Genomic DNA, 56,960 nt, shown 5'->3' with positions numbered 1-56,960 from the left:
GAGCGGCTGGCGGCCCGAGGCCCGGAAAACGGTGAGATTTGCGTTAAGGGATCGTTACCCGGGGACCGGCAGGCGGAAACATCGGCAGCGCAGGATGGGGACATGCCAGTCACCGGCGGCCGAAAGGATCTCACTGTGATCACCAAGAACCTTTTCCTGCAGGGCATCTATCCCTTTGCCGGGGCGGGGCTGGATAAACCGGTCCCCATCCACAGCGAACTTCTGCACTACGTTCCGGACGGGGTGATCAACCAGACGCTCTACTTCCGGGGCGGGAACTCCAGCCCTGAACTGATCACCGTGGTGCTGATGCGGGACGGTGTGCCCATGCGGTACTTCCCGATCGGAGCCAGGGGCGATGTCCATGTGCCGCTGCGGGTGGTGGAGGACATTGAAGGCGGCTCGGTGATCGAGCTCTACCTGGTGGCCCCCGAAGGCGTCGCCGGGGCCGTGGTGATTGACCTGGGCATGGTGGAACACTGATGACGGGTCTTATGGAAAAGCCGCTGGACAAGCCCGGGCATAAGCCGCAAGAACGTGCCTATTCAGGAAAACCCGCTTCCCGCCGTCGGCTGGTGGTGATCGGCAACGGGATGGCCGGCGCCCGCGCCGTGGAGGAGATCCTGGCCAGGGGCGGAGCCGAGCAGTTCAGCATCACCATGTTCGGCGACGAACCGTATGGGAACTACAACAGGATTATGCTCAGCCACGTCCTCTCGGGGGAGGAAAGCGATGCGGACATCTTCCTCAACGCCCTCTCCTGGTACCGGGAAAACAACATCACCCTGCATTCCGGCGTCAGGGCAGAGCGGATCGACAGGTTCACCAAGAACGTCTTTTCCGACGACGGCAGGGTGACACCGTACGACGTGCTGATCATCGCCACGGGCAGCCGATCCCACATGCCGCCCATGGACGGGCTTTACACCCCGGGCGGGTCCGTCAAACACGGCGTGTTTGGGTTCCGCACCATTGATGACACCCGGAAAATGATCCAGCACGCCCAGCATGATCACCACAGCCGCGCGGTGGTGATCGGCGGCGGCCTCCTGGGATTAGAGGCGGCCTACGGCCTGAAAAGCCACGGCATCGACGTGGAGGTGGTGCACTCCGGCGGGCACCTGATGAACGCCCAGATGGGGCCCGACGGCGGTGCGGTGCTTCGCCGCAGCGTGGAAGCGCTCGGCATCCGCGTGCATACCGGCAGCCGCACCACGGCCGTCCTGGGAACAGACAGAGTGAGCGGCGTCAGGCTCCGCGACCGGGAAGATATTGCCTGCGACATGGTGGTGGTTGCGGCGGGCATCCGGCCAAATGTGGACCTCGCCGTACTCAGCGGGCTGCCGGTGGAACGGGCCATCGTGGTGGATGACCAGCTGCGCGTCCAGGACGAGGACGACGTCTATGCCGTGGGGGAGTGCGTGCAGCACCGCGGCGAGGTGTACGGGCTTGTCGCGCCACTGTGGGAGCAGGCCGTGGTGCTGGCCAACCACGTCACCGGCGCCGACACCAGCGCCGCTTACCTGGGCTCCCGCACGGCCACCAAGCTCAAGGTTGCCGGCGTGGAGGTGGCTTCCATGGGCCTGCACGGGCCGGAACGCGATACCGACGAGCACATTGTCTTTTCCGAGCCCAGCCGTGGCGTGTTCAAGTCCATCGTGGTCCGCGACAACAAGATGGTGGGCGCCACGCTCCTGGGCGACAGCCGCAAGGTGGCCTACCTGACCCAGGCCTATGACCGCGGGCTGCCGCTCCCCGAGGAACGGATCAGCCTGATGTTTGATCTCGGCACTCCGGGGGAGGACGTGGGCGTGGCCGAGCTGGATGACGACGCCCAGGTCTGCAACTGCAACGGCGTCAGCAAAAAGGACCTGGTCGGGGCGGTAAAGGGTGGCTGCACCTCTGTTGCCGGTGCCATGGACGCCACCCGCGCGGGCAAGGGCTGCGGCTCCTGCAAGCTCCTGGTCCGGCAGGTGGTGGAGTGGGCCGCGGACGGTGCAGTGGAGGAGGATCCGGCCGCCAGCTACTACGTCCCCGGCATCCCGCTGGACAAGCCGTCGTTGATGGCGGAGATCCGCAAACGCGGGCTGCGTTCGGTCTCCCAGGTGTTCCAGGCGCTCGCACCGGGGAGTGCCGAGGATGCCAAATCGAAAATGGGACTGGCATCGCTGCTGAAAATGATGCTGGCGGACCAGTACATCGACGAACGCGATGCCCGGTTCATCAATGACCGCGTGCACGCCAACATCCAGCGCGACGGCACCTTCTCCGTGGTGCCGCAGATGAAGGGCGGCGTGACCTCGGTGCAGCAGCTGCGCCGGATCGCGGACGTGGCCGAGAAGCACAAGATTCCCCTGATCAAACTGACCGGCGGCCAGCGCATTGACCTGCTGGGGGTGCCCAAGGAGGATCTCCCGCAGGTCTGGGCTGACCTGGATATGCCCTCCGGATATGCGTACGGCAAGAGCTTCCGCACGGTCAAGACCTGCGTGGGCAAGGACTTCTGCCGGTACGGCACCGGCGATTCCACCAAGCTGGGCATCGAGATCGAGTCCCGCTTCCAAGGGATTGAATCCCCGGCCAAGCTGAAGCTGGCTGTCTCCGGGTGCCCCCGCAACTGCGCGGAATCCCTAGTCAAGGACGTGGGCGTGGTGGCCGTGGAGGGCGGCCGCTGGGAGATCTATGTGGGCGGGGCCGCCGGCGCGCACATCCGCAAAGGGGACCTGTTGGCCACCGTGGATGACCCCGATGAGGTCAAGGTCCTCACCGGCCGGTTTATGCAGTACTACCGTGAAAACGCCAACTGGCTGGAACGGACGTACGCCTTTGTTCCCCGGGTGGGCATCGAACACATCAGGGCCGTCATCGTGGCGGACTCCGAGGGGATTGCCGGCCGGCTCGACTCCTCAATGCAGGCTTCGGTGGACAACTATGTGGATCCCTGGAGCGAGCGGGACGATCGCCTCACCCCGGGACAGTTCAGGACGTCGCTCCCGCTGACGGTGCTCCCGCAGGTGCCGGTCCGATGAGTACGGAACAGCCCGGTTTAGGAATGACGTACGACGGCGGACCGGGAACCAGTGCCCTCCACGTCCTGGGCCCGGTGGAACAGATTCCGCTGGGCGAGGGCCGGGCGTTCGCCGTCGGGGGGCAGCAGGTGGCTGTCTTCCGGCTCAGGGACGGTTCCCTGCGCGCGCTCTCCGCAGTTTGCCCGCACCGTGGAGGCCCGCTCGCCGACGGGACCATTGACCGGGAGGTGGTCATCTGCCCCCTGCACCAGCATGCCTTTGACCTTGGGACAGGCTGTTCCACCACCGGCGCCGGCCCGCTGACCAGGTACCAGGTGACGTCTGACGAGGAGCGGAACATCGTCCTGCGGACCGGCCAGGTGTAGCCCCCGTCACGTGCTGCCCGCTCGGTCTTGTAGGATGGTCAAGCCGCGTGAAGCTTCGGCGACACGAGAGATTCCGATCACAATCGGTTGCCCCAAGGGCAAAACACCGAATTTTGTGACCGGAATCTTTCATGTTACGGATGCGGCCAAACCCAACCCACAAGGAACCGTTGTGCCTCAAAGTACCCCCACCGACCTGCAAAACCCCACGGCACCATCCATCGCCGTCGACCCCACCCTCAGCGCCGAGGGCTACAGCAAGACCCTTGGCCGCCGCCACGTCACCATGATCGCCATGGGTGGCGCCATCGGCGTCGGCCTCTTTATGGGCGCCGGCGGCCGCCTGGCCTCTACTGGCCCGGCGCTGATTTTCTCCTACGCCATTGCCGGCGTCATCGCCTACCTGCTGATGCGGGCGCTGGGCGAGCTCATCATGTACCGCCAGACCTCCGGCTCCTTCGTGAGCTACGCCGGTGAAATGTTCGGCAAGAAGGGCGCGTTCCTTTCCGGCTGGATGTACTTCATCAACTGGGGCATGACCGGCATCGCGGAACTGATCGCGATCGGGCTCTACTTCCAGTTCTTCTTCCCCAACGTCCCGGTGGAGGCCTCCGCCATTGCGGCCCTGGCGCTCCTGGTGGCAGTGAACCTGCTGAGCGTGAAGGCGTTCGGCGAGTTCGAATTCTGGGCCTCCTGCCTCAAAGTGGGCGCCATCGTGATCTTCCTGGCAGTGGGCACCTTTATGGTTGTCACCAACGCCAAGGTGGGTGACGGCAACGCCTCCGTGGCCAACCTGTTTGCCGCCGACGGCGGGATGTTCCCCAAGGGCGCGCTGGTGATGGTCCTGGTCCTCAACGCCGTCATCTTCGCCTACAACGGCATCGAACTGGTGGGCATCACCGCGGGCGAGATGCAGAACGCGGAACGTGAAGTGCCCAAGGCGATCCGCGCCGTCGTCCTCCGTATTGTCGTTTTCTACGTCGGTTCCGTGCTGCTGCTGGCCATGCTGTTGCCCTCGGACCAGTACGTGGCGGGCACCTCGCCGTTCGTTACGGTCTTTGGCCAGATGGGCCTGGCGTGGGTGGGCGACGTCATGAACATGATCGTGATCACCGCTGCCCTGTCCTCCTGCAACTCCGGCCTGTACTCGATCGGCCGCGTGTTCCGCACCATGGCCAACAACGGCCATGCTCCGCAGTGGCTCACCCGGATGTCCAAGCGGCACGTCCCGTACGCGGCCATCCTCGCCATCGCTGCCTTCTACCTGGTGGGCATCCTGCTCAACATCTGGCTGGGCGGCTCCCACGCGTTTGACCTGGCGCTGAACACCGCCTCCATCGGCGTGATCTTCTGCTGGGGCTCCATCTTCGCCAGCCAGATCGTACTGCGCCGCCGCCAGGGCATCACGTCCAGCCTGCCGATGCCCGGCTCGCCGTGGACCAGCTGGGCCGGACTGGTGGGCCTGCTGGCCATCACCGTGCTCATCGGCTTCGACACCATGACCAGCAAGAGCGGCGAGGTGTTCTACCTGGGCCTCTGGACCCTGGCCACCATCCCGTTCTTCGCCGTGGTCCTCTGGCTGGGCTGGCAGAAGGTCAAGAACAACGAACCGAAGAACGCGCTGTACAGCTAACGGTTCAACTTAAAGCAGTACGACTAAAACAGTACGACGACGGCGGGTCGCCTTTCAGGGGCGGCCCGCCGTCGTCGTTCTTCCCGGCTGGAGTGCGCGCGGGTGCTCAGTCCTTCAGGTACCGGGCGAAGTGGTCCTCGATCCGCTGCCACGCCTCGGGGGCGGATTCAGGATCCGGACCGATTCCCATGACCCGCATGAGGGGCCGGAACACCGCAGGGCCAAGGTCGGCGTCGTTCAGGAAGGCATGGCCGGCAGTGGGAAACTCCTTGACGCTGTGCTCGATCCCAAGGTTGGTGAGGGCTGTCTCGAGCTTGCGGGCCGCACCCTTGAGCGTGGTGTCCCTGCCGCCGAAGTTGGCCACGATGGGGCAGGCGCCGCGGAGCGCATCCTCCAGGTCCTCCTGCTGTTTTCCGGGCAGCCGGCCGTAATTGACTGAGGCAGCGTCAAAGCCGCCGCGTGCCACCAGCAGAGCGAAGCCGCCGCCCATGCAGAACCCGATTACGCCGGTTTTGCCGTTGGACTGCGGGGCACTGGCGAGCCATTTTCGGGCCGTGGCAAGGTCCGTGAAGGGGCGCCCTGTTCCCTTGAGCATGCTGCGCATGGTGCTGACCAGGCAGCGGCGCGGCCCGCCGTCGCTGAACAGGTCCAGCGCCAGGGTCAGATAGCCGGCGCTCGCCAGCCGGTCGGCATGCCGCCGCGTCATGTCGTTCAGCCCGAACGCCTCGTGGATCATCAGGACGGCGGGGAACGGGCCGGTGCCGGGTGGCGTGGCAAGATAGCCGCCCAGGGATGGGGAGCCGCCCGCCGCGCTGCTCTCGGCGCTCAGGTCTGCGTAGGTCATGGCCTAAGGCTAACCGTGCCCGCTGAAGGGGAGTTCCGACGTCGGCGTTCTCTTGAATCGTGAAAGCGGGCAGGCGAAACGGTGGTGCGGAGCGCCGTGCCGGGGCAGACTGGGGCTTGTGGGCGAACCGTGGGTACTGCATGTTGACCTTGACCAGTTCATTGCGGCTGTTGAAGTGCTGCGCCGGCCCGAACTTGCGGGCAAGGCCATCATCGTGGGTGGCCGCGGCGATCCGACCGAGCGCGCGGTGGTGTCCACGGCGTCCTACGAAGCCAGGGCGTACGGCGTCGGCTCCGGGATGCCGCTGCGCATCGCCGCACGGAAGGTTCCCGACGCCGTCATCCTCCCCGTGGATCATGAGGCCTACTTCGCTGCATCTGAAAACGTTATGTCGGTGCTGCGCTCGCAGCCCGGCGCTACGGTCCAGGTGCTCGGCTGGGATGAAGCGTTCGTTGGTGTGCAGACGGAGGACCCGGAAGGATACGCCCGGCAACTGCAGCGCGATGTCCTTGAGGAGACCCGCCTGCACTGCAGTGTGGGCATCGGTGACACCCTGGTGCGCGCCAAGGTAGCAACGACGTTCGGGAAGCCTGCCGGCGTTTTCCGGCTCACGGCCCAGAATTGGCTGGAGGTCATGGGGAGCCGGCCCACCATTGAGCTGTGGGGCGTGGGAACGAAGGTGTCGCGCCGCCTTGCCACGCTTGGCATCAAGACGGTTTCCGAGCTGGCAGCGTGCAATCCCGACGACCTGGTCCCCGAGTTCGGCCCCAAGATGGGTCCCTGGTATGCGCAGCTCGGCCGGGGCGACGGCGGGCGGACAGTTGATGACACGCCCTGGGTGGCGCGGGGGCACAGCCGGGAAACCACCTTCCAGCGCGACCTCACGGAGCCAAGGCAGATCGACGACGCCGTCAGGGAGCTGACGGGGCACGTCCTGGAAGATGTCGCGGCCGAGGGGCGCCCGGTGATCGGGCTGACCCTCAAGGTCCGCTACGCCCCGTTCCTCACGAAAACCTACGCCCGGAAGATCCCCGAGACGTCGGACCCGGCGGAAGTGCTCGCGCGTGCCATGGACCTGGCGGCGAAGATTGAGCCGGACCGCCCCATCCGGCTCCTCGGGCTGCGGGCCGAAATGCCGATGCCCGAAGACTCCCGGCAGGGGCATACGCCCACCCGCAGCGGATGGTGAGGGGGACAGGAGCGACGGGACATCTGTCATCACTGAACCGCCCGGCCTAGACTGGGCCTCCCACGTGCGATGCGAGGACTGTTTGCGTTGCCTTGGCCGGTTCGCCACGAGGCGGCCCGTGCATTCAAGAAAGGGATGACCGTGGAGCCTGAGGACAACAAGGCGCTCGTAAGGCGCTTCTATGCAGCGATCGATGCTGGCAACATCGACGCGATGGACGAACTGGTCGCGGAAGATTACTTGGACCACCACCCGCCATTCCCCGGACTTCCGGCTGGAAGGGAAGGCCTGAAACAGGCCTTCCTCATCTTCCTCCAGGCAACCCCGGGGAAGCACGCAATCGAGGATCAGATCTGCGAAGGCGACAAGGTAGTGACCAGGTTGACGGCGCATGGTCGACACGAAGGCGAGCTGCCCGGCCCGCTGCCAGCCACCGGTGCTGAACTGCGGGAAACTGCCGTTGCCATCCACAGGATAGAGGCGGGAAAGATCGCGGAGCACTGGTCAGACCGCGACGACCTCGGACTAATGCAGCAACTTGGAGTCATACATTTACCCGGAACCTGAATGTCCTGTTTCGGCGGGTCCAAAACGCCTGCTGCCCAGCGGGGCCGGCCACCGAGCCGCTGCGATTCACAGAAGGAACGGGCACAAAAAGAACGGCGGCGGATCCCCCATGGGATTCCGCCGTCGTTCGTCTGTGGGCCACTGCCCCGTTGCCAGATGGTGTGGCGCCGCGGGAGCGGCGGTGGGGACTAGTCCCTCTTGAATTCGTCTTTGACGTCCTCGCCGACCTTCTTCGCGTCGGCCTTGACCTGGTCGGCCTGGCCTTCTGCCTTGAGGCGATCGTTGTCGGTGGCTTTGCCGGCCGCTTCCTTGGCCTTGCCGCCCATGTCTTCTGCTGCGTTACTGATCTTGTCTCCGAGGCCCATGGTGTCGGCCACCTTTCGTTTCCGATTGATCAAACAATGCCTTTTCACCATAACACGAAGCATGCTTACTATTTCAAGCCCCACCTGAGGGTCCCCGGTGGACCGGGTATAGAACGTCTGTTGAATGTCCGGGGCTGGGGCTAGGCTCGAAGCATGGATCACAGCACCAGCCTCACCCAGCACATCCACGCGTCGCCGGAAAAGGTCTGGTCCGTCATTTCGGACATTCCCGGCTCTGCGGGAACCCTGTCCGGCGTCCAGTCGGTGCAGATGCTCAGCGACGGACCCTACGGCGAAGGGACCCGCTGGAAGGAAACCCGCACCATGATGGGCAAGTCGGAAACGGTGGAGATGTGGGTGGCGCAGGCTGATCCGCCACGGAGCACCACTGTCAAAGCCCTGCAGAACGGCGCCGATTACACTACCCGGTTCAATCTGGCAGAACGCGGCGACGGAACCGATCTCACTCTGACGTTCGGCGCGGAGGTGGGCAATCCCGGCCTGCTGAGCCGGATCGCCATGGCCCTGTTCGGAAAGCTCGGCATGCAGATGACCCGGAAGGCGCTGGCCAAGGACCTGGCGGAAATCGCTGCCAAAGCGGAATCCCTGTAGTGGCGGCTAAAGCGCCCAAAGTAACCCCACCCCGGCTTTCGGAAATCCGCCTCGAAGGACTGGCAGATGATCCCGCGCCGGACTTCCAGCGGGGCGAGAGGTACGACGGCGTCCGGTACAGCCGCGCTGTAGCCGACGGTTTGGAACTGAGCGGCACGGACTTCGCCGAATGTGAGTTCCAGGGCGTCTCCTTCAATGACGCGCAGCTCCGCGGCGCCACCTTCAAGGACTGCCTCCTGGCTGAGCTCTACGCGCCGGTGTTCAAGGCGGCCCGCTCCACCTGGCGGGACGTGCAGATCACCAACCCCCGCCTGGGTTCCGCCGAGATGTATGAGAGCGGCTGGCAATCCGTCCGGATCGACGGCGGCAAGCTGGACTTCCTGAACCTGCGGGGCTCCAAATTGATGGATGTCCTGATTACGGGCTGCATCATCAATGAGCTTGATCTTGGCTCAGCCTCCGCCACCAGGGTGGTCCTCAAGGACTGCACCATCGGCACACTGGATATCGGCGGGGCCAAGCTCAAGGACGTGGATCTCCGCGGCACGGATTTCCGCAGCGTCAACGGCTTGGGAAGCATGGCAGGCATGGTGATTGACGACTACCAGCTCAGCCTTCTCGCCCCACTTCTGGCCGGCCACCTGGGCGTTGTAGTCCTCTAACAGCCTTCCCCCTTCAGAATTTTTGTCCATTTGTGGCGGGCAAAACGCACTTTTGCCCGCCACAAATGGACAAAAACTCGGGGGAGGGGGAAGGCTCTTGGTTGCCCTTGCGGCCACAGTGTAGTCTTTACAGAACGAACGGTCGGTAAGTGGCAGAATCCTGCTGCCTGTCCGTTTGCAAGCAGATGATGACAGAGCCGTTTATCGTGTGAAGGGTGTTTCCATGGCTGCAGGTACCGCAGGACCACAGGCTTTTCTTGTTGGCGGTGTCCGGACACCGGTGGGCCGTTACGGCGGCGCCCTCTCGTCCATCCGCCCCGATGACCTCGCCGCCCTGGTGATCCGGGAGGCAGTCGCGCGTGCCGGACTCGATCCGGACAGCATCGACGAAGTTATCCTCGGCAACGCCAACGGCGCAGGGGAAGAAAACCGCAACGTGGCCCGCATGGCCACCCTCCTGGCAGGGTTGCCCGTCCACATCCCAGGCATCACGGTGAACAGGCTGTGTGCCTCCGGCCTCAGCGCCATCATCCAGGCCAGCCAGATGATCAAAGCCGGCGCCGCGGACGTTGTCATCGCCGGTGGTGTGGAGTCCATGAGCCGTGCGCCCTGGGTCCAGGAGAAACCTGCCACCGCCTTCGCCAAGCCCGGCCAGATCTTCGATACTTCCATTGGCTGGCGCTTCGCCAACCCGCAGTTCCAGAAGGGTGAGCTGTCCCGGGACGGAAAAATGACCTACTCCATGCCCGAAACCGCCGAGGAAGTGGCCCGCGTGGACGGCATCTCCCGCGACGACGCAGACGCCTTCGCCGTCCGCTCCCACGAACGTTCCCTCGCCGCCATCCAGGCCGGCCGGTTTAAGGATGAAATCGTCCCGGTTACGGTCAAGAGCCGCAAGTCCGAACACGTGGTGGACACCGACGAAGGCCCCCGTGCCGACACCAGCCTGGACGTCCTCGCCAACCTGAAACCGGTGGTCTCGGGCGGCTCTGTGGTGACGGCAGGCAACTCCTCGAGCCTCAACGACGGCGCCTCCGCCATCATCGTCGCGTCCGAGTCCGCCATTGAACGGCTGGGGCTGACGGCCAGGGCCCGCATCATCGACGGCGCCTCCGCGGGCTGCGAGCCGGAAATCATGGGCATCGGCCCGGTCCCGGCAACCCAGAAGGTGCTCAAGCGGACCGGCATCAGCGTTGGTGACCTCGGCGCCGTCGAGCTTAATGAAGCCTTTGCCACCCAGTCACTGGCCTGCATCCGCCGGCTGGGCCTGGACCCGGACATGGTGAACAGCGACGGCGGGGCCATCGCTTTGGGCCATCCGCTGGGTTCCAGCGGATCCAGGATTGCCATTACCCTGCTGGGCAGAATGGAACGCGAGGATGCCGGGATCGGACTGGCCACCATGTGCATCGGCGTGGGGCAGGGCACCGCGATGCTGCTGGAGCGAGTCTGATGGCGGATGCACAGGATCTCGCGAACGAACACTTCAGCACCCTGCTGGTCGAGGAGCGGGGCGACCGTATGGTGGTGCTGCTCAACCGCCCGGACGTCAGGAATGCCATTGACCAGCAGATGGTGGATGAGCTGCACGTGGTCTGTGCGGCGCTGGAGCAGAACCCCCGGGTCCTAATCATCGCCGGCGTGGACGGCGTTTTTGCCTCCGGTGCGGACATCTCCCAGCTGCGCGAACGGCGCCGGGACGATGCCCTCCAGGGAATTAACTCCACGCTTTTTGTGCGGATCGCCAAGCTTCCCATGCCTGTCATCGCCGCCCTCGACGGCTATTGCCTGGGTGGCGGCGCCGAGCTCGCCTACGCTGCCGATTTCCGGATCGGCACCCCCAGCGTCCGGATCGGGAACCCGGAAACGGGACTGGGGATCCTGGCCGCCGCCGGTGCAAGCTGGCGTCTTAAGGAGCTGGTGGGGGAGCCGGTAGCGAAGCAGATCCTGCTGGCCGGGCTGGTGCTCCGTGCCGAGGAGGCGCTGGCGCTTCACCTGATCACGGAGATCCACGAGGCGCCCCTCCTGATGGAGGCTGCGCACAACCTTGCGGACAGGATTGGCCGCCAGGATCCGCTGGCGGTGCGCATCACTAAATCCGTGTTCCATGCACCGGCGGAGGCGCACCCGCTGGTGGACCAGCTGGCGCAGGGAATTCTGTTTGAATCCCCGGCCAAGTTTGACCGGATGCAGGCTTTCCTTGACCGGAAGGCTGACAAGAAAGCCCAGGAAGCCGCCAACCAGGCTGACGGAAAGAAGAACTGATGGCCAACTCTGAACTTGCCCCAGGCTTACCCTCATCCGTCGGAGTACTCGGTGGCGGCCGCATGGGCGCAGGCATTGCGCACGCCTTCCTGATCAAGGGCGTCAACGTGGTGGTGGTGGAGCGCGACGACGAGTCCGCCCAGGCCGCCCGCGAAAGGGTGGAAGCCGCGGCTGCCAAAAGCATCGAACGCGGAGCCACCGACGGCAACCTGGATGAGATGGCTTCGCGGCTGGCAGTCACCGTGGACTACGACGACTTCGCCGACCGCCAGCTGGTGGTGGAGGCCGTCCCTGAGGACTGGGAGCTGAAGGTCACCTCGCTGCGCGGGATCGAGGAGCGGCTAGCCGAAGATGCCTACCTCGCTTCCAACACATCCTCGCTGTCCGTCAACGGTCTGGCCCGCGAACTGAAGCGGCCGCAGAATTTCCTGGGCCTGCACTTCTTCAACCCGGTGCCCGCGTCCACCCTGATTGAGGTGGTGCTGGGCGAGCAGACGTCCCCGGACTTAGCGGCTGCGGCGAAAAAGTGGGTTGAGGCGCTCGGCAAGACCGCCGTCGTCGTCAATGACGCCCCGGGGTTCGCGTCCTCCCGTCTGGGTGTGGCCATCGCGCTGGAGGCCATGCGCATGGTGGAGGAGGGGGTTGCATCCGCTGAGGACATCGACGCCGCCATGGTCCTGGGCTACAAGCACCCCACCGGCCCGCTGAGGACCACGGACATTGTGGGCCTGGACGTGCGGCTGGGCATCGCCGAGTACCTGCACTCCACCCTCGGTGAACGGTTTGCCCCGCCGCAGATTCTCCGGGACAAGGTGGCTCGGGGCGAACTGGGGCGCAAGACAGGCAAGGGTTTCTTCGACTGGCCTGAGTAAACTGTGCCGGGTGACCTCCATAGAACCCATCACCCTGACCGGCCAGCATGTCATCCTGGAACCCCTCAATCACTCGCAGCACGACGGCCTCGAGGCGGCAGCGCAGGACGGCGAGCTCTGGAAGCTCTGGTACACCTCCGTCCCCACGCTCGACGCTATGGCGGCGGAGATCAGCCGGCGGCTCAGGCTTCAGGATCAGGGATCCATGCTGCCGTTCACCACGCGGCTGATCGATCCTGCCACGGGCGGCCCCGGCAGGATCATCGGCATGACCACCTACATGAACATCGACGCCGATACGCCCCGCGTGGAGATCGGCTCCACCTGGAACGCGGCGTCGGTCCAGGGCACCGGAACCAACCCGGACTCCAAGCTGCTGCTGCTGCGCCACGCCTTCGAGGTGCTGGGCTGCCCGGCGGTTGAGTTCCGCACGCATTGGCTCAACCACCAGTCCCGCGACGCCATCGCCCGGCTGGGCGCAAAGCAGGACGGCGTGCTGCGCAACCATTCGCGGACCAAGGACGGCGTGCTCCGGGACACTGTGGTTTTTTCCATCCTGGAGCACGAGTGGCCCATGGTCCGGAACGGGCTGGAGCACAGGCTCGCCAGGCAGCGGTAGGGCTGCCTGGCGAGACTGCGTCAAATAGCGGTTTAGCGCCGGGCGATCGCCTGGAGGTTTACTTCATCGACAAGGGCGTCGGCGTAAGCGTTATGTCCGGCCGCGTTGGGGTGGAAATTCTCCGGGGCAAAGGGGACCTGGGGATTGAAGTTGATCCACGATGCTCCGGTGAGGGAGTTTATGGCGTGATCGGCGAACTCATCCGTGACGTCGACGTATACAGCGTTAGCTTTTGCTTCAGCGTTGGCGATATCCACAGCGTCAGAGATCACCTCGTTGAGGGCTGCCGTGCCTGTGTTGACCAGCATTTGTGCCTCTGGGGTCAGCAGCGCCGGCCCGCCTTCGGGATTAAAAAGGAGCGGGTAACCAAACACCACAATCGTGGCGCGCGGGGCGGCCTTATGGATTGCGGTCAGCGCATCCACAAGGTTGGCTTGAATGACAGGAAATTGCGTCTGTGCTGCTTGTACAGCCTGGGCGCAGTCAAAGAGCGTGGACGTTGCGCAGATAGCCAAGGGTGTGGTGAAGTCAAGGTCATTCGCCCCTGCCGTTATGGTGACCAGTTCGGTCCGGCCGGAGAGTCCTTCGGAGGCGGAGAGGGCCGCGATCTGCTCCATGACGCTGGGTATGACGTCAGATGGCCCGTCTACCAGGAGCGCTCCAGCGCATGCTTCATTGCTAACCACGTCGTCAACAATGGGCAGTGCCTTCAGCACATCTACATAACCTCCGTTTGTCTGCAGGCACGGGAAAGGCGCTATGAAAGACCCTGCCCCCACCCCGGCCGTGTAAGAGTCGCCAACCGCCACGAGGTCGACATCCGGAACCGGGGGCGCTGCGCCCGCCGGAAGGGCCGTGAAGCCAAGTGCCATGGCCGCGGTGGCGAGGCCGGCTGCAAAAGCCGGGAGCCGGCGTCGTCCTGTTCGGTTTGTCATTGTGTCCCCTAAAGTTGATCAGAGTGCGGGTCAGGATAAGTGCCACCGTACGCCTCGCGAAGGCGCAGGTCACCGGCTGGGAGTACCTGATTTTCAGCAGGGAGTACCTGACTTCGGATGTGCGGGCTCTGCGGGCTTGTGGTTAGCTGTCCGGATGGAGAAACCTGGCGGGGCGGTGGACTGGGACGGCGCCGTCAATGCCTGGCACGTAGCCGGCAGCGTCTACCGGATGGGCCGCCGCGAATGGCTCACGGAGGCGGGCTGGCGGCAGGCCTACGACGACGGCGTCCGCACGGTCATTGACCTCCGGAACTCCCATGAAGCGCGCCGCCGGGACACCGACCCCGTGCTAGTTGAGACGGCCTGGTCCGGAGTCGCCGTGGTGTCCACTCCCACTGAAGAACCGGACGATCCGCGCCTGACCTCAGTCTGCGGACCCTACATCAAGGATCCTGCGCACTACCTTCACAACGTCCGCCTCTACCCGGAAAAGTTTGTGGCGATCTTCCGCGCCATTGCCGAGTCCCTGCCTACCGGCGGTGTGGTGATCCACTGTGCTGCCGGGCGGGACCGCAGCGGCATGGTGGCGGCCATGCTGCAGGATCTGGCCGGGGACACGGACCAGCAGATCGCCGCCGGCTACCAGCAGGCTGCGCGGGGCATCAATGAGCGCTACCGCACGCACGGGCCGCCGCATGACAGGGAGCGTTATATCGAGGAGGCCGAGCTGGCGCCGATACTCACCGAGCGCGGCCGGACGGTTGTGGACTTTGTGCGCACCCTTGGCACGCGATCGTTCCTGCTCCGGCACGGCCTGACACCGGCTGAACTGGCCGCGGTCCTGTCTGTGCTGGGCAGCAGGGTGGCGCTGTGAAGGGTGCGGCGAAAGCTGTGCCTATGAGTAGGCCGAACGGAGCGCAGAGCGGGTTGATGCGGATGCTTGTCCTGCGGCGCACTCTTGCCTGGGGAGGGGTGGCAGGCTTCTCTGTGGCTGCGGCGTTCGGGGCGGTGCCCGCCGTCGCCACCACTTTGCCGCCCGACACTGTCCCGGCAGCTTCGGCTTCGGCCGGGACGGAGAGCCCGACGGCGTCGGGCACAGGAATCAGCGAATCAGGCCTCGCAGAGGCTGCTCTGCGCGACCTCGGCCTCACGCCCGAGCAGTTCAACGCTGCCGGTGAGTTGGGCAAGCAGGCGGCCGAGGCGGCTTCCGCTCTCCGGGACGTGCCCGGGTACGTTGCAATCCGGCTGCAGGCGGGCCAGATCCTGGTTACAGGCCAAGGCCCCGAGCTGGAAGCAAAGGTGGCCGGGCTGTCCGGAAGCATCCCTGGCCTGGTGCTCGAGAAGCCTGGAGCAGGGGAGCCGGCCACCGCAAATCAGGCCGCCGCAAACCAGACTGCCGCTTCCCGTGAGAGCGAAACAGCCGCTCCTGTCCGCGGGAGTGAGCTTGCCGCCAGCACCCAGCAACTGTTCCAGGCTTATGTTCGGGAGGTGGGGCCGGAGGACCTCCAGGCTGTTGCCTACTCGCGCGGCAGGTTTGTCATCCGCACCGGGGGAGTTACCGCCTCCGAATCTGCCGGGCAGGAATCACCGGCCACCAAGAGACCTGCTGCCTCCGACGGGACGAAGATGTCCGCCGAGGCATTCGTGGCCAAGTATGCGAACGTGGAGCTCGACGCCGGTGCGAAGCTGGCTCCCGAGGACGCCGACGTCCTGGGCGGCCAAGGTTACTTCGCGGACAACGGGCAGATATGCTCCACCGGGTTTTCGGCCTTCGACCCCGCCGGCCTTCCAGCGGTCCTTACGGCCGGGCACTGCTCGGACGACGGCTCCGTAGGTAAAGCAACCCTGGAATATCAGGCGAACCCCATCGGCCTGCTGGGGACCTTCGGATTCAATCAGTTTGGCGGTCCCGGCAACAGCGCCATCACCGGGACTAACGGCAACCCTGCGGATCCGGAAAACCCAGGGAATGTGGGAACCGACATTGCCGTGATTGAGTCCATCCGCCCTGGCCTGGACCCCGCGCCTGCCGCCAGCACGTGGGGTGATTCTTCCGAACCCGGACCGGATGTAAAAATCATCGGCAAGGCGGCGCCTGTGGAAGGCCAGCCGGTCTGCCGATCGGGACGATCATCGGCCTGGTCCTGCGGAACCATCGACGAAGTGGGCATCTATGTGGTGCCCGGGCCGGAATTCGCAGCAGACCCCACCGACCTTCGGGCCTTCAACGGATTCCTCTCTTTTGAGGTCCAATCCAGCGGCGGCGACTCCGGCGGACCCTGGGTCAGCGGCAACTACGCCGTGGGCACCCACAGCGCCGGGGACGTCCCGGACGAGTTCGGCAACGTCCAGAACTTTGCCGTCGCTGCCACCCTGGATGACGCCCTTGCCGTGCTTCCCGGGTATCAGCTGGAACTTTTCCTCAACAAGCCGCTGGTGGTTTCCCCTGCACCCGGCGGAACGGTGCAACCCGGCCAGACAGTGACGGGGCAGGTACCCGCGGCGCCCGCATCCGCCGTCGCAGCGGGGTCTTTTGTCAGGATCGCCCTCCCGGGCCAGGCCCCCTTCGACGTCCCGCTGGACGGGGCCGGACACTGGACGTTCACCGCACCTGAAACGGCCGGCCCCTTGAGATTCACTGCCGAGACAACGAACGGCTTCAGCGCCTCGGGAGCCAGCAGCTTTGAGTTCGCGGCTCCCACACCAGCCCCACCACTGGTACCAGCACCACCGCCACCGGCCGCTGCCTCCGCGCCGGCCGCACCTCCACCTGCCGCTGTCCCCGCGCCGCCACCAGGTCCGGCCCAGCCCAGTGCATCGGCGTCTCCAACCCTCAACGATCTCGTTCTTCCCGCAGGTGGCCGCACCGCCGTCGGGGGATACGCAAACCTGGCTGCTACCGGAGCGGACGGAATCAGCACAGCAGCAAGCCTCGCGGCCGGTGCCATCGCCGTCGGCAGCCTTTTCCTTGTCCTCGGCCTGCGGCGAAAGAAGCAGCACCCCACCACCACCCGTTGAGCTATCACTTCGAGTCGCTTCAGCCCCACTTTGGGGACCGTATCTGATAGAGCATCGCCGGTTAAAAGGGCAGGTCCGGCTTAGACCTTCCGGCCTAGACCTTCCGGTCGAGGAGCAGGTTGGTGATGCGCAGCGTGCAGAGCCGCTCGCCGGCGTCGTTGGTAATCAGGACCTCGTGGGTAGTGAGGGTGCCGCCCAGATAGATGGGTGTGGCCGTGATGGTGATCGTGCCTTCCCTCGCGGACCGATGATGGGTTGCGGAAACGTCCACCCCCACGGCTGTCTTGCCCAGCGTGCCCGCGTGGATGACGGCAGCCCAGGAGCCCACGGCCTCTCCCACAGCCAGGGACGCACCCCCATGCAGCAGCCCGAAGGACTGCCTGTTGCCCTCCACGGGCATGGTGGCCACTACACGCTGGATGGATTCCTCCACGATCTTGACGCCCATTTTCTCGTCCAGCTCGCCGAGGGTGATCTTCCACAAGTCGGCGTCGGCAGGATTCTGGGTGGGGGCGGTGTCTGTGGGCTCGGCGGTCATGAGCTCTCCTTCGGGCGGCGGGAATAGCTGAACTCCTAGTGTGCAGCACGGTACATTCATGTACTGTAGTCATATTACCGAACGGACGGTCAGTAATACCTGACCGCCTTTGTTTGCCCCCGTTCCGGAAGGACCCGTCAACGATGACCACCACCGCCACAGCCGAAGCCACAGTCGACACCGTAGAGACAGTCCCCAGTTTTGTGCAGGATGCCTGGTGGACGCCCGACGCCGGCTCCACGGCCAACGCTGTCCCCGTGCGTGATGCAAGCACGGGCGAAATCCTGGCCAAGGTCAGCACGGACGGCCTGGACCTGGCCGCCGTCGTCGAATACGGCCGCACCATCGGCCAGGCGGAACTGGGCCAGCTCACCTTCCACCAGCGCGCCCTCAAGCTCAAGGAACTGGCGCAGTATCTTCATGCCCGGCGCGAGCACTTCTACGCCTTCTCGGCCCAGACCGGTGCCACCAAGGTGGACAACCTGATCGATATCGACGGCGGCATCGGCGTCCTGTTCACCTTCGGATCCAAGGGCCGGCGTGAACTGCCCAACTCGCAGGTGGTGGTGGACGGGCCGCTGGAGGTGCTGTCCAAGGACGGCTCCTTCGCCGGCGAGCACATCTACACGCGCATCCCGGGCGTGGCCGTGCAGATCAACGCCTTCAACTTCCCGGTCTGGGGCATGCTCGAGAAGTTCGCGCCTGCTTTCATCGCCGGCGTGCCCACCATCGTCAAACCCGCCACCCCCACCGGATACGTGGCTGCCGCAGTGGTCAAGGCGATCGTCGAATCCAACATCCTGCCCAAGGGCGCGCTGCAGCTCATTTCCGGCTCGGTCCGCGGGCTCCTGGACGTGCTGGACTACCGCGACCTGGTGGCCTTCACCGGCTCCGCGTCCACCGCCCTGTCCCTGAAATCCCACCCCAACGTGGTGCAGGGCGGCGTCCGCTTCACCTCCGAAACCGACTCCTTGAACGCCGCCATCCTGGGCCCGGACGCCGTGGAGGGCACGCCGGAGTTCGACGCATTCGTCAAGTCCGTCGTCACCGAAATGACGGCCAAAGCGGGGCAGAAGTGCACCGCCATCCGCCGCGCCATCGTGCCGCAGGAGCTGGTTCCCGCGGTGTCCGCGGCCATCGGCAGGCGACTCTCCGAACGCGTTGTCCTGGGCGATCCCCGGGCTGACGGCGTCACCATGGGCGCCCTCGCCTCCGTCGAGCAGCTCGCTGACGTCCGTGCCGCCGTCCAGTCAATGCTCGACGCCGGCGGTGAGCTTGCGTACGGAACCCTCGATTCGCCGTCGGTCACCACTGCCAACGGTGATACCGGGGTTGTGGAGGGCGGCGCCTTTATGGCACCGGTGCTGCTCAACTGGCCGGACTCCGAGGCGGAAGAAGTCCACTCGCTGGAGGCGTTCGGCCCGGTTTCGTCGGTGATTGGGTACAAGGACATTCCCGACGCCGTCCGCCTCGCCGCCCGCGGCAGCGGCTCCCTCGTGGCCTCTGTATGCACCAACGATCCTAAGGTGGCGCAGGAACTGGTGATGGGCATCGCCGCCCACCACGGCCGGGTCCTGATGCTCAACCGTGAGGACGCCCGCAGCTCCACAGGCCACGGTTCCCCGGTCCCGCACCTGGTCCACGGCGGCCCCGGCCGGGCAGGCGGCGGCGAGGAACTGGGCGGCATCCGCTCGGTAATGCACCACATGCAGCGCACCGCGATCCAGGGCTCACCCAACATGCTCACCGCCGTCACGGGCGTCTGGCACGCCGGTGCTGACCGCAACTTCACCCTGGAGACGGAGGGGACGCACCCGTTCCGGAAGTCGCTGGAAACCCTGCACATCGGTGATGCCATCCGCTCGGACCTGCGCGAGGTCAGGCTGGAGGACATCACCGCCTTCGCCAACTCCACCGGCGACACCTTCTATGCCCACACCAACCAGGAAGCCGCGGAAGCCAACCCCTTCTTCCCCGGCATCGTTGCCCATGGCTACCTGCTGCTGGCCTGGGGTGCCGGACTGTTCGTGGAGCCGGCTCCGGGTCCTGTCCTGGCCAACTATGGGCTGGAGAACCTGCGCTTCATCACCCCGGTGGCCGCAGGCGACTCAATCCGCGTGACCCTCACGGCCAAGAAGATCACGCCCCGTGAGACCGACGAGTACGGCGAGGTGGCCTGGGATGCGGTGCTGACCAACCAGAACGATGAAATTGTGGCTACCTACGACGTCCTGACCCTCGTGGAGAAGTAACTGCGGAGGGACGCCCTCGCAGGCTTCCCAGCCCAACCAGGTAGCAGTAAGTGCCGTTATAAGCGTTCATAACGGCACTTACTGCTACCTAATTTGATTTTAAGGGGGGACCAAAACTACTAAGTACCCTTGCCATAAATGCTAAGCATGCTTACTGTAATCAAATCCATTCACCTGAGCCCGGGGCTTTTTGGTGTCAGTACCAGCGACGAGGATTTGGCCCATGTACCTGCATACCCAGCTTCTGATCAATGAGATTGCCGCCGACGAGCCGGACCCGGCCGCCGCGAACGCCCTCCAGGAAGGGCTGGGGGGCCAATTCGGCGAAATGCGCACCATGATGCAGTACCTCTTCCAGAGCATGAACTTCCGCGGCGACCCCTCCTCCAAGCCCTACAAGGACCTCCTTCAGGGCATTGGAACAGAAGAGATCAGCCATGTCGAGCTGATCGGCACCACCATCTCCCAGCTTTTGGATGGATCCCCGCGCTATCAGGGGAAGAAGACCGACCCCGTGGACGAGCCCGGCGCCAAGGGTGCTACCCCGCTCAAGATCGCGCTCGATACCAGCAACATCCACCACTATCTTGTGGGCGCCCAGGGTGCCCTGCCCGTGGATGCGGCAGGCAATCCGTGGAGCGGCTCCTACGTCTACAACAGCGGCAACCTTATCCTGGACCTGCTCTACAACCTGATGCTGGAGTCCACCGGACGCCTGCAGAAATGCCGGATCTATGAAATGACGGACAACAAGACGGCACGTTCCACAATTGCGTACCTGATCGTCCGGGACCAGGCGCATGAGAATGCCTTTGCCAAGGCGCTGGAAAGCCTGGGCGTGAACTGGGGCAAGGTCCTGCCCATTCCCAAGACCAGCGCCGAACAGTTCCCCGAAGTGAAGAAGCTGCTGGACACGGGACTGCAAAGCATTCAGTACACCTTTGGCGCGGACGATCTCAGCCAGGCCGGAAAGTTGTTCCGGGGTGAGTCACCCTCCAATGACGGCACCCAGTTGACCACCGAGGTAATGCCCGAAGGCTTTCCCATGACCATGTCACCGGAGCGGAAAGAGGAGTTTGCTCCGGGCCTCGACCCAGAACTGCTGGCACTCATCCAGGCAACGGCTGAAGCGGAACTGGCGGAAGCCAACAACCCGAAGGAACCGAAGTAGCAGGCAAACTGCCACGTTCTTTCCGTTGGCCGCAAGCGTAAAATTTTCCTGGTAGGAGGTGGCGAAATGACCCTAGCCCTGAACACAGCCACAACCATCCTGCCAGTGGATGATCCAGCCCGCGCCCGGAGTTTCTACACAGAAAAACTCGGGCTCCCGCACCGCGGCAGAACGGATGATGGCAGCGAACTGCTCGGCAATCCCGGCGGCCCCATGCTGCAGCTGATGCCGGTCTCGGATGGCAAACACTCCGAGCACACCGCCCTGACCTTCGAAGTGGAGGACATCGAGCGGACAGTCCAGGACATGGAAGCCAAGGGCGTCCGGTTCCAGGATTACGATCTGCCCCATCTCAGGACGGAGAACCACATCTGCACTACGGACTCAGAGAAGTGCGCGTGGTTCATGGACACAGAACACAACATCCTGTGCATCCACGAGACCCTGGGTAAGCAGGCCGAGTACCAGCTCTGACGACGCCGGCGGCTCAGGTTTGGACGGTCCCGGTGCCTTAGCCGCGTAGGCGCCTTAGCTTTGGGCGCCTCCGTGCAATCCGTCATCGCTGCTGTCGTCAGCCGGTTCCGTCCCGGTTTGGTCCGAAAGGTCCATGTTGCCGCGGGCCTCCTCCATGGTGGGCCCGCCGGACGGAACGCTGTAGGTGTCCGGGCGGATGCCTTTTGCCTGTTCCTCGATCAGCGCCTGCTCTTCGCTGAAGCGGATCACGTTGCCTTCATCGCCTGCGTCCCCGGGGACGTCCTCCCGGACGGTTGACGGGTCGGGGACGATGAACCCCTGGTCTGCTTCATCCTTTGGGTGGGTCATGACGTAACCTTCCTCTCTGGTGTACTGGCCTCTCTGGTGCGCCGGGTTGGTGCGTCCGGGCCCGGCTCGCTTTCATGTGCGGGAGTCTTAGCCCGCCGGCCGTTCGGTGAGTTCCACCTTGACGTCCACCCTCTGGTCATCCCGTTTCACCTTGAACCCAACAGTGTCGCCCGGGTTGCGGTTACGGAGTTCAGACAGCAGCTTTTCGGGAGTGGTCAGTTCCACGGACTCCATGGATTCCAGGACGTCACCGGGGCGGATGCCCGCTTTCCCTGCCGGGCCGTCCTGGTCAACGGACAAGGCCAGGACGCCGCGGTCGGCGGCGATCCCCAACTGCCCGGCGATCTGCGGTGTCAGCTCGCCCGGTGTCAGTCCCAGGTAGGCATGCTCGGCCGTGCCGTCCGCCAGCAGTTCCTCGGCCACCTCCACGGCGGTGGCCGCGGGAATAGCGAAGCCCAGCGAAACAGCGCCTGCCTGCGGCGGGATGTAGGCCTCGCTGATGCCGATCACCTCGCCGCGCATGTTGATCACGGCGCCGCCGGAGTTGCCGGGGCTGATGGGCGCATCAGTCTGGATCAGGTCCACCAGGGACAGGCTGTTGGAGGCGGAGCCGGGGATGGCCCGGTGCAGGCCGGAAATGATCCCGGCGGTAGCCGTGTTCTCGAAGCCCAGCGGGGAGCCCAGCACAATGGCACCTTCCCCTACCTTGGGCAGCGTTGCCTGGTAGGTCGGCTTGGGGAGCCCGGTGCGGTTCGCCTGGACCAGGGCAAGGTCAGTGACGGGGTCAGTTGCCCTCACCGTCCCTTCCACCCTCTGGCCGTCAGCGAAGGCAACTTGAACAGTGGTTTCACCCCTGATGACGTGTTCGTTGGTGAGGATGAGGCCGTCCTCGGAGTACACCACGCCGCTGCCCAGTCCGCCCTCGGTAAAGATCGTCACCACGGATGGCGCCAGGTTCTCCACCAGTTGAGGGATGTCGCCGGCTGCGGCGGGGGCGGAATTATCAGGGACGGGGCCTGGCCTGGGGGTTTGCGTGGTGCCGGCAGGAGGCGCGGTGGGGGACGATTCGTTGGGTTCGGGGGGAGTGGGTGAACCGGTGCAGCCGGAGACGGACACCGCGGCGGCCAGCAGCAGGGCCCCGAGGGCTGTCCGGGGGCGGGTTGCACAGCTCAGTTCGTGGCCGTTGCTGGGGCTCATCGACAACCTCCTTGCGGATGCTGGCTCTTCCTTCCACCGTAGCGGGGGAGCATCCCGATCTCCAGTAGTAAGTACCCTTATTACTGGAGATCCCGGGGCAAGGTGCCGGGCGTGCCGGCGAGGGCCTGCCGGCGAGGCCGGGCAGGCTTCAGCTGGGTTTTAGGCCTGTGAGTGGAGCCCGTCGAACGCCATGGTGATGACGTCGTCGGCCAGTCTTTCGGGGGAGAGCGAACCGCCCGGTTTGTACCATTCCACGATCGAGTTGATCATGCCGAACAGGAGCCGCGTGACGGTACGGGGGTCGATGTCCTGGCGCAGGGACCCCTCGTCGCGGGCGGCGGAAATCAGCCCGGCCACCTTGTGGTCAAACGAGCGCCGCCGTTCCAGGGCGTTGCGTTCAATCTCTGTATTGCCCCGGAGCCGGAGCAGTAACGTGACAAACGGGAGCCGTTCCACCAGCACGGCCACCGTCCGCCGCAGCACGAACTCCAGCCGGGCGTCGGCCGCGCCCGAGGAAGCCTCCGGCTGGTCCAGAATGCCCTCGAGGCCGCCCAGTGCATGCTCCAAGGCCAGCTTCAGGAGATCGCCCTTTGACGGCACGTGGTGGTAGATCGCGGACTTGGAGATGCCCAGGTTCTCAGCCAGGATGCCCATGGACGTGGCGTCATAGCCATGCCGGTTGAAAACGTCCACGGCGATCAGCAGCACCGACTGCTGGTCGTAACCGGGGCGGCCGCGCTTCATGGGTGCCGTTGTGCTGGACATAGTGGCTAGTTTCTCATGAACGGTCGGTCAGCCGGCGCAGGCTGCCCGTTTCAGGCCTTCGGGCGCAGGTCGTAAATCCGGCGCAGCTTGCCGTTGGACCGCTCCAGCGAACCTGGCTCCACAACATCCACCGTGCATGAAGAACCCACATGGATCTTGATCTGCTCGCGCAGGGCGCGGGCCGCCGTCGAACTCTGCTCAGGCGTCACGTTGTCCCGGCGTTCGATCCGCACGGTCAGCTGGTCCATGCGCTGGCCTTCCGGGCGGGTCAGCTCAAGCTGGAAGTGAGGGCTGAGCTCGGGGATGCGCAGGGCGATTTCCTCGATCTGGGACGGGAAGAGATTTACGCCGCGGAGGATGATCATGTCGTCGCTGCGGCCGGTGATGCGGCCCATCCGCCGGTGTGCGGGGCGGGCGGTGCCCGGGAGGAGGCGGGTGAGGTCCTTGGTGCGGTAGCGGATGATGGGCAGCGCTTCCTTGGTGAGCGAGGTAAAGACCAGCTCGCCGTGTTCGCCGTCGCCCAGGACGTTTTCCTTGCCCGCCACCGGGTTGAATGCGTCGATGATTTCGGGGCGGAAGTGGTCCTCCCAGATGTGGCTGCCGTCCTGCGTCTCCACGGCCTCACCGGCGACGCCCGGACCCATCACCTCGGACAGGCCGTAGATGTCACAGGCCTTGATGTTCATGGTGACTTCGAGTTCGTGCCGCATTTCCTGGGTCCACGGCTCGGCACCCAGCACCGCGTATTTCAGCGATGTTGAGGTGGGATCGATTCCCATGTGCGCCATGGCGTCCGCGATGGTCAGCAGGTACGTGGGTGTGCACAGGATCGCGTCAGGCTGGAAATCCTGGATGAGCTGGATCTGGCGTTCGGTCTGGCCGCCGGACATGGGGATGACGGTGCAGCCCAGGGCCTCGGCACCGGCGTGTGCGCCCAGGCCGCCGGTGAACAGCCCGTAGCCGTAGGCATTGTGGACCTTCATGCCGGGGCGGATGCCGGAGGCGCGGAAGCAGCGGGCAACAAGTTTTGCCCAGTCTGCCAGGTCCTGTTTGGTGTAGCCGACGACGGTGGGACGGCCGGTGGTGCCGGAGCTTGCGTGGACGCGGGCTACTTCGTGCTGCGGCACGGCGAACATGCCGAACGGGTACTCGGCGCGCAGGTCGTCCTTGGTGGTGAACGGGAAGTTGCCGAGGTCGCTGAGTTCACGGAGATCCGTGGGGTGGATGCCGGCGTCGTCGAACTTGCGCTTGTACAACGGTACGCGGTCATACGCGTACGCCACCGTGTGCTGCAGGCGGCTGAGCTGGAGGGCTTCCAGCTCGTCCCGGGACATGGTTTCCTCGCGGTCCAGGACGGCATCTGAAGGCAGCGTGGTTCCCTGCGTGGCGGTTCCCTGTGCGGTAGTTTCCTGCGCGGAGCGGTTGTGATGTGCCGGGGTTTCGGGGGCGTGAAGCGTCATGGCTTTCCTACTTCTTGGGGATGGTCCGGCTGCGTCCGCGGAACTCGGCAATGAGTTCACCGGGCTGGCCGGAGCTGAGGGGTGAAGCGGGCTGCGCTCCGGGGTCGGCGGCAAAAATCTGAATGTCATAGAGCCCGCTGCGTCCTGCGCTTGAGCGGCGGTCCGCGACGGCGGTGATCACCTGGCCGCGGTAGGCGGGCTTGAGGAAATTGATGTCGACGCCGGCGGCAACGGTGATGCTGTCTTCCTCGCCGGGCGCTGGGTTGACCGGATTGCAGGCCAGCGCGAAGGCAGTGTCCGCAAACGCGAAGATCATTCCGCCGTGTGCCATGCCGAAGCCGTTGAGCATTTCCTGGCGGAGCTTCATGCGGATGGTGGCATGCCCGTCGCTGACGGCGAGGACCTCTATACCCATCCATTCGGAGGCATAGTCGTTTTCGAGGATGGGGTGTGTGGCCCCTGAGAGTGCTGCTTCAGCCATGCGTCATTGCCTCCAGCTTTATTTACCGAATGTTCATTAGGTAATCCCATGAAGGGGTGCGGTGTCAAGAGCGGGGCGGTGTGTGGACAGGCATTGCTGCTGGTTGCCGGGCAGAATGCAGGGCCTGGATCGAGGGTTTGATCCAGGCCCTGAGGTCTGCCTCCGGGGAGCATGGGGAAGGCAGTGCACGGAGGCAGTGCACTGAAGGCAGTGACGGGACGCTGTGCGGCGGCCCTGGCTCCCGGCTCCCTTAGCGTTAGCCGCCCACAACCACCTGGCAGGCGTGCGGGTTGGCGTTGTCGGTGGAGAGTGTCAGCACCTGGCTCCACGCGGCGGTGCCGGTGTTCGGAACTGCGACGGTCTGAGCAGCACCTGCAGGCAACGTTCCCTGGCCAGCATCTGACGCGGCGGCCGGAGCGCTCCCGGTGGGAGTTTCGAGGGAGGTCCACTGATACTGGACACCGCTGCAGCCGGCGCCCGGTGCGCTGAGCGTGATGGACTGCGCGGCGGTGGCATCCACCAGCAGCCGGGTGGGAGCAGCGGGGGAGCCCGCCGTGATGGTCCACGCTGACGGTGTTTTGGCGCTGGGTCCTTCAGTGCGCAGGCCCTGATCGGTCAGGAGTGCCACCGCTCCCTGCAGGCCGTGGTCCGCATTAACGGGCAGGTAGGGCCTGATCGCCGCCGCAAAGGCAAGCGCATCGGACTCCGGAATCAGGAGGTGGACAGCCCTGAGATCCGCCAGTTGCCCGGGAACGCCGGCATCCAGGGGCTGGGAGGACTTGATCCATGGCTGCGCGGCGGGTGAATCAAGGAACTCGTTGACTGCCTGCAGGTTGTGGTGGCCCTCAGGGAGATCGGGGAGCCACTGCCGGGAAACCAGCACGGTGCGTCCGTCGTCGCCGATGAGCCCGGACCAGGGCTGGGCATCCCGCAGGTCAACCTGGGGCAGCTGGTAGATATCCGGAATCGGGGCACCGGCTTGTTGGACGTACGTCTGGTACAGGAGGCTGGAGTTGAACGAGGTGGACGCAATGGGCACCATCACGGGCCCGCTGGTTTGGGACAGTGTCCGAACGGTGGAGGCCACTTCCACCATGTTGGGCAGGTTTGACTGGACGAAGGGTTCCGTCACATTGGGGTACAGCCCGCCCGGCAGCTGCGAGGCCGCGAAGCGAATCCCGGACAGGGCCGGTGTCTGCGCGAACATAAAGGCGAACAGGGCCGTGGCAAGCCCCGCCGCCACCAGCTGGCGGGCCAGCGGACGCGGCCGCGGCAGCAAGCGAACCAGCCCGACGAAGCCAACTGTCATCAGCAGCGGCCACACATGCACCTGGTGGATGATTCCGGACTGTTTTTGGATGATGGCCCACACCACCTCGGAGACCAGCAGGAAGGAAGCCACGAACACGGCGTTGCGGGTGACCGACGTCGAGGTCCTCCGGGCAATGACCAGCGCCAGTCCAACGACGGCTGCGATGGCGACCACCAGCGCCACGAAGCCTCCGGCGTAGGAGAGGTTGGCGGTGAGCGCGTCCGTCAGCGAGGTCTGGTAGCTGATGTAGAACAGGGAGTTGTCACGCGAAAAAATGGAGGTGAGTGTGCCCGGTGTCAGGACGGTTGCGCCGCCGATCACTGCGGCCGCCGCAAGAAGGACGGGCAGGCTCAGTGTCTCCTTCAGGAGGCTCCGCCACCGCTCGGGCGGGCGCCGGTAGCGCAGCGCGGCCACGGTGTAGGCGAGCAGGAAGCATGCGACGACGATCGCCAGGTCAAAGAGGAAGTTCTTCTTCACCAGCAACGCCGCTGCCCCGATCAGCAGTGCCCAGAACAGCGTCCAGCGGTGCATCCGGCGTGACATCAGAATCCAGACCGCGGCAAGAATCAGGGACATCCCGATCAGGTCGGGAACTCCCTGTACGCAGACCAGGAACGTCAGCGGGTTGAGGCCTGCCGCCAGCACTATCCAGGGTGAAACCCGAAGTCCGAAAGTGCGGCAGGCGATCTTGGTGGTCAGCACGGTCATCGGCAGCAGGCCGAGCAAACCCATGGCAGCCTCGTAAGGCACGCGGAGGTTGAGGAGTTCAGGCGGCAGGACCGTCAGCGGCAGGGCCCAGTACGGGGGATACTCGCTCAGCGACTGCGCCTTCAGGTACGTGTAAAGCGCGTGTGGCCCTTTACGGAGCGCATCGGAGGTGTTGATGGCCACTTCCTGATAACCGCGCGGGTCGTAGAAATAGATCCGCTGCTCGCTCCCGACGTACAGGGCCAGGATCCCCAGGATGGCAGCCAGCGGCAGCACCCAAGTCAGGAGAAATGCCCGGCTTCGCAGTGACCGGCCCATCCCGCGGGTTGTCCGCCTCAAATTTTCCACATGCGTCATACCCACGTATCCGCCTTCCGAACCATACGGCCCTTAGGGTGGCCGGCTGCCCCCGGGGAGCGGTACCCCCAGTGTTTTGACACCTTCGAGCCTAGCGGCGATTCTTCAGGCCCAAAAATTGGCTAAGTGGCCAACGTGTGACGAACTGCTCTACAGCGGGGAGTGAACCCGGCGGAAAGCTAGTGACAGGATGGGAGGACCGGCAGCTCCACACACCACCAGCAATTAAAGGGCGGATCATGGCCAGAGGCATCTATGTCAGCGCAACCACCCCAGGCTCGGGCAAGTCGCTCGTGGCCCTGGGCCTTGCGGACACCCTGCACCGGCACGCCGACAGGATCGGCTTCTTCAAGCCGGTGGTCCTGGGCACCGATGCTGCGGATGACCCCATGGTGGCGCTGATGAAGTCACGCTTTGCGCTGGACGATGAGCGCTGCCGGGGCGGCCTGACCTTCGCCGAGGTGCGCGCCCTGCTGGCCGAGGGAAAGCGGGCCGACATCGACGCCCGCTGTGTGGACATCTTCGCCGAAATGTCCCGGCACTGCGATGTGGTGATTGTGGAGGGCACGGACCTCACTGGCCAGGACGCCGCCGTCGAGTTTGACCTCAACGCCCGTCTCGCCAACAACCTGGCCGCACCGGTGGTCGCCGTGGTGGGCGCGAAGGGGCGTACCGTCGCGGAGGCGGCCGCCGCCGTCGAAGTGGCCCGCAAGGAACTTTCCGCAGGAAATTGCGCCCTGCTGGCCATCATGGTCAACCGCGCAGATCCCGACGACGTCGAGGCCATCGTTGCGGCGGTGAAGCCAGGCGCGTCCGGGCGTCCCGTGTACGTCCTGCCTGAACTGGAGGAGATCGCCCGGCCCACCACCGGCGAGGTTGCCGCCGCCCTGGGCGTGCGGCAGATTGCCGGCCGCCCGGACATGGAGCGGGATGTCCGGGACATCAAGGTGGCGGCCATGAACGTGGGCAACTTCCTGAACGTCCTGGACGAGGGCGCCCTGGTGATTGTGCCGGGGGACCGCGCGGACGTGATGGTGGCATGCCTGGCGTCGTCGTTCTCGCCGGAGTTCCCGGTGCCCTCGGCCCTGGTCCTGACCGGCGGCCTTGCCCCGGATGCCAACATCTATCCTCTGCTGGCCCAGGCCCCCTTCCCCGTGTTCGCCTCCCACGACGACACGTACACCACGGCCCGCCGGGTCTCGGAGGTCCGGAGCGAGATCTGGTCCGGGCACCGGCGTAAAGTGGCGTCCGCGCTGGGGCTCTGGTCCAGGAGTGTGGACGAGGCCGAACTGGTGGAACGGCTGCACCTGCCGCGGGCCGAGCGGATGACGCCCCTGCGGTTCCTGCACGACCTCATTGAACGGGCCCGGGCGCAGCGCAGGCACGTGGTCCTCCCGGAGGGGACAGACGTCCGGATTCTCCGGGCCGCCGAGATCCTGCACCGCCGCGACGTGTGTGACCTGACCCTGCTGGGCCCTGAGTCCGACGTCCGTGAACTGGCAGCCGCCCGGGGCATCGACCTGTCCGGAATCAACATTGTTGACCCGGCCACGTCCGAGCTCCGGCAGGGCTTCGCGGAAAAGTATGCGGAACTGCGCGCGCACAAGGGCGTGGACGTGGCCAAGGCACTCGAGATCATGCAGGACGGCAGCTACTTTGGCACCATGATGGTCCATCTGGGCGTGGTGGACGGGATGGTGTCCGGCGCCGCCCACACCACGGCCCACACCATCCGGCCCGCCCTGGAATTCGTGAAGACGCGCGACGGCGTGAACATTGTCTCCTCGGTGTTCCTGATGCTGATGTCGGACCGGGTGCTGGTTTACGGCGACTGCGCGGTGAACCCTGACCCCAACGTGGAGCAGCTGGCGGACATAGCCCTGGCCTCGGCCGAAACCGCTGCCCAGTTCGGTGTGGAGCCGCGGGTGGCCATGCTGTCCTACTCCACCGGCGGTTCCGGCTCCGGGGAGGCTGTGGACGAGGTCCGGCAGGCCACCGCACTGGTGCGCGAACGCCGGCCGGACCTAGCCGTCGAAGGCCCCATCCAGTACGACGCCGCCGTGGATGCGTCCATTGCCGAGTCCAAGATGCCGGGCTCGTCCGTGGCCGGCCAGGCGACCGTCTTCATCTTCCCGGACCTCAACACCGGCAACAACACATACAAGGCGGTGCAGCAGAGCTCCGGAGCGGTCGCCGTCGGGCCCGTTCTGCAGGGGCTCCGCAAACCGGTCAACGACCTCTCCCGCGGCTGCACTGTTGAGGACATCGTGAACACCGTGGCCATCACGGCTATCCAGGCGCAGGTGCCGGTAAAGGTCTAGTCAGCTGTTTTCCGGCTTCACCACGCTCGCCGGGTCCTCCTGTTTGGCCGGTTCGTCGGAAAGGCCCTCGGGTGTGAGGTCCATTCCTTCGGCATCCTTGCCAGCCGACGCAGTATCAGCGGGCGCAGTCTTAGCCGACGCCGGGTTGTCACCCTCGGTGCCGGTGGGCGGCTGGGCGGTTTCGGTGTGCGCTTCGACGTTCTCGGGGGTGGTGTAGTCCGGGTGAGTGGGGTCGTTCGTCATGGAAGGTTCCCTTCGGCGTGGTCCAACGTGTCAATTTATAGTGGGACGTAGTTACCGCAACAGCAAGGCTCAGGAGGCCCCATGCTTGTGCTCGTCATCAATTCCGGCTCGTCGTCGCTCAAATACCAGGTGCGTGACGTTGCCGCCGGGAGTGTGCTGACCGAAGGCCTGATCGAAAAAATCGGCATGGGCAACGGCGGCGACGGCGATGGCGAGATCGAGGGCCCGCGTGACCACGCGGAGGCCCTGGAACAGGTGGACGCGGCCATCCATGCGGAACTTGGGGACCTTGAACTGGCTGCCGTTGGCCACCGTGTGGTGCATGGCGGTGAGCGCTTCGCGGAACCCGTGCTGATCGATCACGAGATCACCCGCGCCATCGAACGCCTCAACCCGCTGGCGCCGCTGCACAACCCCGCCAACGTGCTGGGGATCCGCGCCATCACTAAAAAATGGCCTGACATGCCGCAGGTGGCCGTTTTTGACACCGCCTTCCACCGCACGCTGCCCGAGCATGCCTGGCGCTACGCCGTGCCGGATGAGCTCTACACCAGCCACGGCATCCGCCGCTACGGCTTCCACGGCACCTCGCACGAGTACGTGACCCAGCGGGCCGCCGCGCTCCTGGACATTCCGGTGGAAGAGTTCGACGGCGTGATCGCCCACCTTGGGAACGGCGCCTCCGTCACGGCCGTCCGCGGCGGCAAGTCCGTTGACACGTCCATGGGCTTCACCCCGTTGGAGGGCCTGGTGATGGGCACCCGATCCGGCGACCTGGACCCGTCCATCCTGGTCTTCCTGGGCAGGGCCGGCTGGACCCCGGAGGACATCGACACCATGCTCAACCGCGAATCCGGCTTGAAGGGGCTGGCCGGGAACAACGACATGCGCTCCGTGGTGGAAGCTTCGGAGGCCGGCGACGCCAAAGCCGCCATGGCGCTTGCCGTGGCGTCCTACCGCCTGGCTAAGTACATCGGCGGCTACCACGTGGCGGTGGACGGCGCGAAGGCGCTGGTTTTCACCGCCGGCATCGGAGAAAACTCCTCCCAGTTCCGCGCGCTGGTGACCGATCGTCTGGGTGCCTTGGGCATAGAGCTCGACGCCGGCCTCAACAGCCAGCGGTCCAAGGAACCACGGGTGATTTCCACCGCGCAGTCCGCCATCCCGGTCTTGGTGGTCCCCACCGACGAAGAGCAGGCGATCGCGGAGGCGACAGCCGCCGTCGTCCATTCAACGGCGATCGCCTAGCATCCATGCCGGACATCACGCTCCCCGTCCGGACGGAACGGCTGGCTCTCCGCCGCTTTGAAGGCCGGGACCTGGAGGCCTTCCACGCTTACCACGCGCTGCCGGAGACGGCCCGGTTCCTGCCAGGCCTGGCCAAAACCTACACGCAGTGCATGGAGCGGGTGGGAATGTACGCCAACTTTGTCTTCGAAAAGGAAGGCGACTGGGTCAGCCTGGCCATTGAAGCCAAGGACTCGCCCGGCCTGCTGGGCGAAGTGGTGCTGAAGTGGCTCCCTGGCCGCGGGCAGGCCGAAATCGGCTGGACGCTGGCGCCCGGGGCGCGCGGCAAGGGCTACGCCACCGAGGCTGCCGCGGCCATGCTGGGCCTGGGCTTCGGGGAACTCGGGTTCCACCGAATCGAGGCCCGGCTGGACGCGCTTAACACGCCGTCCGCCGAATTGTGTGAACGGCTGGGCATGCGGCTCGAAGCCAGGCTGGTGGACAAATGGCACTACAAGGGCCAGTGGGCAACAGAGCTGGTCTACTCGATGCTGGAGCAGGAATGGCCATGATGGTCCTCTGGGGGTGGCTTAAAAGAGGAATGCCCGACTCCGCTGGAGCCGGGCATTCCGTATTCATGGGTGCTACTTGGTGACCGGGCCCAGTATGGGATCGCCCACGTAAGCCGTTTTGACGCTGGCTGCTGTCACGATAGCCGGGGGCAACAGGTACGCCGGAACACGCTTGAATTCGTTCTTGTAGTTCCGGTTGTCGTTGATTTCCAGGGCGAGGCCTTGCTGGAGGTCCTTGATCATGGTGACGGTGTGCTCAACGATCTTGCGGGTGTCCTTGTTGATCGTGGAGTACTGCTCGCCGGCCATGATGGACTTGACGGATTCCAATTCGGAGTCCTGTCCGGTCACAACAGGGACGGTCTTGCCGGCACTCTTGACAGACGTGATGATGGCGCGGGCCAGCGTGTCGTTGGGGGAGAGGACGCCGTCGAGCTCGGTGGAGGAGTAGCTGCCTGAGAGCAGGGAGTCCATGCGGCGCTGGGCATTTTCCGGCTTCCAGTCCTGGGTCACGGCCTTCTGGAAGTCCGCCTGCCCCGAGACAACCTTCAGGGTGCCGTCGTCGATCTTCGGCTTCAGGACGCTCATGGCGCCGTCGAAGAACACCTTTGAGTTGGCGTCGTCCGGGGAGCCGGCGAAGAGTTCCACGTTGTAAGGGCCCGCCTTCTTGGCTTGCATGCCTTCCAGCAGTGCCTGGCCCTGGAGTTCACCGACCTTGAAGTTGTCATAGGCCACGTAGTAGTCAATGGCCTTGGTGTTTGTCAGCATGCGGTCGTAGGCGATGATGACCGCGCCGGCGTCCTTGGCCTGCTGCAGCTGGGTGCCCAGCTGGGCACCGTCCACGGCACCCACAACAATGACCTTGGCGCCGGAGGTGATCATGGTGGAGATCTGGTTCTGCTGTTCGGACACGCCGTTGTTGGCGAACTGCACGTTTGCCTTGAAGCCGGCCGACGAGAGTCCGTCGTTGAACAGGCTCTCTGCCAGGGTCCAGTTCTCGCTGGTCTTCTTGGGAAGCGCGACGCCGATGACGGAGTCCTGCGGGAATCCGGCCAGGGCGGTGCCCGCCTTGGCGGCTTCGGCGTCGACGTCGGACCGGCCGCACGCTGTCAGGGAGAGCGTGGCGACCGCCGCGAGGACGGTCAGGGTTTTAGCGATTTTACGCATCTGAAAATCTCTTTCTTCGGTCCAAAGGCAACCGGCTGTACCGGCCGCCATCGCGGGTTATTTTGACGCGACTGGTTCTGCGGGAGTGATGATGTCGGAGGTCTTGACGATCTCCTTTTCGGCGGTGGGCGGCTGGTTGGCGCGCAGGCCGTTCATGAGCATGCCTATGAGGGAGCGCCGGCCCTGGCTCTTGTTGTAGACGTCGATGGCGACAGCGATCAGGAGCACCATGCCCTTGATGATCGACTGCATGTCGGCGCCGACGCTGAGGAGCTGCAGCCCGTTGTTGAGGACGGCCATGACGAGGCCGCCCACAATCGAGCCGATTACCGTGCCGACGCCGCCGCTGACAGCCGCGCCGCCGATGAAGACGGCGGCAATGGCGTCCAGTTCCCAGCCGACGCCATCGGCAGGTCCGGAGCTGGTGGACCGGGCCACGAACATCATGCCGGCAAGTGCCGCAAGGATGGACATGTTCATCATGACCATGAAGTTGACCTTCTTGGACTGCACACCGGACAACTCGGCGGCGTGGCGGTTGCCACCTACGGCGTAGACGTGGCGGCCCAGGACGGTCTTGCTGGTGATGAAGACATAGACGGCCACCAGGCCAACCAGGATCAGGCCCGAGACGGGGAATGAGGTTCCGAAGCGTCCGGTCGAGAAGAGCCAGGTCACGTAGAGGACCGCGCCTGCCAGCAGGACAAGCCGGGTGACCGGCACCCAGATCGGGTCCGGCGTGCCGCCGGTGCGGGTCTGGATGCGACGGTTGCGGAACTCCGAGAACACCACGACGGCGATCAGCAGGAATCCAAGGATGACGGTGGGTGCGTTATAGCGGGCGAAATCGCCGATTTCCGGGAGGAAGCCTGCGCCCATAACCCGGAATTCATCGGGCACGGGTACGGTCAGGGACTTGCCAACAAGCTGGTTGGCACCCCGGAACAGGAGCATTCCGGCAAGTGTGACGATGAAGGCGGGGATGCCCACATAGGCCACCCAGAAGCCTTGCCATGCACCGATAGCGGCGCCCAGCAGCAGGCCCAGGACGATGCCAAGGTACCAAGGCAGGCCCCAGTCCCGCATGGAAATGGCAACCACAATGCCCACGGCCGCGGCAACGGATCCGACGGACAGGTCGATGTGGCCGGCGATGATGACCAGCACCATGCCGATGGCCAGGACCAGGATGTAGGAGTTGCCGTTAAAAAGGTTGATCATGTTCGTCGGCGTCAGGACTTTGCCGCCGGTAAATAGCTGGAAGAACAGCACAAGGGCCACGAGTGCGATGATCATGCCGAACTGGCGGGTGTCACCGCCGAAAATCCTTTTGAGTGCATTCATAATTGTTCCGTTTCTCGGGCTTATGCGGTTTGTGCAGTGGGGGCGGCGTGGGTGCCGGTGCGGGTGGCTGATGTCATGAGGCGCATCAGGGTTTCCTGGGTGGCCTGGTCCTTGTCCAGTACTCCCGTGATGGAACCTTCAAAGATGGTGTAGATCCGGTCTGAGAGTCCGAGGAGCTCGGGCAGTTCGGAGGAGATGACAATGACTCCCTTTCCTTGCTGGGCCAGCTGCTGGATGATGCCATAGATCTCGTATTTGGCCCCGACATCGATCCCTCGTGTGGGCTCGTCGAGGATGAGGAGGTCCGGGCCGGTAAACATCCACTTGGCCAGCACAACCTTCTGCTGGTTGCCGCCGGAGAGCTTGGACACTCCCTCGTTGACCGTGGGCGCCTTGGTCCGAAGGCTTTTGCGATATCCCTCGGCCACCGTGAACTCCTGTCGGTTGTCCACGACAATGCCTTTTGTGATGGCCTGAAGGTTCGCCGAGACGGTGGTGGTCTTGATGTCATCCAGCAGGTTCAGACCGAGGCTCTTGCGGTCTTCGGTGACGTAGGCAAGCCCGGCCCTGATGGCCTGCGGAACGTTCCGGATGTGGATTTCCTTGCCGTTTTTGAAGACCTGGCCGGAGATGAAGTTGCCGTAGGAGCGTCCAAAGAGGGACCGGGCCAGTTCGGTGCGGCCTGCGCCCATGAGCCCGGCAAAACCTACGATTTCGCCGCGGCGCACCGTGAAGCTTGAGTTCTTGCAGACGAGCCGGTCTGGAACCTGGGGGTGGCCGACGGTCCAGTTGCGGACCTCGAACAGCACCTCGCCGATCTCGGGCACATGCTCGGGGAACCGGGACTCGAGTGAGCGCCCCACCATCCCCTTGATGATGCGGTCCTCGTCCACGCCATCGGCCAGTACGTTGAGCGTTTCGACCGATTTGCCGTCGCGGATAATGGTGATCTCGTCCGCGATCTGTTCGATTTCGTTGAGCTTGTGGGAAATGATGATGGAGGTGATGCCCTTGGCTTTGAGGCCGAGCATCAGGTCCAGCAGGTGTTGGGAATCTGATTCGTTCAGTGCGGCAGTGGGCTCGTCGAGGATGAGCAGCTTAACCGACTTGTTCAATGCTTTGGCGATCTCCACCAACTGCTGCTTGCCTACGCCGATTTCCTTGATGGGGGTGTCCGGATTCTCGCGCAGGCCTACCCTGGCCAGCAGCTCTGTGGCCCTCAGGCGCGCCTCGGCCCAGTCGATAACACCGCGTTTGGTGGGTTCGTTGCCCAGGAAGATGTTCTCCGTGATGGACAGTTCCGGAATGAGGGCAAGTTCCTGGTGGATGATGACGATTCCTGCGTGTTCGCTGGCCCTAATGTCCTTGAACTGCTGGACTTCGTTCTGATAAACGATGTCGCCGTCGTAGCTGCCGAAAGGGTAGACCCCTGAGAGCACCTTCATCAGGGTGGATTTACCAGCGCCGTTCTCGCCGCAGATGGCGTGGATCTCGCCTGCCTTGACCCGGAGGCTTACCTCCGAGAGCGCTTTGACGCCGGGGAACTCCTTGGTGATGGAGCGCATCTCAAGGATGACCGGGCCTGTGTTCATGATGGTGGACGTCATTTGCCGTTAGGCCTCCAATGCATGACTTCTTTGTCCGCCCTGCAAAACGCGGGGCCGTCTCTGAGAAGTAAACTGGATGCCGGCTCTTGTCGTCAAGCCTTTAACGCAATCGGCGGTTTATGACGTTAACGTTTGCGGAGCCGGGCTTGTTGGAACACCAATGCTGCCGCGCCCAGAGCTTCGGCGCGGTCCCCAAGTGAGGACATGGTGAGGGTGGTGGTTTCGCCTATGACAGGCACGGCATGCTTCACCAGCCCCCTCCTGATGGGGTCCAACAGAATGTTGCCCAGGCCGGCGAGGGGGCCGCCCACCACGATAACCTCCGGATTGATCAGGTTAGCCAGATTGCCCAGCGCACGGCCCACAGCCAGACCTGCATCGTCCACCACCCGGATAGTGGCCGAGTCGCCCGCGAGAGCTTTCCGGACGATGTCCGCAGGGGTGAGGGGAGGGTTCTCGCTGCGGCTCAGCTGCTCGATCATGGTGGTGGTCGAAACTATGGTTTCCAGGCAGCCGCGGTTACCGCATCGGCACACCACGCCCTGTTCGTGCATGGTGGCATGACCTATTTCGCCGGTGATTCCCACGTTGCCGTAGAAGGGCGCGCCGTTCAGGATCAGGCCGGCACCGATGCCCGATCCGATCTTGAGGAACACCAGATTGCTCACTCCTGCGTGCTGGCCCCAGGTCACCTCCGACCACGCCCCAAGGTTGGCGTCGTTGTCAATGAATACGGGAACTTTCAGGGTTTCCTCGAGGTGCTGGTGGATGTTAATGCCCACCCACTCGGGCAGGAAGGCGCCTTGCGCCACGGTGCCTGTCCTGCGGTCAATTGGGCCTGGAATTCCGACGCCGGCACCCACCACCGTCATCTTGTCCACACCGTTTTCCCGCAGCAGCTTTTCCATCAGCACTACTGCGGCCTGGATGCCTTCCTCGGACTGGTGCCCCAGCGGGAGCATGACAGATTCATCGGCAATGACGTCATAACTCAGGGATGTCAGAACCACGCGCAGGTGCCGGCGGCCGAAGTCGATTCCCACCGCCACTCCGCCGTTGCTGTTGAGCCGAACATTCAGTGCCCGGCGCCCTGAACTGGTAGTAGGCTCGGTGGCGGCCAGGCCGGCATCCTGCAGGATCTTCACAATGTTGGAGACCGTTGCCGTGGAAAGACCAGTCTGCCGGGCCAGTTCAGCCTGGGTGCAGGGCCCACTCATCAGGGTCTCAATGATTCGCTGCTGGTTCAGTTGCCTTAGCGCCGATTGGGAACCGGGATTTTTGGGCTTGCTCCCTGGAGAGCGCGGTGTTGCGGACATGCAGAGAAGCCTGCCCTATGTGGGCCTTGCCGTCAAGAAGTTAACGCAAGCCCACTTGTTACATGTGTACGTGCAGGCGCCGCGCGGCCTCCGAGATTGATCCGGTCAGTGAGGGATAGACGGTGAAGGTGCTGGCGAGGTCGTCTACGTGCAGTTTCTGCGCGACGGCGATGGCGATCGGAAAGATCAGTTCGGAGGCGTTTGGTCCTACGACGACTCCGCCGATCACGGTGCCTGATCCCTTGCGGGCGATGATTTTGATGAAGCCGTCCTTGTGGTTGCGCATTTTGGCGCGGGCGTTGCTGATCAAGGGGAGCTTGACGACATCGCCTTGGTATCTGTCGGATACTACGTCTTCCTCGGAGACACCCACGGTGGCGATCTCGGGAGAGGTGAAGATGTTGGAGGCCACATGGTGCAGTTTCAGCGGGGTGACGCCGTCGCCCATGAAGTGCGCGATAGCGATGCGGCCCTGCATGGCGGCCACGGAGGCCAGGGCGAAGACTCCGGTGCAGTCGCCGGCCGCGTAGATGTTTGGCGCGGTGGTCCGGGAGACGCCGTCCACCTTGATGTGCCCGCCTTCTGTGAGTTCCACGCCGGCTGCCTCGAGACCGATGCCATTGGTGTTCGGGATGGATCCGACGCACACGAGACAGTGGCTGCCGGTTACTTTGACGCCGTTGGCCAGCACCACGGCCACGCCGTCGCCGGTTCGCTCCACGGCTTCTGCACGGGACCGGGCGAGGACCTTGACTCCGCGGCGTTCGAAGACGCCTTCCAGCACCTCTGCGGCATCGGTGTCGGACCTGGGCAGGACACGGTCTCCGCTGGAGATGAGGGTCACTTTGGAGCCGAGTCCGTTGTAGGCGGAGGCGAACTCGGCACCGGTTACGCCGGAGCCGACCACAATGAGCTCTTCCGGCAGCTCTTCGAGGTTGTATAGCTGGGCCCAGTTCAGGATGCGCTCACCGTCGGGAAGTGCGGTGGGCAGTTCGCGCGGGTAGGCGCCGACTGCCAGCAGGATCGCGTCGGCCTCCACCATCTCGATGCCGTCGGCTCCGCGGACCTCGATGGTGTGGGTGTCCAAGAGTTTGCCGGAGCCGATGAGAACGCGGACGCCCAGGTTTTCGAGGGCCCTTTGTATGTCGCCCGACTGCTGACGGGCCAGTGCCAGGAGCCGGTGGTTGATGTGCTTGAGGTCCGCACGCATGGTAGGCGTGCAGTCGCCGCCCTCGACATCGAACTTGACGCCCAGCTCTTCTGCCTCTCCAACGCGGGTCATCAGGTCCGCCGTCGCGATGAGCGTCTTCGAGGGGACAACGTCCGTGAGCACGGCGGATCCGCCCAGACCGGCCCGTTCGATGATGGTCACCGCCGCGCCCAGGGACGCGGCCACCATAGCGGCTTCGTAACCACCGGGCCCTCCGCCGAGAACTGCGACACGGGGTGAGCTCGGGACGGGAGGTGTAGTCATTAAGAATTCCATTCTCGTGGACGGGTGCGGGTTTTAGCGGGTTCAAAGTTCACAGATATTGCCGGCGCTGTTACCTGCCAAGGCTCTTGCTTGCGGAATCGGGCTCTCTGGCTCGGTGCCCGGCCCGGGGAAAGGCAGGTCCGCTCCGCGGGCTGCCCTCCAGAGGGCGTACCACTCGTGCCTGGTCATGCGGGTGGCTTGAAATTCTGCGTCCCGGCTCGCCAGGATCCGCTGCGGGTTTCTCGTCCCGATGACGGGTTCGATCCCGGCGGGGTGCTTCATCAGCCATGCCAGGACAATGGCTTCGGGCGTGGTGTCTTTGCGATCCGCCAAGGAGAGGACCAGCTTGGTGGTGGCCTCTTCCGGCGTTTTGGCCGCGGATACACGGCCCGAGTAGACGCCCCTGGCCAGTGGAGCCCAGGCCTGGAGCCGGACGGCGTTGCCCAGGCAGTATTCGATGGTTCCCTCGGGGAAGCTGTACTTGTTTCCGTCCGGGTGGTTGACGAGGACGCCGGCCTCTATCCAGTCCCTCTTGCCCAGGCTCATTTCCATCTGATTAAGGACGATGGGTGTGTCCAGATGCTTCTGGAGTGCAGCGATCTGGGCGCCGGACATGTTGGAGACGCCCAGATGCCTGACCTTGCCTGAGGACCGGAGAAACTCGAAGGCGGAGGCGATCTGTCCTGGTTCCAGGAGCGGGTCTGCCCGGTTGAGCAGGAGCGTGTCGATGTAGTCCGTTTTCAGCCGCGTCAGGCTGCGCCGTACGCTCTCGATGATGCTGGCGCCGTCCAGGTCGTAGTGCCGTGCTTCACCAGCTTCATCACCGAATCCGCAATGCGTGTTGATTTGAATGCGTTCCCGGAGGCCCTCCCAACGGGAAAGGACCTCACCAAAGACTGCTTCGGACTTGCCAAATCGATAGGCTGCCGCTTGGTCGAAGATCGTGATTCCTGCTTCCAGGGCAGCCTCGACGGCGGCTTCCGCCTCGTCGATCTCGGCCAGGCCGTACGGTGCAGATGACCAATCGCCGCCAAGGCCCATGCAGCCATAGACGACGTGGCCTAACCCGTTGGCTTTTTCACCATTCATGATTCTCCTTTCAGCGCTCTTCAACTGTGAGGAGCAGCAAGGACGTGATCCGATTCACATTCAAGCTGACTTAGCTAAAGTGTTCAAATATGAACTAAAGATTCAGGTGAAATGGCAATAAACGTTCAACTAGTGAAGTACTTCGACTTTTACGATGCCATTTGAGGAGTTGCCTCGAGGAGCCCCAATGCCACGGCCCCCAAGACGTGGGAACGGTCGGCCAGCCCCGCTCGACGGATTTCCAGACGGGCGGCAGCGCTGGGGATTCCACATCTGCGAACCATTTCGCGGATGGGAGCGAGCAGCAATTCGTCTGCCTGGGCGAGCTCACCACCGATAATGACGAGGTCCGGGTTGAAAAGATTGCATAGGTTCGCAATTGCCACACCGACCTGCCGTCCCGTATCGGAAAGGATTCGGCTGCAGGCGTGGTCACCGGCATTGGCCATACGGACAATTTCCGCGATGGACAATCCGGGCCCATAGCGTGGTTCCAGGAGATCGATAACGGAGCGGGCCGCCACAATAGTTTCAAGACATCCCCGGTTGCCGCATCTGCACACTGGCCCGAACTCGTCAATCGTTGTGTGGCCAATCTCGCCTGCAGTGCCGCCCGGGCCGCGGAACAGCTGTCCCCCAAGGATCAGCCCGGCCCCAACACCCTCGGACAATTTCAGATAGGCAACATTGTCAATCCCGGTAGCTGCTCCCCACGTATGTTCAGCAAGGACCCCGAGATTCGCGTCGTTGTCCACCACAACCCGCTGCCCGATCCGCTCCGACGCAAGCGCCGCCGGATCAACCCCGACCCAGCCGGGCAGGATAGAAGGCCCGCCAACTTTCCCTGTACGCGCATCTATCGGCGCGGGGAGGCCCATGCCAATGGCGCTCACCGCCTCCAGGCTTTCACCTATGGAATCGAGTGCCTGGCCAAGCAGATTTGCTGCCATCCCGATCCCTTCGTCTGCCGAGATCCCCGGGCCAAGTTCCACACGCCGCTCGGACAGGATGTTGTGCCCCATGTCGGCGATTGCGACGGTCAGGTGACGGTGTCCGTAATCGATTCCAGCCACCAGTCCGGCGTTTTGGGCCAGCTGCACAGCGTGCCGTTTGCCGCCGCCGGCGCTGGTGGTCGCCAGGACCTTCTTTGCTACGAGTTCACGAACAATATTCGATACTGTTGCCGGCGCCAAGCCTGTTTCTCGCGCCAGCTGGGCTTGGGACAGTTGCCCCGAGGCCTGGAGTACGTCCACGATGCGCTGCTGGTTGGCGCTGCGCAATGCGGTCTGGGATCCCGGTTTCAGAAGGACATTCTGGTTGACAAGTTTATTCATTAAATGAACATAGCAGGCGGCATCTTTTGATGTACACGGTGCAGCGCATGCGGCAAACCGGCTGCAACTGGATGCGTTCAGCCCGTGTTGGCGACGTGGGCGGACAACGTGGTCTGGTTGTCCCTGGCCAGGGCGCTGATTGTGCTGACCCGGCTGGCTCCGGAAGTCATTGACTGCCCACGGGACGGGGGCCAAAATGACGCTACTGCCGGCCAAGCCGGGCCGGCAACTGGCTGTCAGAGGGAGTGCCGCCATGCCCGTCATAGAAGAGAGTGTCTTCATCGCCCGCCCGCCGCAGGAGGTTTTTGATTTCCTGGTCAGGAGCGAGAACATCCCGGTCTGGGATTCCTCGGTGATTCGGACCGAACAGATCACTGAGGGTCCGCCGGGGCCAGGCACCAGGGTACGGGGCACCAGCAAGGTCATGGGTCGGCATTTCGACTGGGTGGCCGAAAACATCGACTTCGATCCGCCGCGGAAGACGGTGGCCCGCTCCATTGAAGGGAAGATGAATTTCACCATCACCAACTCCCTGGAACCGGAGGGCGACGGTACCCGCCTGACCTTCCGGATTGATGCGGATTCCGGGCTCGGCGGGATCTTCGGGAAGCTGGCGGACCCCCTCGTGGAGAAGGCACAGGCCCGGACGGTCCGCGCCAACCTTGAAACCCTGGCCGAGCTGCTGGCGGAGCACCCCGAGTACGGACGGGACGCCGGTTGAGCTCACCTGTCTCACAACCGACGCCTGCCGCACCTAGCCCGGGGGCGTGCTGGGAAGCGGTTCAGCCACTGGGCTAGTTGCTTGGGATCCCGGCACGGCCGTCTCCGCGGGCGCAGGGGTGGCCGGAACCGTGGTGGAACCGGCTGTCGGCGCAGGCTGGCTGGGCAGGCCGGTGGCGGGCGCCGTTCCTGTGGGCGCTGTTCCCGCGGGCGCGGGCGCTGTTGCTGGGCCGGTGGAGCCGGAAGGCAAGGCGCCGCCGTTTGGCCCCGGGCTGGCAGTCCCCATGGACGTGGACGTTCCGGACCTGGCGGCACTGGGATCTGCCTGGACAATGGCAACAATCTGCTCTTTGTACGCGGCAAGCCGGGACTGGATGTCGGAGAGCGGAACGCTGCGGATGTTCCGGCCGTACTCAGCGATCTCTGCCCAGAGTGCCGCCAGCCTGGCTTGGCCGGCATCACTCAACGGTCCGTCCAGGGTGATGACCAGCTGGCTGGCCAGCGCGTAGGTGAGGCATTCGAAGCAGTTGTAGTTTGCTGCGGCTGACAGGTTCTCCGGAACAACCACATCCGCCTGGCCCAAAATGAGCACTACCTGGAATCCCACGGCCACGGCGGCGCAGCCTGCGCAGCTGGCAAACGCATAGGCCTCGTTCCTGGCGTCAACGGGCTCCCCGTCGTCGGCCCAGACCAGGGCAAAGGCCACGCTGTAGGTAACCGAGCCGTCCCTCGTGGTTACCGCCAGCGCCTGGTTGCCGTCCGGTTGAGGACCCTCGGGCCGGTCGAAGGGAAAGACCCAGGACGGCGCGGGGCCGCCTTCTGATGAGGTCAGCCCGGAGGGAGCACCGGCCTCAGTGGTGGCACTGCCCGTGGGTATCAGCACCATGCTCAGCTGGGGCTGCTCGCGGGTGGGCATTGCTGTTCCGGCAGGCCAAAGGGCAACCGTGCTGCCGGACTGGCCTTCCCCGAGGATGCCGCCGGACTGCGGAAACACCGATGTGGTGACGTCTGCCAGCGTTCCGCGTTCATACGGCTGGACCGGGCGGTACGTCCCGCCGTCGGGCCACCACGCCCAGGCAAGGCCGGCAAGCATGGCGGCAATGGCCGCCATCGCGGCGCCGCGCCGCAGGACGTTGCCCCGCGTCTTCCGCCACGTAACGGTTGTCAGCTGCTTCAGGACCCGCAGCAGGATGTACACGATGCCCGCCATGGGAAGGGCGACGGCGGCAATCGCCAGCGCGCGCACGGCGGCACCGGGCAGGTCGCCCGCGGACAGGCTTTCGGCCAGCAGGGACTGCTGCTTGGCGGCACTGGCCCACGCTGTTCCCATCAGCCGGGGCAGTGAGATCACCATCAGCGTCATGGTGACCAGCAGCAGGGGCACGGTGACCAGAACCCAGAGGGTCACCACGGCACGTACCCACGGCTTGAGAACCCCGGCTTCATTATTGCCCCTCCGCCACGGCAGGAGTCCCAGGAGTGTGGGCCCGATGCGCTGGAAGAGATCCGGCACGCCTGTGGCGTCGGCCAGGATGTGATAGCCGTCAAAGCGGACCAGGGGCAACAGTTGCCGGACCATCTGCAGTATCTGGGTGACCACCACCAGCAGGAGGGCGTCAAAGCCTGTCGCCATCCAGATGCCCATGATGGCTACCGCAATGATGGCGTTGAAGTACAGGCCGCCCACATCGGTGCGGAGCCTGCCTGCTTTGCCCAGGCGATAGGAATCGGTGACGTCCGTGTAGAACGCCGGCCAGATCAGGTAGAGGCCCACGCCCATCGCGCCGGGGGTCGCCCCGCCCTTCCGTGCTCCTGCAGCGTGCCCGAACTCGTGGAATCCCGCGGAGAGCAGCGTGATCAGAAAGATCAGCAGGAGCAGGGCCGGGTTCTCGAACGCCTCGTGCGTGGCAGAGCCCAGGCCCTTCTCCATCAGGACCCACCAGCAGGCGGCCAGGAACGCGGCGGTGACCGCCACCACGATCAGCGGGTTGAACAGGGCCGCGAACGGTGCCGTGATCCTTCGCGTCCGTTCGGGATCCGTCACTGTGTAGCGGAAGCGCATCGCCAGCAGCGGATCGGATTTCTTCACCTCGGGCTGGGAACCGTCCGCAAGCCGGAGCATGCCCATCGGAAGCAGCTGGGAATCGATGAGCGTGCGTACGTTGTCCCCGCTGACCAGCCTGCCGGAGACGGCGCTTGCATGATCTGCAATCTCCTCAACCCCACGGCTCCCGTCGGCCGCCTCCAGCACGGCGTAGAGAAGCGGGGTCAGCTGAAGGGTCTGACCGTCAGCGCGGCGGACCAGCGAAGGAGCCTCGCGGTAACCGGAACCCTGCGACCGGCCGATGAGCTGAATCCCATCAGCGCGGAGGGGCACCTGCGGCTGGCTGCCGTCAACGCCCACAGCGGACGACGGCGGGCCTGCCTGGGAGCTCGGCCCGCCGTTCGCGGTAGTCATCTGTGCTTACTGTTCGAGATCGGACTGCTGGTCGGCCGTGGCTGTAGCCTCACCCTCGATGTGCTGGGAAATCATCGCGTCCTGCTCGGCAACGGCGAAGGCCTGGCTTCCGATGGAGCCGATGTTCGCCGCGACTGCGGCGTCGATGGGGGCTGCAACATTCGCATTGGCAGCCACCGCGCCGTTGATGGGCGCCGCGATGTCAGCGTCGGCAGCGACGTCAACGTTGACGTTCAGCAGGTCCCCGTCCAGTGCGGCTGCGGGATCAACCGGCAGCGCGCCGACGTCCGGCAGTGTTGCATCAGGCGCCGTTCCGTCGGGCAGGAGGCTCCCCTCGGTTCCGGCCGCGGGTTCGCCACTGTCTACTGTGTCGTTGCCCTGGCTGATGGTGCTGTCCTGCGTGGACGCCGCCGTCGCATCCGCCACAATGCCCTGCTCGATGATCACGCCCTGGTCTGCCAGGGCCTGGGCCTCGGAACCGAAGGACAGAATGTTGGCGGAGGCCGCGGCGTCGATGGGTGCCGCCACGTTCGCGTTTGCCGCCACGGCCAGATCGATTGGCGCGGCCGCATCGATGCCCAGATCCAGATCAGCATTCAGGTCCAGGACCGAGGCAACTTCCTTGTCCGGAAGCGCGGTGGTCTGCTCCGCCATCAGTTCTTCGTTAGTCAGGGGACGCTTTTCCTGCTCCATGCTCACGCAACCTCCAGTTCAAGCGCGGGTTGGCCTGCCCCCAGCGGGCAGCCCAGCGCCAGACAATAGTAAGCATGATTAGCTTTTTTGGGAATTCCCTGTGACGGCGCCTAACCCGGGCGTGGTGCGTTACTTCAGGCCCGCTCCCGGCAGCAGTTCGGTGGCGCCCAGGGAATCGGCGATGAACGCGTAGTCCCAGGCACGTTCGCGCCACTGGACGTAACGGCCGGAGGCTCCGCCGTGGCCGCCATCCATCTCGATCTTCATCAGGACGGGCTGGTTCCCGGTGGTTTTGTTGCGCAGTTCCTGGACCCATTTGGCCGGCTCCACATAAAGCACCCGGGTGTCGTTGAAGGACGTCACCGCGGCCATCTTGGGGTAGGCCGCGTCGCGGACATTCTCATAGGGCGAGTAGGACTTCATGTAGGCATAAACCGCCGGGTCCGTAATGGGGTTGCCCCATTCCTCCCACTCCAGTGCGGACAGCGGAAGGTCCGGGTCCAGGATGGTGGTGAGCGGATCCACGAAAGGGACCTGTGCCAGCACGGCGGCGTACTTTTCCGGAGCCAGATTGGCCACGGCTCCCACCAGCAGTCCGCCGGCGGAGCCTCCCATGGCGGCAATCCTGGCCGGGTCCACCCAGCCTGAGCCGGCCAGCCAGTCAGTGGCCGCCACAAAATCGGTGAACGTGTTCTTTTTGCTGAGCTTCTTGCCGTCCTCATACCAGTGCCGCCCCAGCTCGCCGCCGCCGCGGATGTGGGCGATGACAAACACCACCCCGCGGTCCAGCAGCGACAGCCTGGCGATCCCGAAGCCGGGGTCCATGCTCAGCTCGTAGGAGCCGTAGCCGTACACCAGGCCCGCCGCCGTCGAATCCTGTTTGACCGCCTTATGCCGCAGTACTGACAGCGGGATCCTGGTGCCGTCCTGGGCTTCAGCCCATTCCCGGCTGGCCACGTAGTCGTTGCCGTCGTAGCCGCCCAGCACAGGGCTTTCCTTGCGCAGCAGCAGTTCGCCAGCAGGCTTTTCCGGCGTGGGCAGCACAAAGTCGTACACGCGCGACGGCGTGAAGTAGGAGGTGTAGCCGAGCCGGATCACCGGGGCCTGGTAGTCGGAGCCGCCAACGCCTGCGGTGTAGAGCTCCTCGTCGAACGCCGGCTCCACCGGGGCCTCCTGCGCGGCAGTTCCCAGGCCGTTCAGGCCCAGCACCTGAACACGCTCGATGGTGTCCTTCCGGATAGACACCACTACATGCGTGGACGTGACGCCCGCGCCGTTCACGCGGACATCATCGGAATGCCCGACGACGGTGTCCCAGTGCTGCTCCGCCAGCGGCTTGCTGAGTTCGGCCGGGTCCACCAGGGACACCATGGAGTTGATGGCACCCCGGTTGTGGGTCAGCAGGATCCGTTCGGATTTTTCGCCGTCGGGGCCGGTCAGCAGGAAAGGCTCGGCCTCGTAAAGGACACGCTGGTCCCGCGAAATCACCGTGGTGAGGGCGCCGTCGGGGTCGTCGAACCGCATCAGGCGGGTCTCGCTGTATTCGGAGCAGCCGATGCCCAGGACCAGGTGGCGCCGGTCACCGGAGAGCTCAAAGCCCAGCCACATGGCGACGTCGTCCTCCTGGTAAATCACCACGTCGTCGGCGACGGGCGTGCCCAGGACGTGGGACTTGACCTGGTACGGCCGCCACGAATCGTCCACCACCGTGTAGAAAATGCGAGTGCCGTCAGGGGAGAAGGAGACGCCGTAGAAGATGTTCTCGATGACGTCCGGCAGCAGCTCCCCGGTGCGGAGGTCCTTGATCCGGAGCGTGAAGCGTTCATCGCCGGCGTTGTCCACGGCGTACGCGTACAGGTTGCCGTCTATGGTGACGGCGGAACCGCCCACGGAGAAGAATGGCTTGCCTTCCGCCTCAACGTTCCCGTCCAGCAGCACTTCCTCGCCAGGGATCTCGACGCCGGCCTCCACTGCCGGCGGAGTCCAGTCAGCCACGGGGTTTCCGGTGTCCTGGGCGCGGACGCGGCACTGGATTCCGTACTCCTTACCTTCGGCGGAACGGCTGAAGTACCACCAGCCGTCCTTTCGGCTGGGGACAGACAAGTCAGTTTCCTGAGTGCGGCCCTTGATCTCCTGGAAAATGGCCTCGCGCAACGGTTCCTGGTGGGCTGTGACGGCCTCCTGGTACGCATTTTCTGCCCTGAGGTGCTCCACTACCTCCGGGGACTCCTTCTCCCGCAGCCATTCATAGTTGTCCACGAATGTCTCGCCGTGGTGGGTGCGCTCGCCCGGGACCCTCTTGGCGACGGGCGGCCGGGCAGAATCGGCGGAAACAGTGGCAGCGGACGCGTTGGCGGAATCCTGCAGCGGAGTCTGGGTCATCCCCTCAATATATAGACCCGTGCAGACAATCGGGGCGGCGTTCGCTACCGGGGGAGCTCACCCCCACTTCCCAGACGCTCTCCCTCACCAACGGGCTCTTGGGGAAGGTGTGAGCCTAGTTCCGAAATGGGCGCAGGCGTATCCTGATCACGCGAGAGAACATCCGCCCAGCCTGAGAGGGGAATCCTATGACCATCCCGCCAGTGCACGAACCCGAGCCGTTCCCGCCGGAACCGGGCCCGGATCCTTTCAGCCCCGACCCCACCTCACCGGGCCATCCCGGCCCTGCGCGGCCCAGCCCGGTTCCGACGCCGGAACCTCCCGGCCCATTGCCGGTTCCGGATCCGGGGCCGGAACCACTGCGGCCGGACCCGACCCGCAGCTAGGACGCTGATAGAGCTGACCGCCAACCGGCCGGTCAGTACGAAATAAACTCCACCAGTTCGCCCACCCGGTCCTCCGGGTAGTTGCGCGCGATGTCACCCTGGCTCAGGATGCCCACCAGGTCGTGGCCATCGATCACGGGCAGGCGGCGGACCTGGTGCTCCTGCATGGTGCGGATGGCTTCTTCGATGGAGTCGTCCGCACCGATGGTCACGGGCTTGCCTTGGCCGAACTGGCCGGCCGTGGCAGTGCGGGGATCACCGCCGTCGGCGAGGCATTTAATCACAATGTCGCGGTCCGTGATCATCCCCTTTAGCCTATTGTCCTCACCGCAGATCGGCAGCGAGCCGACGTCGAGGTCCTTCATTTTCCGCGCTGCCTGCTCCAGCGTTTCGTTCTCACCGACGCATTCCACGCCGCCGCTCATGATGTCGCGTGCCTTGATGGACATTGTGATTCTCCCAATCATCGAAGGCGGTACAGCGGCCGCCTGCTTCCCCTAAATGCCGACACGTTAATTATCCTAAGCATGCTTAGCATTAGCCAAGACCCCTAACCGCGTTCGGCTAAATTTTCCGTTCCAAACCGCTTGCATCCTGCTGCCGCCAGTGCTAAAAAATCTATATCAGCTGATATAGATCAGCTGGTAGGAAAAGTGTTGGACGTCTCTTTCGAGGAGGGAAGCCATGTTGATGCGAACCGATCCGTTCCGTGAGCTGGACAGGCTGGCCCAGCAGGTCCTCGGCACGGCGGCGCGTCCGGCTGCGATGCCTGTGGACGCGTGGCGGGAGGACCAGGAATTTGTGGTGGCCTTTGATCTGCCCGGTGTAAATGCGGATTCAGTTGATCTGGATGTGGAACGGAACGTCCTGACGGTGAAGGCTGAGCGGCCGGCTCCTGTGGGGAAGGACACCGAAATGATCGTCTCGGAGCGGCCGCGCGGCGTCTTTAGCCGCCAGCTGGTCCTGGGTGAGGCCCTGGATGCCGAGAACGTGAAGGCAACGTACGACGCCGGTGTCCTGACTCTGCGGATTCCTGTCACCGAGAAGGCCAAGCCGCGCAAGATCGAGATTGAAACGAAGGAGGCACATCATCAGATTGCCGCCTAGTTTCAACACAAGGCCGGAAGGTTCGGACGCCATTGTTGGCTGCCTCTTGGGCGACTAGCTATTTGATGCACGCCACAGCGCCTTTGGCGCATCGGCAGCGAAGCGACTGCTCCTTCCGAAACGGTGGCCCCCGGCAGTGCCGGGGGTCATCCCATGCCCGCCGCAGGTCCACTGAGCTTCCCCTCAAAGTAGGTAGCAGCAAGTGTCGTTTTGGAGCCGCAAAACGACACTTGCTGCTACCCAGTTGGGGGGAGGGGGGCCCCAACAGAACCCCCCGCTTAGGTGTTGAGCTCCATCATGAGGGCCGGCAGTTCGTCGGCTAGCTCGTGCGCCAGGAATCCGAGGGGTCCCATCCTGCTGGCCAGGCGGTCCGCCGCCGCGGCATGGAGGTGGGTGCCCCAGCAGGCTGCCTGGGCGTCGGTGGCGCCACGGGCACGAAGACCGGCAATAGCCCCTGCCAGGATGTCCCCGCTCCCGGAGGTTCCCAGCCCGCCGAACCCGGTGGTGATCTGCCAACGCTCCGGGTCCTCGGGCGCCTTGCTGCCGGCCGGCCGCGCGATGCAACCCTGGCAGCTGACCACTGCCTGGTACGTGTCAGCAATCTCCGCCACGTCATCCTCCAGGTTCGCCAGGTCCCGGCCCAACAGGATTTCCGCCTCCGTGGGGTTCGGCGTGAGGATTAGCCGTCCCCTCCAGGGGGTCAGCTCCGACTTGATTTTGGGCAGGGCACCCAGGGCGTAGGCGTCCAGCACAATGGTGGCGCCCCGCCCGCCGCCGGAAGCGCCGCCGTCGGAACCGGAAGCGCCGTCGGAACCGCCCGCTGCCTCGTTCCCCAAAAGCGCGCGGAGCAGCTCGACCGCGAGGTCCACGTCGTCCAGTCCGGGGCCGATCAGAAGCACGTCCGCGGATTCCAGGGCGGGCGCGATGCGTTCAAGCCCGGAGGCCCGCATGGACCCCTCGGCAGTCTCCGGAAGCCCCGTGACGCCCGCTTCCGGGAGCGCCACGGCCAGCTGGACCGCGACTGATTCGGCAACGGCAAGCGTGAGCTTTCCCGCCCCGGCCCGGAGTGCGGCGCGGCCAGCCAGGAGGGCCGCGCCGGGGGTACTCCGGGCACCGCCAATCACCAGCACGGCACCGCGCGAATACTTGTCTTCACCGGCGGAGGGCAGTGGCCAGTCGCGCAGCAGCGACGGCGTCACCTGCGCGGCCGGGGCCTCACTGCGGGTGGACACTGGCGTCCCCGGCGTGCTCGGTCACTTCCACACCCTGCTCCCTGAGATGGTCCGCCTGGTTGAACTCCTCGAGCGTCCACGGCCCTTTCCCTTCGGGGCGGACAAACCGGGTGATCGAACCGTTCAGAACGGCGGTGCCGGCGGCGAGGTCCAGGATTTCCCGCTCCGTCATCCCTTCCAGGATGTACCGGAAGATCAGGATCACGGCGTCGTGGCACACCACCATCACGCGGTGCCCCATGCCCAGGCCGTTCAGCTCGTCAAGCACCGAGCGCAGCCGGAGCGCCACATCGGTCCAGGATTCACCGCCGGGCGGACGGTAGTAGAACTTGCCCAGCCAGCGCCGCCGTTCAGCCTCCTCCGGGAAGCGCCTCTCCACGCCCTGCCACGTCAGCATGTCCAGGATTCCCAGCTCCCGGTCCCGCAGCCGTTCATCGACCCGGACACGGACGGGCCAGCCCGCTGTCTCCACGGCGATTTCGGCGGTCTGGTGCGCGCGGGCATACGGGGAGGACACCACGGCGTCCGGCCGGCGGTCTTCCGGGATGGCAGCAAGGGCCTTTCCCACGGCCACCGCCTGGTCCTGCCCGGTAGTGGACAAGGTCACGTCGGCGTCGCGTGCCGGAACGTCGATCACCTCAACGCCTGCCTGCTGCGCCTCCGACGCCGCAACATTGCCTTCGCTTTGGCCATGGCGGATCAGGATAAGCTCCACTGCCCCGGCTTCCCGGACTGCCTGCGTCATTCCATGCTTTTCCACAAAAGACCTGCCTCATCGCCATGTTGCCCGTCGTCAGGCTGCCGCTTTAGGCACCCGAACGTTACTTGCGGCTTACCCATTGGGAAGGGGAAATAACGGCCGACGGCGGCTAGCAAGGGGGCGGCACCTCCCGGTGAGCCTTTGCAAACCGTTAATCTACTTGTTGTTAGGTTAGCCTTGCCTCTAAACTCAGCCAGTGAACTCGTCCCTGGAAGTTGCGCGGGTAGCCTTTGCCGCTGATCTGGCCCGCCACGGAGACCGTCCCGCCCTCCTGACCGGCGGCCGGACCATCTCCTACCTGGAACTCGCCCACAGGGTGGGTTCCTTTGCCGAGCGGCTCGGCCCGGTCCGCCGCCTGGTGGTGCTCGCGGCAGACAACAGCGTGGGGTCGCTGGTGGCGTACCTGGCTGCCCTGTCCGGCGGACACCCCCTGATCCTGGCGCCGGCCGGAAACGACGCCGCCCTGGCCTCGTTGGTGGCTGCCTATGATCCTGATGCCATCGTCCGGACGGGGCCGACGGAAGCCAGTGCCAGTGAGCCGCTGCTGGAGGAAGTACGGCCCGGCACCCGGCACCAGCTGCACCCGGATCTTGCCCTTTTGCTCAGCACGTCAGGCTCAACGGGCTCGCCCAAACTCGTCCGGCTCTCCCAGCAGAATGTGCAGTCCAACGCCGAATCCATTGCCGAATACCTGAACATCGGTGAAGCCGACCGGGCCATGACCACGCTGCCCATGTACTACTGCTACGGACTCTCGGTGCTCAACAGCCACCTGCTCCGCGGCGCGGGGATTGTGCTCTCGGATCTGTCGGTGGTGGATCCCTGCTTCTGGGAGCTGTTCCGCAACCGCCGAGCCACGTCCTTCGCCGCCGTCCCCTACACCTTTGAGCTCCTGGACCGCGTGGGGTTCACGGAGATGGAGCTCCCGCACCTGCGGTACATGACACAGGCCGGGGGCCGCCTGGATCCCGGAACCGTGGTCCGCTATGCCGAGACCGGACGCGCGCGCGGCTGGGACCTGTACGTGATGTACGGCCAGACGGAGGCCACCGCACGGATGGCCTACCTGCCGCCGCACCTCGCCGCGGAGCATCCGGGAAGCATCGGCGTTCCGGTCCCGGGCGGGGACTTCCGCATCGATCCGGTCCCCGGCCTGGAGGACGGCGAGCTGGTGTACACCGGGCCGAACGTGATGCTCGGCTATGCCGAGAAGCCTGAGGACCTGGCCGCCGGGCGCACCATCAGCGAGCTGCGCACGGGGGACCTGGCCCGCCAGTCGGACGCCGGCCTGTACGAGGTGGTGGGCAGGAGAAGCCGGTTCGTCAAGATCGTGGGCCTGCGCATCGACCTTGGCCAGGTGGAAAAGATCCTGCAAAAGATGGGATTGAACGCCGCCTGCGCCGGCACTGACCACAGGCTGGTGGCAGCGGTGGAGGGCAGCCACGACACCCGGCTCCTGGCCAAGACCCTCGCCCAGGACCTGGGGCTGCCCCGCGCCGCCGTGCAGGTCCACGCCGTCGACAGCCTGCCGCGCCTGGCCACCGGCAAGACCGATTACCCGTCCATCCTGGCCCTCGCGGAAGTCCCCGAAACGGACGAAACGAAAAGCGCTGCCCGGACGCCGGGGCAGGAAGTGGCCGACGGCGGTGCTGCCGCCGCCTCCGCTGCGGCAGCACCGCCGTCGGACGTCCGCAGGATTTTTGCGCAGGCGCTGGAGATTGAGGACATCGGCGACGACGACACGTTCGTCTCGCTGGGAGGCGACTCGCTGTCCTACGTGGCCGCATCGGTCAGCCTGGAGAAGGTTCTTGGCCACCTGCCTCCGGACTGGCACGTCACGCCCGTCCGGGGCCTGCAGGCCCTCGCCCGGCCACGGCGCAGCCCCTGGCGGATTTTCGCTCCGCTGGAGACTGGGATCGTGCTGCGCGCGGCGGCCATTGTGATGATCATCAGCACGCACGTGGACATAATCAGGTGGCCGGGCACCGCGCATGTGCTGATGGCCCTGGCCGGCTACAACTTTGCCCGCTTCCAGCTGGGTGGTGACAGGATCCCGCGGCTCCGGCGCCAGGTACGCAGCCTGGCCCGGCTGGTGGTGCCCACGGTGGCGTTTATCGGGGCGGTCATGCTGCTGACGGACAAGTTCCACTACACGCCGGCCAACCTGCTGCTGCTGAACACGATGATAGGCCCGGCCGGCTGGACCGACGCATGGCACTTCTGGTTCATCGAAGTGCTGGTGTACGTACTGGTGGGTGTGATGGCGCTCCTGGCCATCCCGTGGGTGCACCGGACAGAGCGGCGCTTTCCGCTGGCGTTCCCGGTGGCACTTGTTGGTGCCGGGCTGCTGGCCCGTTATGACCTGCTTGGCGTGGACATCCTGCACACCCGGCCGGTCCTCTGGCTGTTTGCCCTGGGCTGGGCCCTGGCGCGGGCGAGCACCGTTGGCCAGCGGCTGGCGCTGTCCGCGCTGGGGGCACTGGCCCTGTACGGCTACTTCGACAACCCGTGGCGTGAAGGGACCATCCTGGTGGGGATCTTGCTGCTCGCGTGGATTCCGGCCATCCCGCTGCCTTCGGTCCTCCACCGCCTCTTCGGCGTGCTGGCCAGCGCCTCGCTGTACGCGTACGTTACGCACTGGGTGGTGTTCCCGGATCTGAAGGACAGCCATCCTGTTTTGGCAGTTGTCCTGTCCCTGGCAGTCGGCGTCGCGTATTGGGCCGTGGCCATGAGGCTGATGGGCGCGGCGGGCCGCCTGAGGGTCAGGACGATGCGGAGGCTGCGCCGCCGCCGCGCCGCTGTGGCGTAAGCCCGAAGCCCGAACGGACAGTTAAGGCCCGAAGCCCGAACGGACAGTTAAGGCCCGCCTGTTGGCCTCAGTGCCCGGCAGTCTTCAGAGCCCGCCAGTCTTCAGCGCCCGTCAGTCCTCAGCGCCCCGCCGCATACTGGGCCAGCCGCCCTTCCCTCAGGGCGGCGGCCACGGCGTTAATCCCGCCGTAGTCAGGCAGCACCACGGACGCCCCGCCGATGGTGCCCACCCCGGCCGTTGGCAGCGTAACGAACGTGCAGGCGTTGTAGTCGAGGTTTCGAAGGCCGTAGGCGAGGATCGCCACGGACAGAGCATCATGGCCCTGGTTGAGGGTGAGCCAGGGCCCGGAAAGAGCCACCAGGTGCCGGACCACGTTGGGGTCGTTTAAGGCGCCGCCCTGGGTCAGTTTCGCCAACAGTGCTTGCAGGAAAACCTGCTGGTTGCGCACCCTTTGGTAATCGCCGTCGATGAACGCGTACCGCTCCCGGACGAACTCCAGCGAAGCCTGCCCGTTGAGCCTGTTCAGGCCCTGTGAGAAGACGTGCCCGGTGTCGTGCGTGGACTGAAACGGCAGGTTAACCTGTACGTCGATCCCGCCCATGGCGTCGATCAAGGCCCTGAATCCGTTGAAATCCAGCATGATCGTATGGTCGATGTGGAGTCCGAGCAGGGACTCCACGGTCCGCGTCACCAGGGGCGTGCCGCCCACCTGGAGGCTGGTGTTCACCTTGGAACCGCCGTAGCCGGGGATGTTCACCCACGTGTCCCGCATGATGGAGACCACCTGGACGCTGCGCCGGTCCGCCGGAACGTGGGCCACCATGATGGTGTCCGCCCGGTGGTCGGACTGCTGGCCGGTGGCCAGCGTATGGCCTGCCTCGTCCCGGGCATTCCCGCGGCTGTCGCTGCCGATGATGAGGATGTTCATGGGCACCGGCTGCAGTTCCGGGATGGGCTCGGGCGGCGGCGGAGGAGCGGGGGCCGGGACGGGCGGCGGTGTGGTCTCCGTGGGAGTGGGGGTTTCCGTTGGCTGGACGGTTTCGGCGGCCACGCTTGTGGCCGTGTCCGCCGGGCGGTTGAACAGCAAGGCGGCGACGGCGATGCCGGCCACGAGCACTACGGCCAGAAGCGCGGCAATGATGCGCCGCCGTCGTGCCGTCCCTGCACTGGGTGCGGAAGGACCGGAACCGGCCCCGGCGGTTCTGGAATCAGGACCGATGGGGCCGGAACCGGATGAATCAGGACCGATGGGGTCGGAACCACCTGGGACGCTCATTGTCTCTCCATGGCATCAGTTTCCGCCTTCCAGACCCTTCCCCGCTACATAGTCGCCAAGGGTGTTATCGGAAAGCGATGTGGCGATTGCGGCGATGGCAGCGGTATCCGGGATGACGATGGATTGCCCGTCCGCGGACGTTCCCGTGCCCAGCGTCGGGAGCGTGAACATCACCATGTCGCTGGGCCGTACGTCCTTCAGCTCCACAGCCAGCCCCGCCAGGGCCGCGGCGTCTAGCCCTTCATCCACGCTGATGAACGGCGCGATGGCACCGACAACGCCCTGGACCTTCAGCGGATTCAGGAGGGTGTCCGGGCTGAGGTTCTTGGCCAGGAGCGCCCGCACAAAGGCCTGTTGGTTGCGGACCCTCTGGTAGTCGCCGTCCGCGAACGCGTAGCGCTCGCGGACGAACGCCAGGGCACGCTCGCCGTCCAGGGTGTTCCTCCCGGCCTGGAAGGTATCCTGGCCGTGGGACGAAGTGAACCCCGCGGCGATATCCACTTCCACTCCGCCCAAGGCGTCAGTGAGTCCAACAAAACCTTCGAAGTCCACCAGGGCCACGTGGTCGATCCGTTGGCCAAAGATCGATTCCACGGTCTGCACCATCAGCGGGATGCCGCCGTAGGCCAGTGCCGCGTTGATCTTGGCCTGCCCGTGGTCAGGGATGCCCACCCAGAGGTCCCGCATCAGGGAGATGGAGTAGATGTTGGCGCGGTCGGCGGGGATGTGGACCAGCATGAGCGTGTCCGCCCGCTGGTTGGATCCCGCGCCGGCCGCGGCTTCTTCAGTGGTGGCGCCGCGGCTGTCGCTGCCCATCACCAGGATGTTCACGGATCCGGTTCCGCCTCCGGCGTTGTTTGTGCCGCCCGCAGCAGTTCCCGGAACACCGGCCGCGCCGGGGGCCGCGCCATTCGCGATGGGCGCCTTGGGCCGGGTTGCTTCGTCGGGGAAGGGGTTCTCGATGGTGGTGACTTCGGAATCGTAGATCCGGCCGAGGTTCATCAGGTAGACGCCGGCCGACGCCGGAATCAGGATCACCAGGGCAAGCAGGACCAGGAGGAAGGTGCGCAGGGGGCGCCGGCGCCGGCCGGGACGGGCGGTTGGAGATAACCCGGGTGACGCGCCAGTCGCGCCGGAAGCAGCTGTGCCGGGGGAGGCTGAGCCGGTAAAGACAGCAGCGGGATGCTCGGACGCGGTGGCCATTTCCGAAAATTAGCACCGGCGCTGAGGCGTTACATCGGGGGAATCCGCAGAAAAGCCGCACAAAAAACCGCAGTACCAGAACGACGGCGGCGGGCCCAGTCAGGAGGGAGCGTTCAGCCTCGCGTGGCGCAGGATGGAGACGATCGCGGGGGCCAGTTCATCCTCCATCTGACGGTAGGTTTCAGGTCCGCGGCGGTAGGGG

The 56,960-nt window shown here is 64.9% G+C and carries 50 protein-coding genes (1 of these 50 cut by a window edge); 23 read left to right on the top strand and 27 right to left on the bottom strand.

Annotated features, from left to right (window positions below; genetic code table 11):
• The first annotated feature begins 102 nt into the window (after nt 1-102).
• From F8G81_RS18740 to F8G81_RS18725, 4 genes are all read left to right on the top strand, one after another.
• Nucleotides 103-483 (top strand): molybdopterin oxidoreductase, encoded by a 381-nt coding sequence (locus F8G81_RS18740; RefSeq protein ID WP_267276149.1) that lies wholly within the window; start codon nt 103-105, stop codon nt 481-483.
• Between the two features lie 110 nt (nt 484-593).
• Nucleotides 594-3,029, top strand: a complete 2,436-nt coding sequence (nirB, locus tag F8G81_RS18735; RefSeq protein WP_267279289.1) for a nitrite reductase large subunit NirB — start codon at nt 594-596, stop codon at nt 3,027-3,029.
• Nucleotides 3,026-3,394 (top strand): Rieske (2Fe-2S) protein, encoded by a 369-nt coding sequence (locus tag F8G81_RS18730; protein WP_416377067.1) that lies wholly within the window; start codon nt 3,026-3,028, stop codon nt 3,392-3,394. The genes nirB and F8G81_RS18730 overlap by 4 nt, the downstream gene beginning before the upstream one ends.
• A gap of 172 nt (nt 3,395-3,566) precedes the next feature.
• Nucleotides 3,567-5,027, top strand: a complete 1,461-nt coding sequence (locus F8G81_RS18725) for an amino acid permease (RefSeq protein ID WP_267276148.1) — start codon at nt 3,567-3,569, stop codon at nt 5,025-5,027.
• Between the two features lie 106 nt (nt 5,028-5,133).
• Here the strand turns inward: F8G81_RS18725 and F8G81_RS18720 are convergent, their stop codons facing one another.
• Entirely contained in the window at nt 5,134-5,871 is a 738-nt protein-coding gene (locus F8G81_RS18720; protein WP_267276147.1) for a dienelactone hydrolase family protein, read from the bottom strand.
• 118 nt (nt 5,872-5,989) lie between these two features.
• On the opposite strand from F8G81_RS18720, the gene F8G81_RS18715 reads away from it, so the two are divergent.
• On the top strand, nt 5,990-7,060 hold the full coding sequence (locus F8G81_RS18715) for a DNA polymerase IV (RefSeq protein ID WP_267276146.1): 1,071 nt from the start codon (nt 5,990-5,992) through the stop codon (nt 7,058-7,060).
• 141 nt (nt 7,061-7,201) lie between these two features.
• Nucleotides 7,202-7,627 (top strand): ester cyclase, encoded by a 426-nt coding sequence (locus F8G81_RS18710; protein ID WP_267276145.1) that lies wholly within the window; start codon nt 7,202-7,204, stop codon nt 7,625-7,627.
• A 188-nt stretch (nt 7,628-7,815) separates the two neighbouring features.
• Here F8G81_RS18710 and F8G81_RS18705 read toward each other — a convergent pair whose 3' ends face one another.
• Nucleotides 7,816-7,992, bottom strand: a complete 177-nt coding sequence (locus F8G81_RS18705; protein WP_267279287.1) for a CsbD family protein — start codon at nt 7,990-7,992, stop codon at nt 7,816-7,818.
• A gap of 153 nt (nt 7,993-8,145) precedes the next feature.
• On the opposite strand from F8G81_RS18705, the gene F8G81_RS18700 reads away from it, so the two are divergent.
• The 6 genes from F8G81_RS18700 (at nt 8,146) to F8G81_RS18675 (ending at nt 13,022) form a co-directional block, all read left to right on the top strand.
• Complete coding sequence (locus F8G81_RS18700) at nt 8,146-8,604, top strand: SRPBCC family protein (protein WP_267276144.1); 459 nt, start codon at nt 8,146-8,148, stop codon at nt 8,602-8,604.
• Nucleotides 8,604-9,266, top strand: coding sequence for a pentapeptide repeat-containing protein (locus F8G81_RS18695; protein WP_267276143.1), 663 nt, complete (start codon nt 8,604-8,606; stop codon nt 9,264-9,266). Before F8G81_RS18700 ends, F8G81_RS18695 begins: the two co-directional genes overlap by 1 nt.
• A gap of 223 nt (nt 9,267-9,489) precedes the next feature.
• Nucleotides 9,490-10,719, top strand: coding sequence for a thiolase family protein (locus F8G81_RS18690; protein ID WP_267276142.1), 1,230 nt, complete (start codon nt 9,490-9,492; stop codon nt 10,717-10,719).
• A complete protein-coding gene (locus tag F8G81_RS18685) occupies nt 10,719-11,531 on the top strand; it encodes an enoyl-CoA hydratase/isomerase family protein (RefSeq protein WP_267276141.1) in 813 nt (270 codons plus the stop codon). Before F8G81_RS18690 ends, F8G81_RS18685 begins: the two co-directional genes overlap by 1 nt.
• Nucleotides 11,531-12,403, top strand: coding sequence for a 3-hydroxyacyl-CoA dehydrogenase family protein (locus tag F8G81_RS18680; RefSeq protein ID WP_267276140.1), 873 nt, complete (start codon nt 11,531-11,533; stop codon nt 12,401-12,403). Before F8G81_RS18685 ends, F8G81_RS18680 begins: the two co-directional genes overlap by 1 nt.
• Before the next feature lie 10 nt (nt 12,404-12,413).
• Nucleotides 12,414-13,022 carry a GNAT family N-acetyltransferase gene (locus F8G81_RS18675; protein ID WP_267276139.1) on the top strand — a complete coding sequence of 203 codons (609 nt, stop codon included), beginning with the start codon at nt 12,414-12,416 and terminating at the stop codon, nt 13,020-13,022.
• Nucleotides 13,023-13,054: 32 nt separating this feature from the next.
• Here the strand turns inward: F8G81_RS18675 and F8G81_RS18670 are convergent, their stop codons facing one another.
• Nucleotides 13,055-13,957 (bottom strand): SGNH/GDSL hydrolase family protein, encoded by a 903-nt coding sequence (locus F8G81_RS18670; RefSeq protein ID WP_267276138.1) that lies wholly within the window; start codon nt 13,955-13,957, stop codon nt 13,055-13,057.
• A 154-nt stretch (nt 13,958-14,111) separates the two neighbouring features.
• Here F8G81_RS18670 and F8G81_RS18665 point away from each other — a divergent pair, with 154 nt between their 5' ends.
• Both F8G81_RS18665 and F8G81_RS18660 read left to right on the top strand, forming a co-directional pair.
• Entirely contained in the window at nt 14,112-14,831 is a 720-nt protein-coding gene (locus F8G81_RS18665) for a tyrosine-protein phosphatase (protein WP_267276137.1), read from the top strand.
• A 23-nt stretch (nt 14,832-14,854) separates the two neighbouring features.
• The gene (locus F8G81_RS18660) at nt 14,855-16,975 is read left to right on the top strand and encodes a S1 family peptidase (RefSeq protein ID WP_267276136.1); all 2,121 of its coding nucleotides are present in this window, start codon (nt 14,855-14,857) and stop codon (nt 16,973-16,975) included.
• Between the two features lie 94 nt (nt 16,976-17,069).
• On the opposite strand, the gene F8G81_RS18655 is transcribed toward F8G81_RS18660, so the two are convergent.
• The gene (locus tag F8G81_RS18655) at nt 17,070-17,513 is read right to left on the bottom strand and encodes a PaaI family thioesterase (RefSeq protein ID WP_267276135.1); all 444 of its coding nucleotides are present in this window, start codon (nt 17,511-17,513) and stop codon (nt 17,070-17,072) included.
• 143 nt (nt 17,514-17,656) lie between these two features.
• On the opposite strand from F8G81_RS18655, the gene paaZ reads away from it, so the two are divergent.
• The 3 genes from paaZ to F8G81_RS18640 all read left to right on the top strand — a co-directional run bounded on the left by paaZ (nt 17,657) and on the right by F8G81_RS18640 (nt 21,410).
• Nucleotides 17,657-19,765 carry a phenylacetic acid degradation bifunctional protein PaaZ gene (gene paaZ, locus F8G81_RS18650; protein ID WP_267276134.1) on the top strand — a complete coding sequence of 703 codons (2,109 nt, stop codon included), beginning with the start codon at nt 17,657-17,659 and terminating at the stop codon, nt 19,763-19,765.
• Between the two features lie 223 nt (nt 19,766-19,988).
• Nucleotides 19,989-20,936, top strand: coding sequence for a manganese catalase family protein (locus F8G81_RS18645; RefSeq protein WP_267276133.1), 948 nt, complete (start codon nt 19,989-19,991; stop codon nt 20,934-20,936).
• 66 nt (nt 20,937-21,002) lie between these two features.
• Nucleotides 21,003-21,410, top strand: coding sequence for a VOC family protein (locus tag F8G81_RS18640; protein WP_267276132.1), 408 nt, complete (start codon nt 21,003-21,005; stop codon nt 21,408-21,410).
• 54 nt (nt 21,411-21,464) lie between these two features.
• Here the strand turns inward: F8G81_RS18640 and F8G81_RS18635 are convergent, their stop codons facing one another.
• The 6 genes from F8G81_RS18635 to F8G81_RS18610 form a co-directional block, all read right to left on the bottom strand.
• Entirely contained in the window at nt 21,465-21,758 is a 294-nt protein-coding gene (locus F8G81_RS18635; protein WP_267276131.1) for a hypothetical protein, read from the bottom strand.
• Nucleotides 21,759-21,845: 87 nt separating this feature from the next.
• On the bottom strand, nt 21,846-22,955 hold the full coding sequence (locus F8G81_RS18630; protein WP_267276130.1) for a S1C family serine protease: 1,110 nt from the start codon (nt 22,953-22,955) through the stop codon (nt 21,846-21,848).
• Between the two features lie 159 nt (nt 22,956-23,114).
• Nucleotides 23,115-23,720 carry a TetR/AcrR family transcriptional regulator gene (locus tag F8G81_RS18625; protein ID WP_267276129.1) on the bottom strand — a complete coding sequence of 202 codons (606 nt, stop codon included), beginning with the start codon at nt 23,718-23,720 and terminating at the stop codon, nt 23,115-23,117.
• 50 nt (nt 23,721-23,770) lie between these two features.
• Complete coding sequence (gene paaK, locus F8G81_RS18620; protein ID WP_416377066.1) at nt 23,771-25,180, bottom strand: phenylacetate--CoA ligase PaaK; 1,410 nt, start codon at nt 25,178-25,180, stop codon at nt 23,771-23,773.
• A gap of 7 nt (nt 25,181-25,187) precedes the next feature.
• Nucleotides 25,188-25,661, bottom strand: a complete 474-nt coding sequence (locus tag F8G81_RS18615; protein ID WP_267276128.1) for a hotdog fold thioesterase — start codon at nt 25,659-25,661, stop codon at nt 25,188-25,190.
• 256 nt (nt 25,662-25,917) lie between these two features.
• Nucleotides 25,918-28,038 carry a hypothetical protein gene (locus tag F8G81_RS18610; RefSeq protein ID WP_267276127.1) on the bottom strand — a complete coding sequence of 707 codons (2,121 nt, stop codon included), beginning with the start codon at nt 28,036-28,038 and terminating at the stop codon, nt 25,918-25,920.
• Nucleotides 28,039-28,277: 239 nt separating this feature from the next.
• Between F8G81_RS18610 and pta the strand changes: the two genes are divergently transcribed.
• Nucleotides 28,278-30,359, top strand: a complete 2,082-nt coding sequence (pta, locus tag F8G81_RS18605; RefSeq protein ID WP_267276126.1) for a phosphate acetyltransferase — start codon at nt 28,278-28,280, stop codon at nt 30,357-30,359.
• Here the strand turns inward: pta and F8G81_RS18600 are convergent, their stop codons facing one another.
• Complete coding sequence (locus tag F8G81_RS18600; RefSeq protein WP_267276125.1) at nt 30,360-30,602, bottom strand: hypothetical protein; 243 nt, start codon at nt 30,600-30,602, stop codon at nt 30,360-30,362. It abuts the gene before it with no gap.
• 81 nt (nt 30,603-30,683) lie between these two features.
• Here F8G81_RS18600 and F8G81_RS18595 point away from each other — a divergent pair, with 81 nt between their 5' ends.
• Both F8G81_RS18595 and F8G81_RS18590 read left to right on the top strand, forming a co-directional pair.
• A complete protein-coding gene (locus F8G81_RS18595; protein WP_267276124.1) occupies nt 30,684-31,850 on the top strand; it encodes an acetate kinase in 1,167 nt (388 codons plus the stop codon).
• 5 nt (nt 31,851-31,855) lie between these two features.
• Complete coding sequence (locus tag F8G81_RS18590; RefSeq protein WP_267276123.1) at nt 31,856-32,401, top strand: GNAT family N-acetyltransferase; 546 nt, start codon at nt 31,856-31,858, stop codon at nt 32,399-32,401.
• A 72-nt stretch (nt 32,402-32,473) separates the two neighbouring features.
• On the opposite strand, the gene F8G81_RS18585 is transcribed toward F8G81_RS18590, so the two are convergent.
• The 7 genes from F8G81_RS18585 to F8G81_RS18555 all read right to left on the bottom strand — a co-directional run bounded on the left by F8G81_RS18585 (nt 32,474) and on the right by F8G81_RS18555 (nt 41,732).
• Entirely contained in the window at nt 32,474-33,568 is a 1,095-nt protein-coding gene (locus F8G81_RS18585; protein ID WP_267276122.1) for a sugar-binding protein, read from the bottom strand.
• Nucleotides 33,569-33,625: 57 nt separating this feature from the next.
• Entirely contained in the window at nt 33,626-34,912 is a 1,287-nt protein-coding gene (gene mmsB / locus F8G81_RS18580) for a multiple monosaccharide ABC transporter permease (protein ID WP_267276121.1), read from the bottom strand.
• Nucleotides 34,913-34,932: 20 nt separating this feature from the next.
• On the bottom strand, nt 34,933-36,519 hold the full coding sequence (gene mmsA / locus F8G81_RS18575; protein WP_267276120.1) for a multiple monosaccharide ABC transporter ATP-binding protein: 1,587 nt from the start codon (nt 36,517-36,519) through the stop codon (nt 34,933-34,935).
• Between the two features lie 125 nt (nt 36,520-36,644).
• The gene (locus F8G81_RS18570; protein ID WP_267276119.1) at nt 36,645-37,835 is read right to left on the bottom strand and encodes an ROK family transcriptional regulator; all 1,191 of its coding nucleotides are present in this window, start codon (nt 37,833-37,835) and stop codon (nt 36,645-36,647) included.
• Between the two features lie 58 nt (nt 37,836-37,893).
• Nucleotides 37,894-39,309 carry an NAD(P)H-quinone dehydrogenase gene (locus F8G81_RS18565; RefSeq protein ID WP_267276118.1) on the bottom strand — a complete coding sequence of 472 codons (1,416 nt, stop codon included), beginning with the start codon at nt 39,307-39,309 and terminating at the stop codon, nt 37,894-37,896.
• A 42-nt stretch (nt 39,310-39,351) separates the two neighbouring features.
• Complete coding sequence (locus F8G81_RS18560; protein WP_267276117.1) at nt 39,352-40,398, bottom strand: aldo/keto reductase; 1,047 nt, start codon at nt 40,396-40,398, stop codon at nt 39,352-39,354.
• 149 nt (nt 40,399-40,547) lie between these two features.
• Nucleotides 40,548-41,732: an ROK family transcriptional regulator gene (locus tag F8G81_RS18555; protein WP_267276116.1), complete on the bottom strand. Its 1,185-nt coding sequence runs from the start codon at nt 41,730-41,732 to the stop codon at nt 40,548-40,550.
• Nucleotides 41,733-41,985: 253 nt separating this feature from the next.
• On the opposite strand from F8G81_RS18555, the gene F8G81_RS18550 reads away from it, so the two are divergent.
• Nucleotides 41,986-42,453, top strand: coding sequence for an SRPBCC family protein (locus F8G81_RS18550; RefSeq protein WP_267276115.1), 468 nt, complete (start codon nt 41,986-41,988; stop codon nt 42,451-42,453).
• Between the two features lie 33 nt (nt 42,454-42,486).
• Here the strand turns inward: F8G81_RS18550 and F8G81_RS18545 are convergent, their stop codons facing one another.
• The 4 genes from F8G81_RS18545 to F8G81_RS18530 form a co-directional block, all read right to left on the bottom strand.
• Nucleotides 42,487-44,910 (bottom strand): hypothetical protein, encoded by a 2,424-nt coding sequence (locus F8G81_RS18545; protein WP_267276114.1) that lies wholly within the window; start codon nt 44,908-44,910, stop codon nt 42,487-42,489.
• Between the two features lie 6 nt (nt 44,911-44,916).
• Nucleotides 44,917-45,603, bottom strand: coding sequence for a peptidoglycan-binding protein (locus F8G81_RS18540; RefSeq protein WP_267279285.1), 687 nt, complete (start codon nt 45,601-45,603; stop codon nt 44,917-44,919).
• A gap of 129 nt (nt 45,604-45,732) precedes the next feature.
• Nucleotides 45,733-47,985 (bottom strand): S9 family peptidase, encoded by a 2,253-nt coding sequence (locus tag F8G81_RS18535; RefSeq protein WP_267276113.1) that lies wholly within the window; start codon nt 47,983-47,985, stop codon nt 45,733-45,735.
• A gap of 418 nt (nt 47,986-48,403) precedes the next feature.
• Nucleotides 48,404-48,820 carry a CBS domain-containing protein gene (locus F8G81_RS18530; protein ID WP_267276112.1) on the bottom strand — a complete coding sequence of 139 codons (417 nt, stop codon included), beginning with the start codon at nt 48,818-48,820 and terminating at the stop codon, nt 48,404-48,406.
• Between the two features lie 235 nt (nt 48,821-49,055).
• On the opposite strand from F8G81_RS18530, the gene F8G81_RS18525 reads away from it, so the two are divergent.
• Nucleotides 49,056-49,478, top strand: coding sequence for an Hsp20/alpha crystallin family protein (locus tag F8G81_RS18525; protein WP_267276111.1), 423 nt, complete (start codon nt 49,056-49,058; stop codon nt 49,476-49,478).
• A 278-nt stretch (nt 49,479-49,756) separates the two neighbouring features.
• Here the strand turns inward: F8G81_RS18525 and F8G81_RS18520 are convergent, their stop codons facing one another.
• Together F8G81_RS18520 and F8G81_RS18515 are read right to left on the bottom strand one after the other, a co-directional pair.
• Nucleotides 49,757-50,710, bottom strand: coding sequence for an ADP-dependent NAD(P)H-hydrate dehydratase (locus tag F8G81_RS18520; protein WP_267276110.1), 954 nt, complete (start codon nt 50,708-50,710; stop codon nt 49,757-49,759).
• Nucleotides 50,694-51,455, bottom strand: a complete 762-nt coding sequence (locus tag F8G81_RS18515; RefSeq protein WP_267276109.1) for a histidine phosphatase family protein — start codon at nt 51,453-51,455, stop codon at nt 50,694-50,696. The genes F8G81_RS18520 and F8G81_RS18515 overlap by 17 nt, the downstream gene beginning before the upstream one ends.
• Before the next feature lie 211 nt (nt 51,456-51,666).
• Between F8G81_RS18515 and F8G81_RS18510 the strand changes: the two genes are divergently transcribed.
• Entirely contained in the window at nt 51,667-54,279 is a 2,613-nt protein-coding gene (locus F8G81_RS18510) for an AMP-binding protein (RefSeq protein ID WP_267276108.1), read from the top strand.
• A gap of 118 nt (nt 54,280-54,397) precedes the next feature.
• Here the strand turns inward: F8G81_RS18510 and F8G81_RS18505 are convergent, their stop codons facing one another.
• From F8G81_RS18505 to F8G81_RS18495, 3 genes are all read right to left on the bottom strand, one after another.
• Nucleotides 54,398-55,555, bottom strand: a complete 1,158-nt coding sequence (locus tag F8G81_RS18505; RefSeq protein WP_267276107.1) for an LCP family protein — start codon at nt 55,553-55,555, stop codon at nt 54,398-54,400.
• A 15-nt stretch (nt 55,556-55,570) separates the two neighbouring features.
• Nucleotides 55,571-56,758 (bottom strand): LCP family protein, encoded by a 1,188-nt coding sequence (locus F8G81_RS18500; protein WP_267276106.1) that lies wholly within the window; start codon nt 56,756-56,758, stop codon nt 55,571-55,573.
• 99 nt (nt 56,759-56,857) lie between these two features.
• Nucleotides 56,858-56,960, bottom strand: the 3' portion of a protein-coding gene (locus tag F8G81_RS18495) for a low molecular weight phosphatase family protein (protein ID WP_267276105.1). It continues 524 nt past the right edge of the window; the window shows 103 of its 627 coding nt (coding positions 525-627); its start codon lies off the right edge, out of view — the gene reads right to left on this strand; its stop codon occupies nt 56,858-56,860.

Origin of the sequence: Arthrobacter sp. CDRTa11 (assembly GCF_026427775.1) — a bacterium.
In the GTDB taxonomy this organism is placed as follows: Bacteria; Actinomycetota; Actinomycetes; order Actinomycetales; family Micrococcaceae; genus Arthrobacter.
The sequence above is the reverse complement of the archived record's forward strand: the minus strand, read 5'-3'. Positions and strand labels throughout refer to the sequence as shown.

Excerpts from the sequence above, each read along its gene's own strand:
- F8G81_RS18740 (WP_267276149.1), top strand. The coding sequence starts at position 103 with ATGCCAGTCACCGGCGGCCGAAAGGATCTCACTGTGATCACCAAGAAC.
- nirB (WP_267279289.1), top strand. The coding sequence starts at position 594 with ATGGCCGGCGCCCGCGCCGTGGAGGAGATCCTGGCCAGGGGCGGAGCC.
- F8G81_RS18730 (WP_416377067.1), top strand. The coding sequence starts at position 3,026 with ATGAGTACGGAACAGCCCGGTTTAGGAATGACGTACGACGGCGGACCG.
- F8G81_RS18720 (WP_267276147.1), bottom strand. The coding sequence starts at position 5,871 with ATGACCTACGCAGACCTGAGCGCCGAGAGCAGCGCGGCGGGCGGCTCC.
- F8G81_RS18705 (WP_267279287.1), bottom strand. The coding sequence starts at position 7,992 with ATGGGCCTCGGAGACAAGATCAGTAACGCAGCAGAAGACATGGGCGGC.
- F8G81_RS18700 (WP_267276144.1), top strand. The coding sequence starts at position 8,146 with ATGGATCACAGCACCAGCCTCACCCAGCACATCCACGCGTCGCCGGAA.
- F8G81_RS18690 (WP_267276142.1), top strand. The coding sequence starts at position 9,490 with ATGGCTGCAGGTACCGCAGGACCACAGGCTTTTCTTGTTGGCGGTGTC.
- F8G81_RS18685 (WP_267276141.1), top strand. The coding sequence starts at position 10,719 with ATGGCGGATGCACAGGATCTCGCGAACGAACACTTCAGCACCCTGCTG.
- F8G81_RS18680 (WP_267276140.1), top strand. The coding sequence starts at position 11,531 with ATGGCCAACTCTGAACTTGCCCCAGGCTTACCCTCATCCGTCGGAGTA.
- F8G81_RS18670 (WP_267276138.1), bottom strand. The coding sequence starts at position 13,957 with ATGACAAACCGAACAGGACGACGCCGGCTCCCGGCTTTTGCAGCCGGC.
- F8G81_RS18665 (WP_267276137.1), top strand. The coding sequence starts at position 14,112 with ATGGAGAAACCTGGCGGGGCGGTGGACTGGGACGGCGCCGTCAATGCC.
- F8G81_RS18660 (WP_267276136.1), top strand. The coding sequence starts at position 14,855 with ATGAGTAGGCCGAACGGAGCGCAGAGCGGGTTGATGCGGATGCTTGTC.
- F8G81_RS18655 (WP_267276135.1), bottom strand. The coding sequence starts at position 17,513 with ATGACCGCCGAGCCCACAGACACCGCCCCCACCCAGAATCCTGCCGAC.
- paaZ (WP_267276134.1), top strand. The coding sequence starts at position 17,657 with ATGACCACCACCGCCACAGCCGAAGCCACAGTCGACACCGTAGAGACA.
- F8G81_RS18645 (WP_267276133.1), top strand. The coding sequence starts at position 19,989 with ATGTACCTGCATACCCAGCTTCTGATCAATGAGATTGCCGCCGACGAG.
- F8G81_RS18640 (WP_267276132.1), top strand. The coding sequence starts at position 21,003 with ATGACCCTAGCCCTGAACACAGCCACAACCATCCTGCCAGTGGATGAT.
- F8G81_RS18635 (WP_267276131.1), bottom strand. The coding sequence starts at position 21,758 with ATGACCCACCCAAAGGATGAAGCAGACCAGGGGTTCATCGTCCCCGAC.
- F8G81_RS18630 (WP_267276130.1), bottom strand. The coding sequence starts at position 22,955 with ATGAGCCCCAGCAACGGCCACGAACTGAGCTGTGCAACCCGCCCCCGG.
- F8G81_RS18625 (WP_267276129.1), bottom strand. The coding sequence starts at position 23,720 with ATGTCCAGCACAACGGCACCCATGAAGCGCGGCCGCCCCGGTTACGAC.
- paaK (WP_416377066.1), bottom strand. The coding sequence starts at position 25,180 with ATGACGCTTCACGCCCCCGAAACCCCGGCACATCACAACCGCTCCGCG.
- F8G81_RS18615 (WP_267276128.1), bottom strand. The coding sequence starts at position 25,661 with ATGGCTGAAGCAGCACTCTCAGGGGCCACACACCCCATCCTCGAAAAC.
- F8G81_RS18610 (WP_267276127.1), bottom strand. The coding sequence starts at position 28,038 with ATGACGCATGTGGAAAATTTGAGGCGGACAACCCGCGGGATGGGCCGG.
- pta (WP_267276126.1), top strand. The coding sequence starts at position 28,278 with ATGGCCAGAGGCATCTATGTCAGCGCAACCACCCCAGGCTCGGGCAAG.
- F8G81_RS18600 (WP_267276125.1), bottom strand. The coding sequence starts at position 30,602 with ATGACGAACGACCCCACTCACCCGGACTACACCACCCCCGAGAACGTC.
- F8G81_RS18595 (WP_267276124.1), top strand. The coding sequence starts at position 30,684 with ATGCTTGTGCTCGTCATCAATTCCGGCTCGTCGTCGCTCAAATACCAG.
- F8G81_RS18590 (WP_267276123.1), top strand. The coding sequence starts at position 31,856 with ATGCCGGACATCACGCTCCCCGTCCGGACGGAACGGCTGGCTCTCCGC.
- F8G81_RS18585 (WP_267276122.1), bottom strand. The coding sequence starts at position 33,568 with ATGCGTAAAATCGCTAAAACCCTGACCGTCCTCGCGGCGGTCGCCACG.
- mmsB (WP_267276121.1), bottom strand. The coding sequence starts at position 34,912 with ATGAATGCACTCAAAAGGATTTTCGGCGGTGACACCCGCCAGTTCGGC.
- mmsA (WP_267276120.1), bottom strand. The coding sequence starts at position 36,519 with ATGACGTCCACCATCATGAACACAGGCCCGGTCATCCTTGAGATGCGC.
- F8G81_RS18570 (WP_267276119.1), bottom strand. The coding sequence starts at position 37,835 with ATGTCCGCAACACCGCGCTCTCCAGGGAGCAAGCCCAAAAATCCCGGT.
- F8G81_RS18565 (WP_267276118.1), bottom strand. The coding sequence starts at position 39,309 with ATGACTACACCTCCCGTCCCGAGCTCACCCCGTGTCGCAGTTCTCGGC.
- F8G81_RS18560 (WP_267276117.1), bottom strand. The coding sequence starts at position 40,398 with ATGAATGGTGAAAAAGCCAACGGGTTAGGCCACGTCGTCTATGGCTGC.
- F8G81_RS18555 (WP_267276116.1), bottom strand. The coding sequence starts at position 41,732 with ATGAATAAACTTGTCAACCAGAATGTCCTTCTGAAACCGGGATCCCAG.
- F8G81_RS18550 (WP_267276115.1), top strand. The coding sequence starts at position 41,986 with ATGCCCGTCATAGAAGAGAGTGTCTTCATCGCCCGCCCGCCGCAGGAG.
- F8G81_RS18545 (WP_267276114.1), bottom strand. The coding sequence starts at position 44,910 with ATGACTACCGCGAACGGCGGGCCGAGCTCCCAGGCAGGCCCGCCGTCG.
- F8G81_RS18540 (WP_267279285.1), bottom strand. The coding sequence starts at position 45,603 with ATGGAGCAGGAAAAGCGTCCCCTGACTAACGAAGAACTGATGGCGGAG.
- F8G81_RS18535 (WP_267276113.1), bottom strand. The coding sequence starts at position 47,985 with ATGACCCAGACTCCGCTGCAGGATTCCGCCAACGCGTCCGCTGCCACT.
- F8G81_RS18530 (WP_267276112.1), bottom strand. The coding sequence starts at position 48,820 with ATGTCCATCAAGGCACGCGACATCATGAGCGGCGGCGTGGAATGCGTC.
- F8G81_RS18525 (WP_267276111.1), top strand. The coding sequence starts at position 49,056 with ATGTTGATGCGAACCGATCCGTTCCGTGAGCTGGACAGGCTGGCCCAG.
- F8G81_RS18515 (WP_267276109.1), bottom strand. The coding sequence starts at position 51,455 with ATGACGCAGGCAGTCCGGGAAGCCGGGGCAGTGGAGCTTATCCTGATC.
- F8G81_RS18505 (WP_267276107.1), bottom strand. The coding sequence starts at position 55,555 with ATGAGCGTCCCAGGTGGTTCCGACCCCATCGGTCCTGATTCATCCGGT.
- F8G81_RS18500 (WP_267276106.1), bottom strand. The coding sequence starts at position 56,758 with ATGGCCACCGCGTCCGAGCATCCCGCTGCTGTCTTTACCGGCTCAGCC.